Source organism: Bradyrhizobium sp. UFLA05-125 (genome assembly GCF_059803515.1).
Window position 1 is genome coordinate 171,617 of record NZ_JBANBJ010000004.1, and the last position, 56,035, is coordinate 227,651.

The window sequence follows — 56,035 nt, forward strand, 5'->3', positions numbered from 1 at the left end:
TTTGGCTGGCAACGCTTTTATGGTCCCGAGGCCGCCAAGACCCAGACCGCACAGAAAGGCCCGCCGCGGCCGATCGCAGTTCCTGTCACGATCGCACCGGTCCAGCAGGCTGATTTTCCGGTCTATCTGACCGGGCTCGGCACGGTTCAGGGCTTCAATACCGTACAGGTCCGGACCCGGGTGGATGGCCAGATCGACAAGATCGCCTTCACCGAGGGCCAGATCGTCAACCAGGGCGACCTGCTGGTCGAGATCGATCCCCGCCCCTTCCAGGCTGTGCTCGATCAGGCCAAAGCCAAGAAACAGCAGGATGAGGCGAACCTCGCCAACGCCAATCTCGACCTCCAGCGCTATACCAAGCTCGGTGAATTCGCGACCCGGCAACAGACCGACACCCAGCGCTCCACTGTCGCCCAGCTCACCGCGCAGATCGCTGCCGACGAGGCCGCGATTTTCAATGCCCAGACCCAGCTCGACTACACCCAGGTCAAGTCGCCGATCACGGGCGTCGCGGGTCTGCGCCAGGTCGATATCGGCAATATCGTCAATGCCTCCAGCCAGACGGCGATCGTCTCGATTGCCCAGATCGAGCCGATCACGGTGATCTTCACTGCGCCCGAAGACCAGTTGCCCTATATCAATGAGGGCCAGAAGACCGGTGAGCTCAAGGTCATCGCGCTGACGACCGACGGCAAGAAGACGCTCGCGGAAGGCAAGCTCGCCGTCATCAACAATCAGGTCGACACGACCAGCGGGACTATTCGGCTGAAGGCGGTGTTCGACAACAAGGACCACACGCTGTGGCCGGGCCAATCGGTCTCGACACGTCTTCTGATCCGAACGCTGAAGGACGCCACGGTGGTCCCCGACGACGCGGTCCAGCATTCGACCAACGGTCTCTACGCGTATACGGTCAATCAGGAGAACAAGGCTGAACTGCGCAAGCTCAAGGTCAGCTACTCCATCGATGGACGCTCTGTGATCGACGAAGGACTCAGCCCGGGACAACAAGTGATCACCGGCGGTCAGTTCAAGGTGCAGCCCGGAAGCCTCGTCTCCACGGCGGTCGCGAGTTCGAATCCGGGCCAGGACAAGGTTCGACAGGAATGAACGACGGCGGGATTTCGGCACCTTTCATCCGTTATCCCATCGGCACCTCGCTGCTGATGGCCGGCATTCTCTTTGTCGGCCTCGTCGCCTACCCCCTGCTGCCGGTCGCACCGTTGCCGCAGGTCGACTTCCCGACCATCCAGATCACCGCGAACCTGCCTGGCGGCAGCCCGGAGACGATGGCCTCCTCGGTCGCCCAGCCGCTGGAGCGCCAATTCGCCCAGATTCCCGGCATCGCCCAGATGACGTCGACGAGCTATCTGGGCACGGCCTCGATCACCATCCAGTTCGACCTCAATCGCAGCATCGACGGCGCGGCCAACGACGTGCAGGGCGCCATCAACGCGGCCAGCGGCCAGTTGCCGAAAAACCTGCCCTCGCCGCCGACCTATCGCAAGGTCAACCCGGCGGACTCGCCGATCCTGCTGTTATCCGCGACGTCCGAGGCGTTACCGCTGACCACCGTCAGCGATGCGATTGACGCCCAGCTCGCCCAGCAGATCAGCCAGATCTCGGGCGTCGCACAGGTCTTCATCGGCGGCCAGCAGAAGCCGTCGGTCCGCGTGCAGATCGATCCGGCGAAACTGGTCGCCAAGGGCCTGTCACTCGAGGACGTCCGCAGCGCTATCGCGATCACGACGGTCGACAGCCCCAAGGGCAACATCGACGGCGAGAGACGCGCCTACACCATCTACGCCAACGACCAGTTGCTCCAGTCCAAGGACTGGAACGACGTCATCATCGCCTACCGCAACGGCGGCCCGTTGCGGATCCGCGATATCGGCCAGGCAGTCACCGGGCCCGAGGACGCCAAGCAGGCCGCTTGGGCCAATGGCAAGCGCGGCGTGTTCCTGGTGGTGTTCAAGCAGCCCGGCGCCAACGTCATCGAGACCGTCGACCGGATCAAGGCAACCCTGCCACGGCTGGTGGCGGCGATCCCGCCGGCGATCAAGATCGAGGTGATCAGCGACCGCACCACGACCATCCGCGCCGCGGTCGAGGACGTCCAGTTCACGCTGCTTTTGACCATCATCCTGGTGGTCATGGTCATCTTTGTCTTCCTGCGCAGCTTCTGGGCGACCGTCATCCCCACCGTCACGGTTCCGCTGGCGCTGCTCGGCGCGTGCGCCCTGATGTGGGTGTTCGGCTATTCGCTCGACAATCTGTCACTGATGGCGCTCACGATCGCGGTCGGATTCGTCGTCGACGACGCCATCGTGATGCTCGAGAACATCACGCGCTACATCGAAAACGGCGATTCGCCCCTCGCCGCGGCCTACAAGGGCGCCAAGGAGATCGGCTTCACCATCGTGTCGATCAGCATCTCGCTGGTCGCGGTGTTGATCCCCCTGCTGCTGATGGGTGGCATCATCGGGCGCCTGTTCCGCGAATTCGCCGTCGTGCTCGCGATGACGATCTTCGTCTCGATGTTCGTGTCGCTGACGCTGACCCCGATGATGGCCTCGCGCTTCCTGCGCGCCCATGGTGAGGTGAAACACGGCAAGTTCTATGCATGGAGCGAGCGCGCCTTCGACGCGATGCTGCGCGGCTATGAATACATCCTCGACCACGCGCTGAGCTGGCGCCGCACCACGCTCACCATCTTCTTCGCCACCCTCGCCCTCTCGGTCTACCTTTTCATCCTGATCCCGAAGGGCTTCTTCCCGCAGCAGGACGTCGGCCTGATCACCGCGACCTCCGAGGCATCGCAGGACATCTCGTTCGCGGAGATGCAGAAGAAGCAGCAGGAACTCGGCAAGATCGTGATGGCTGATCCTGACGTCGCCTCTATCGCGATGAACATCGGTGGCAGCGGCCGGGCCGGCAACAACGGCAACATGTTCATCACTCTGAAGCCCCGCAACGCTCGCGAGGCGTCGGCGCAGCAGGTCATCGCGCGGTTGCGTCCGAAGCTCGAGAAGGTCGAGGGCGCCCGCCTCTATATGCAGGCGGCCCAGGACGTTCGGCTCGGCGGCCGGCCGACGCGCACGCAATTCGAATTCACGTTGCAGGACGCCGATCTCGGCGAGCTCAATGGCTGGGCGCCCAAGATCCTCGCCAAGATGCAGACGCTGCCGGAACTGCGCGACGTCGCGACCGACCAGCAGACCCAGGGCACCACGGTTCAGCTCAAGATCAATCGCGACACCGCCTCGCGCTACGGCATCCAGCCGCAGTTGATCGACGACACGCTCTACGATGCATTCGGGCAACGCCAGGTCACGCAGTACTTCACGCAGCTCAACAGCTATCACGTGATCCTCGAGATCCTGCCGGAGATGCAGGGTAATCTCGACAGCCTGAACAAGCTGTACCTGAAGTCGCCGCTAACGGGCGACCAGGTGCCGCTGTCGACGTTTGCGACCTGGACGACCGATCCGGTGCGCCCGCTCTCGATCAGCCATCAGGGCCAATTCCCCGCGATCACGATCAGCTTCAACCTCGCGCAAGGCGTGGCGTTGGGACAGGCCACGGAAGCCGTGCAGAAGGCGATGGCCGATCTCGGCGCGCCGGCGACGCTGAATTCGAGCTTCCAGGGCACCGCGCAGGCGTTCCAGCAGTCGCTCGGCACCGTGCCGCTGCTGATCCTGGCCGCCCTCGTCGTGGTCTATCTGATCCTCGGCATTCTCTACGAGAGCTACATCCATCCGATCACGATTCTCTCGACCCTGCCGTCGGCCGGCGTCGGCGCGCTGCTGATCTTGATGGCGGCCGGCTTCGACTTCAGCCTGATCGCGCTGATCGGCATCATCCTCTTGATCGGCATCGTGAAGAAGAACGGCATCATGATGGTCGACTTCGCGATCGCGGCCGAACGCGACGAGCACAAGACGCCGGCGGAGTCGATTCGCCAGGCCGCCCTGCTCCGCTTCCGTCCGATCATGATGACGACGATGGCGGCCCTTCTCGGTGGCGTGCCCTTGATGCTCGGGCATGGCACCGGCGCCGAAATCCGCCAGCCGCTCGGCTATGCCATGGTTGGCGGCTTGATCGTCAGCCAGGCGCTGACCTTGTTCACGACGCCCGTGGTCTATCTCTATCTCGACGAACTCTCCAACTGGTTCTCAGGCTGGGGCCGTTCCAAGGAGAGCGAGCACGAGACGACCGAACATGGCACGGTCAAGGAAGCGGCCGAGTAAGCCAGCGCCGCGATCCCAATTCCGGCGCGTTTCCCTCCTTTCAAGCCAAAGCGATATTTCATGTCCATGCGCTCCAATCTTGCCGCCCTCCTGTCGGTTGCCTTGTTGTGGAGCGGATCCGCATACGCGCAGGGCACCAAATCCAAGGCTGCCCCGCCCCAGGCAGCGCAGCCCGCCGCGCAGCCGCAGACCGATGTTGCGCCGGCGCCGCAAGCAGGCTGGGCCGCGCGCTGCACCAGCGCGAGCCGCGAGGCCCCGCTGGAATGCGCGATCGAGCAGAACGCGGTGCTGACCAAGACCGGACAGCTCATCGTGCTGATCAACATCCGCGTGCCTGCCGACACCCACGTGCCCACGGCTCTGATCCAGCTGCCGCTCGGCCTCAATATCCCCGTCGGGGCCAAGCTCCAGGTCGACGAGGGCAAGACGGTCGATCTGCCGATCCAGACCTGCGAGAATCGCGGCTGCTACGTCTCGACGCCGATCTCCGCAGACCTGCTCGCGGCGCTGAAATCCGGCAAGCAGCTGAAGGTCTCCTTCCAGAACATGTCCAAGGAGACCATCAACATTCCGATGCCACTGAATGATTTCGCCGCCGCCTACGACAAGATCAAGTAACGGGCTGTCCTCTCACCCTCCGCCAAGATAAGCCTTCTGCACCTGCGGATCGTTCGCCAGCGCAGTCGCGGTGCCGGCCAAGACGCTCCTGCCCACCTGCAACACCGTCGCGAAATCGGAGACTTCGAGGGCGAGCTCGATCGACTGCTCGGCGAGCAGGATCGTCAGGCCCTCGCGATGCAGGCGGCCGAAGGTTTCGTACATGGACTCCACGACCGCTGGCGCCAACCCGAGCGACGGCTCGTCCAGCATCAACAGTTTTGGGTCGCTCATCAGCGCGCGGCCGACCGCGAGCATCTGCCGCTCGCCGCCGGACATGGTCCCGGCGCGCTGGTTGCGGCGCTCCCTCAGCCGCGGAAAAATCTCGTAGACGCGCTCGAGCAACGCCGCCTTGCGTGACTTATCGTGCAAGGGCGTCGCGCCAAGCAGGAGATTGTTCTCGACGCTCTGCTGCACGAACAACCGCCAGCCCTCCGGCGACAGTGCAAGCCCCTTGCGCACGATCGCAAAGGCACTTTGCCCGGCGATCGCCTCGCCGCGAAAGCTGATCGTGCCGGCGTGTACCGGGATCAGGCCTGCGATCGCGTTCAGCGTCGTGGTCTTGCCACCGCCGTTGGAGCCGAGCAGCGCGACGATGCTGCCCTCGGGCACCTCCAGCGACACGTCGGACACGCCGATCAGGTCGCCATAGCGCACCTCGAGGTGCTCGATCCGAAGCAAAAGCCCGCTCATGTGGGGCCGCCCATCAATTCAATCGGCGTGTGGCCGGCGGCCGCTTTGGCGGCGCGCGTGCCGAGATAGGCCGCGATCACCGCCGGGTTCGCCGTTACGTCACGCGGGCTGCCGTGGGCAATCTCCTTGCCCTGGTGAAACACCATCACGCGGCTCGCCAGCGACATGATCACTTCCATGATGTGTTCGACGATGACGAGCGTGATGCCGGCGCGATGGATGTCGCGCACGAGGTCGATCGCGAGCTTGACCTCGTGCCCATTGAGGCCCGCCATGGCTTCATCGAGCAGCAGCACCTTCGGCTCGGTCGCAAGAGCGCGGGCAATCTCCAGGCGCTTGCGGCCTGGCGTGCCGAGCGAGCGCGCCGGCGCATCCGCCAGCCTGATCATCCCGACCCGCTCCAGCACCGCGCGTGCCTTGGCCTCGGCTTCGGCACGATGCGTGGCGCGCAGAAAGGCACCGATCATGACGTTCTCGAGCACTGTCATGCCCTCGAACGTCTGCGGCACCTGGAAGGTCCGCGCGAGCCCGAGCTGCGCGCGCCGCTCCGGCGCGAGATCGGTGATGTCGCGGCCTTCGAACAGGACGCAGCCCGAGGTCGTCCTGAGATCGCCGGTGAGGCAGTTGAAAAAGGTCGACTTGCCGGCGCCGTTCGGCCCGATCAGGCCCAGGATATCGCCCTGCTCCAACGTCACGGAGGCATCATCGACCGCCTTGAAGTTGCCGAAGGCCTTTGTGATGCCGCGCGCTTCAAGGAGCATGAGGCGCTCCCGCTGCGTTTCCCGGCTTGGTTCGTCGATTGAAGAGGCTCAAAATGCCGCCGGGCTGGAAGCGCGCGATCAGCACGATGATCGCGCCGTAGACCACGAAGGTGAGGCCTGCGCCCTTGCCGCCAAGCACGCTGTTGGAGATTTCCTCCAGCGGCACAAGGATTGCGGCGCCGACCAGCGGACCGAACAGAAGCCCTGCCCCGCCGAGCGCGGCCATGATCAGGATCTTCACCGAGATCAGGATGCCGAGGCCGGACTCAGGGTCGACGAAACCAAACATCATCGCATAGAGCGCGCCGGCGACACTCGTCAGCGCGGCGCTCAGCATGAACGCGTAAAGTTTCGTGCGGCTCGCGGGCGCACCGAGCGAGCGCGCGGCTCGCTCGGAATCCTTGATCGCGCGCAGATAGAATCCCGTCCGGCTGTTCGTCATCCGCCAGGTGATGAAGAGCGTGATCACAAGGACCAGCAGGAACAGATAGTAGTATGGCAGCGACGAGATAAACGAGAGATCGAAGATGTTGCGAGCGACCGTCGGGCCGCTCAATCCCACCGCCGCGCCAAGATAGTCCGTGTTGGTGACGATCAGCCGCATCGTCTCGGCAACCGCAATCGTCGCCATGCTGAAATAGTGGCCGGACAGGCGCAGCGTCGGCACACCGATGACGGCCGCCAGCGCTACCGCAATCACGATGCCACCGGGGATGCCGAACAACGGCGACAGCTCGAACTTGGCGTAGGCCCCCATCGCCGCATAGGCGCCGCAGCCGAAGAACACGACATGGCCGACGGAGACCTGCCCGGCATAACCGCCCACGATGTTCCAGGCCGAGGCCGCGATCGCATAGAGCAGCACCAGCGCGCCGAGGCGCTGCTGGAACGGCGAGGACAGCAGCAAAGGATAGGCAATCGCGACCGCTGACAGCACCGACAGCCAGAGCAAGCGCGGCATCACATCTTCCCCATCAGGCCTTGCGGCCGGAGCCACAGGAAGAACAGGAACAGGATGTAGACGACGATATCCTTGTAGACCGCGCCGATCAGGAATCCCGACAGCGACTCGATGACGCCGATCAGAAGGCCTGCGACCAGCGCGCCCGGCACACTGCCGAAGCCACCGAGGGAGACCGTGACGAAGGCGACGATGCCGAGCGTTTCGCCTACTGTCGGCACGATGTAGAAGAAGTTCGCGATCAGCGCGCCGGCAAGTCCTGTCGCGCCCGCAGCAATTGCCCAGGCGATCGCCTGCATGGTGTCGGGCCGGATACCCATGAGCTGGGCCGCGGTTGCATCCTCCGCCACCGCCAGCATTTTCGAGCCGAGCGAGGTGCGCGTGAGCAACAGGTGCAGGCCGAGCGTCACGAGCAGTGCGACGACGCCGGCGAGCAGTCGCGAGGCCTCGAGGCGCAGCCCCGCCACCGCATAGGTGCCGCCGACGATATTCTGCGGCAACGACTTGAAGTCGGCACCGAACCACCAGAACACGGAATAGCGCAGAAGCAATGCGAGACCGAAGGTGCCGAGGATCTGCGCCAGCATCGGCCCCTTCATGATGTCGCGGATCAGGCCGAAATAGACGACGACACCCAGCGTCGCCAGCACCAGCACCGCCAGCGGCGCGCCCAGAAGCGGCCCGGCGCCCATCAGGGTGTAGACGACATAGGCGACGTACATGCCGAGCATGACGAAATCGCCGTGCGCGAAATTGACGATGTTCATCATGCCCCACACCAGGGTGAGGCCGGAGGAAAACAGGGCGTAGACGGCACCGAGCAGGAGCCCGCCGACGATCACCTGCACGAGGACAAAGGACATGAGCCGCGCTGCTCTATCAAGCCAACGAAAAAGGCGAGACCGCCGGTCCCGCCTCCGAAATCGTCACCAGCCCTTGTAGGGCATCGCCGGCGCCTTCTCGGCATTGCCCTTCGGCCACACCGAGACGTAATTCTCGCCGTCTTGAAGCTGGATGATGTAGGCCGACGCCAGCACGTTCTGCCCCTTCTCGTCGAACTTCACCCCGTTGTAGCCCATGATGAGCTGCTCGGGCTTGAGGTCCGTCGCCTTCAGCGCCGCCTGGATTTTCGCTGGATCCGTCGAGCCCGCGCGGTCGATGGCGTCGACCAGCACGAAGAAGCCCTGCATCTCGCGCCCGACCGTGTCCTCCATCTCCTCGCCGCTCTTCTTCTTGTACATGTCGGCGATGACGGCAGTGGGCGAACCGGCGGGGCCAACCGCCCAGGACGAGCGGTTGAACGCGCCCTGCGAGAGCTTTCCGACCGCCTTGATGAAGGACGGATCGGAATAGCCGGCATCATCAGCCAGCAGCATCGGCGGCTTGTAGTCGAGCGACTGCATGGTTTTCGCAAACAGGATCGCATCCGACGTGTAGGAGATCATCAGCACGACGTCGGGCTTCTTCTCCTTGAGCTGCAGCACCTGCGCCTGCAAGTCGGTGGCGTTGACGGCATAGGCGACGTCGATGACACCGGTGCGCCCCTTCGCCTTGAAGCCGGTGGCGATCGTGTTGGCAACGGAGGTGCCGTATTCGGTGTTGTCATGGACCACTGCGATGGTGTCGGTCTTGGCTCCGGCCGCCTTCATGTCGGTCAAAAATTCGTCGTAGATGCGAACGAAGTCCGGCGCGATCGGCGTGGTGCGGAAAAACCATTTGAAGCCGCGCTCGGTGAGATTGGCGGCGACCGATTCCGGCGTCAGATACGGAATGCCATATTTCTCGGCGATCGCGCTCGATGTCAGCGTGATGCCGGACTGGTAGGCGCCGAGGATCGCGACTACCTTCTCTTCCGTGATCAAGCGCAGTGCCTGGTTTTGCCCGGTGGCCGGGCTGCCCTGGTTGTCGGCGATGACAATCTCGACCTTGGCGCCGCCGAGGCCTGCGAGCCCGGCGTTCTTCGCAAGCGGCAGCTTGTCGAGTTCGGGATGGGCGTTGTTGATGATGTCGGTCGCGACTTCGAGCGCGGCCTTGGCATGCGCACCGATCGACGCCGTGCTGCCGGACATCGGCAAGGTGACTCCGATCTTGACGGCCTTGTCCTCAGCCTGCGCGCCTCCCGCAAGCACGACGGACATCGCGGCCGCGCAAAGCAGCCGGGCAGCGAGCTTCCATGTCATGAACCAGACCTCCCAAAGGGTTTCCCCGACCAGATTCTTAAGGCTTGGAAGGCTTCGGCGAGCAGCCTGCTTCCATTTGATTTTCCTGGCGCGCGGAGGATGGCATGGCAGTCTGGAACCAGCAAGGTGAAACGCGATTGCACAATGCCGCATTGGCAAATGCAGATCATGCCCGCCCCCATCGCGAAGACGCCTTCGCGCTTGCGGTGCGTTTCGTTCGATCTTTGCCGGCGGTCAGGCCGGCACCGCTCGATGCACCTCGATGAACGTTTCGAAGCCGCCGAAGATCAGGCGCTTGCCGTCGAAGGGCATGTCGGCGTTCTTCAGCCGGGGATCCTCCATCACCTTCTTGTTGATGGCATCACGGCTCTCCCGGTCGCGGTAGACGATCCACGACAACACGACGATCTCGTCCTCCTTCGCCATCACCGCGCGCGGAAACGAGGTAACCTCGCCATAGGGAACATCGTCGCCGATGCATTCGACATAATCGAGCGCGCCATGCTCCATCCAGACCTCGCACGCCGTTCGCGCCAGCGCCTTGTAGGCGTCGATCTTGTCCTTCGGCACGGCGAGCACGAAACCATCGACATAGGCCATCCCAAATCTCCTTCTGCGAGTTGCCTCACCCGAGGACGATCGAGGAGGCGACGTCCCGACCCGGCTCTCAGGGTTTGAAGATGGGGCAAACCGTCGCGCGCGCCGCCACCTTGCCTGCCCGCGCCGGCCGCGGCTTTGGTTACCTGGGTTCGCGCCCTTGGAGCGGCACGAAAATCCCCTCCACAGCAGCGCTTGCAAGGCTGGAGGCGAGCGGGTAGAACCCCACCACGCCTGAGCCGTGATTTGCGCCGCGCGCGCCTTCGGCCGTCGCCCGACAGTTCAATAAACCATTGAATTCGTTAGGCAATTCCGTTGGGGAATGGTGTAACGGTAGCACAACAGACTCTGACTCTGTTTGTCTTGGTTCGAATCCAGGTTCCCCAGCCAGCGAAATTCTTCAATTTAGTCAGAGATGCTGCCGAGAATGGCTCGCGCCTCACCCGGCGCGCTGCTGCGGCAATTGCTTTAGAGTTGCGATGTCGCTGGGGGTGATCAATGTTTTTTCGGCGCTATGTTCGCGGCACGTTCGCCGCAGCAGTCTTTCTGGCCTCTTCCGCCATGTCGCTTGCGGGATTCAATCCCGCATCCGTCTATCAGGAGGCTCCGGAAGTCGCCGTGCGCTATCCCGATGCGGAGGTGCACTACACCACGCCGGCCTTTGCGCCCGGAAAGCAGGACTTCACCTCGCATAACGAGTTGATGGCCTTCCTGGAGACGCTCGCGGCCGAGTCGCCGAACATGCGGATGAAGATTGACGCCCGCTCCCAGCAAGGACGCGTGCTACCCGTCCTGTTCTTCTCCCGCGATCAGAACGCGCTAGGCAATGGAGCGAAGCCGGTGGTTCTCATCATTGGCCAACAGCACGGCAACGAACCTGCCGGCGGTGAAGCGGCCCTGGTTCTGGCGCAGCGCCTCGGCACCGGCGATCTTGCCGATCTCCTCTCCGCGATCGACGTCATCATTGTCCCGCGCGCCAATCCGGATGGTGCTGAAGCATTTGTCCGCGGACTGGCGAACGGCATGGACGCCAACCGGGATCATACGCTGCTGCGAACACCGGAAATCCAGACGATCGGCGCTCTGTTCAACCAATTCCATCCGCAACTCGTGCTGGATTGCCATGAATTCACCGTGGGCGGCCGCTGGATCGAGAAAGTCGGCGGCGTCCAACGCATCGACGCGATGATCCAATACGCCACGGTCCCCAATCTTCCGCCGAGCCTGGAGAAGGCCGAATCCCAGCTTTTCCTTCCGGCGATCTTGCAGGCCTTCGATACGCATGGCCTGACGCATGACTGGTATCACACGACCGACGGCAGTCGTCGCGACTCGCCCATCGCGATGGGCGGAATCGGACCGGATACCGGGCGCAACGTCGCCGGCTTGCGCAATGCCGTCAGTTTCCTGCTGGAAACCCGCGGCGTGGGGCTTGGGCGCGCGCATCTGGCGCGGAGGGTCGAGACGCATGTCGTTGCGGCCGAAGCCATCCTGCAACTGGCGGCCAAGGATCCCGGCGCATTCATGCAGTTGTCGAAGCAGGCTTCAATCGAGGCCACGACGTCCGACAAGCCCGTCGTCATCGTCGCGCATGGACATCACGAATCGCGAGAGATGGTGTTCGTCGATCCCAAGACCGGTGCGGATAAACCCGTCACGGTAACGTGGGTCTCCGCGCTGAAGATCGACCCGGCGCTGACTCGTCCCCGACCAGCCGGCTATCTCGTCAGCCGTGATAACACCCAGGCCATCGATGCTATCAAGCGGGCTGGCCTGACCTTTCAGATCGTTGCGAATGCTGCGGTGGTTCCAGGCGAGCACTATCGGGTGACCGACGTTACTTCGGGAGCGAAGGAAGATGTGCGCGGCGACGACACAGGTGCCGGAGCGATCATCAAGGGGACTTTTGCGCTGGAGAAAGCCGACATCGTTTTGAGGCCAGACGATGTCTTCATTCCATTCAATCAGCCTTTATCGGGCCTTGCCGTCGCACTGCTGGAGCCTGAAAGCGACGCCGGTCTGGTCGCCAACAAGTTTGTTCCAGCCACCAACGGACAAGTCTTGTCGATTTCGCGTCTCGATCGCGCGCCGTAACGCCTTCAGTCCTTCGTTGCGCGGCGAGACGGGACAAGTGAAGACCAAGCTCCTAGCCCCATTAGGAGGAGTTCGTTCACTGGCGCGGTGAGACGCCCTGACGGCACAACCTTTAATAGCGTGATTAACGGTCGACCAAGGCCCGCGCCACTCGCCGCGTCTCGGCGGTTCCGACGAAACCCTTTCCTGAACCGGCGAAACACGCCTGAAACAGTCCGCCCCCTATGCTGGCCGTCAAAATCATACAGGGACGGCCACCATGCAATTCTTCCTCGAGCTGATCTGGGACTATTCCTGCGGCCAATACCTCGTTGCCCTGCCTGAGCGGGAGGATGAGCTATGATCGAGCTGATCTCCGCTTTCCTCGCCCTTTGCAGCATCGGCGTTTTTGCAGCGCACGCGCTCGACGCCTACCGTACCTCGCACTATTGAGACGGGACGCTAACGCGCCCCCTCCCCATCGATCTGCCGCCCCATCAGCGCGATCGCCTTCTGGTAGACGCCGGCGGCGTTCCAGGCTTCGATCGCCGCAAAGTTCGGCTCGCCCGGCTGGTAGCCGGCGCCCGCCCGCCAGCCATGCGCTTTCAGGAAATTCGCCGTCGAGCTCAACGCATTAGAAGCGTTGTCGAGATTGCCGGTACCATAGGCCAGGATGTTCTTGGGCATGAACTGGGTCTGGCCGACCTCGCCATGCATGGACCCGCGCTGGCCGGGCGACATTGAGCCACGATCAATCAGCTTCAGGGCCGCATAGAGCTGGTCGGTGAAGAACTCTGGCCGGCGGCAGTCATAGGCGAGCGTCGCGATCGACGACAGCATGTTCTGATTGCCGCGCTGGCTGCCGAAGCCCGTCTCCATCCCCCAGATCGCGATCAGCGGCCCCGGCGGCACGCCGTAACGCTGCTGGATCGAGGCGAACAAAGCAGCCTGCGACTGCTTCAGCGAGCGTCCCCGCGCCACGATGGTCGCGGCGCCGCGCTTGGCCAGGAATTGGTCGAGGGAGAGCGAAAAACTGTGCTGGCTGCGATCGGCCGCAATGGTCGCGCTGGCGTAATTGGCCTGCATCAACGCGCCGACGCCGGTCGCGCCGATGCCCTTGCCACGGGCCTCCTCGCCGAACTCGCGCTTCCAGCCTTCGAAGCCGCCGGGCCCGCTGCCACACTGCGCGGCGCTGGCCGTCCCGAGATGTGCGAACAGTGCGATCGCACCGAGCGCGGCCGTTGCAATGATGCTGCCCCTGTTCATTTTCATTCCTCTGTTCGGGGCATGCGCCCTGCTCGCAACCAACCGACGGCCGGCATTCGCCTGCCTTCACGGCATGATCCTACGCCAGCTCGGATCGCTCAAGCCCCGCCGCGCCCAAACAACGCGTGGCCCGGCGCTTGACAATCGCGATGTCATCCGCCGAGCAGAAAATCCACCATGATGCCCTGGTGCTGCTGGTACATGTCGGTGCCGGTCGCCGTGACGCAGCCGATCGTTCGCGCGGCTGCGATGAAGGGCGAGACCTCCGGCTTGGTGATGACACAGCCGCAATAGGTCGACGACACCAGTTTTGCGACGTCGACCGGCAGCGGGTCGCCTTCCTGCATGCCGGCGGGCGTGGCGTTGGCCACGAAGTCGAAACCTGTGGGGTCGACTGAGCCGGCCAGCGCGCGGCCCTTGCCGAGCCTGTTGAGCTGCTCAATCAGCACGTCGCGCCGCTCAGGTGACGCGTCATGAACGGCGATCTCGCGGACGCCAGCCTCGACCAGCGCGAGCGCAATCGCCGAGCCCGCGCCGCCAGCACCGACCAGCAGCGCGCGCATCCCCTCAGGGTCGATCCCCTTGGCGCGCGCCGCACCGACGAAGCCGAGCCCGTCCACCATGTCGCCATGCCAAGCGCCATCCGCACGGCGGCGCATCAGGTTCACGGTGCGCAGGAAGTGCGCGCGGTCGGTGGCGCTGGCGCAGGCCTGGTAGCAGGCGAACTTGTGCGGAATGGTTGCAACGATGCCGTCGAGATTCTTCAGCCGCGTCGCCACCGCGAGGAAATCGAGCAGATCGGCTGGCGCGACCTGGACGGGGACGAGGATGCCATCATGACCACGTGCAGCAAAGGCGGCCGTGAGCCCTGCTGGCGAGCGCACCTGGGCGATTGGGTCGCCGACGATGACATGAAGCCGCGTCGCGCCGCTGAGCGTCAAAGGCACGCCACTCAAGCCGGCACCACAGAGCCGCCGGTCTCGGCAGCGGTCCCATAGGTCAATTCCAGTCCCTCCAGATTGCCCTCCTTGCGCCACCTGGCGAGTAGCCGCAGGAAGGCCACCGGACCGCGCCAATACTGGCTGTTGCGCGCGGCGATCGGATCGAACACACCTTCGTTGTTGTAATAGCCCGGCGTGCATTCAGCGAGATAGGTCTGCCGACCGATCGCGGCCTTGACGACCTCCTCGACCCAGGCGTTTTCGGCTGCGAGCGTCGGCTCCAGCGTTCTCGCGCCGCGCTTTCGCGCCTCGTTGATCACATAGGCGATGTGGCGCGACTGCTCGTCGATGATATGCGGAAAGTTGGCGCTCTGGCCGGCCTGCACCGTCATGATCACGAAGCAGTTGGGAAAGCCGCGGCTGTAGAAGCCGTGCATCGTCTTCACGCCCTCGCGCCAACGCTCGGTCAGGCTGAGGCCACCTCGGCCATAGAGCTCAAACCCCATGCGGCGGGCATAATCGGTGCCGACTTCAAAACCGCTGGCATAGATCAGGCAATCCAACTCAAAAGCCTTGCCATCGACGATGACGGCGCCTTCGGTGATGCGCTCGACGCCGTGGCCTCTGGTATCGACCAGATGCACGTTGGGGCGATTGAAGGTGTCGAGATATTCGTCGTGGAAGCACGGTCGCTTGCAAAACGCCTTGTACCAGGGCTTTAGTGCTTCGGCCGCCGCGGGGTCCTTCACCAACGCATCGACGCGGGCGCGGATCTCCTCCATCTTCCGGAAGTCAGCCTGCTCGATCACCTTGAGCGCCTGTTCGAGGGATGTGACCGGCTCCGGCTGACGGCGCGGCGCGAGCAGGATTTCGCCGAGCAGGCCCGTCCAGCCGTCCTGCACCAGATCCTCCTCGAACGGCTCGCCTGATATCACCGCCGTAAAATTGTCCATGCGGTCGCGCTGCCAGCCGGGTTTCAGGCTCTTCGCCCAAATATCATCCGTCGGCCGGTCGTCGCGCACGCCAATCGCGGACGGCGTGCGCTGGAAGACATAAAGCTCCTTTGCCGCGCGGCCGAGATGCGGCACGCATTGCACGGCAGTCGCGCCGGTACCGATGATGCCGACGCGCTTGTCGGCCAGTCTCGTGAGCCCGCCGTCCGCGGTGCCGCCCGTGTAGGCGTAGTCCCAGCGGCTGGTATGAAAGCTGTGACCTTTGAACGTTTCGATGCCGGGAATGCCCGGCAGCTTTGGCCGGCTCAGCGGACCGCCGGCGAGGATGACGAAACGCGCACGGATCTCGTCGCCGCGATCGGTCTCGACCAGCCAGCGCGCCTCCTCTTCCCGCCATTCCATCCGTGAGATGACGGTTTGAAACAGTGCACGCTCGTAGAGGCCAAAATGACGGCCGATCCGGCGCGAGTGTTCGTAAATCTCGGGCGCGCGCGCATATTTGCGCACGGGCATGTAGCCGGTCTCTTCCAGCAGCGGCAGATAGATGTAGCTTTCGGTATCGCAGGCAGCCCCCGGATAGCGATTCCAGTACCAGGTGCCACCGAAATCCGCGGCCTTTTCCACGATGCGGAAATCGTCGATGCCGGCCTCACGTAGGCGCGCGCCGCACAACAGGCCACCGAAGCCGCCACCGACGACGACAACCTCCGTCTCCTCGCTGATCGCCTGTCGCGTGAAGCCGGGGTCGGCCCAGGGGTCGTCGAGATAGTGGCCGAATTCGCCGATCACCTCGACATATTGCGCCTTGCCCTCAGCGCGCAAACGCCGGTCGCGTTCGTCCCGATAGCGCGCCCGGAGCGTCGCGATGTCGATGTCGGATGCGCCGGCTGTACCGGTCCGGTGATTGTCCGATGACATCGATGCTTCCTCCGGGGCGGACGTTGCTCTTCCGACAACTGATGCCAGTTAGCCCACAAAGGGCGGGATGTGCAACGCGGGCGCGGTTTTTGCGCAGCGAAAGGATCATCGATCCCATTCGAGGACGTCGTGCTGTCGTATTCCGACATGCAGCAGCCATCGTCGCGACGCGTACCGGTCCCGGAAAGCAATCATCGATTGACAAAATGTCGCGGGATGGAAAACATGATGGCCGCTGGCGGGACCATTCAGGCATCGAAGCCTTGACGGGAGATCATTTCAATGACGAAGGACACCCTGACATCGGCAAGCCGCCGGCAAAGCCTGATCGCGATGCTCTCCATTCCGGTGATCGCGCTGGCGGCATCATCATTCACGATCGATACGGCGGCACATGCCGCAGAGTCGGGCAATCTGCCGCGCGTTCTCGTGCTGGCGACCGGCGGGACGATCGCCGGCCAAGCCGATCCACGGGCAGCCGGCGCCTACAAATCCGGTCAGATCACCGGTGAGCAACTGGTCGCCTCGGTCCCGGGCCTCGACAAGCTCGCGAGCGTGAATGCCGAACAGATTTCGTCGATCGGCTCGCAGGATATGAACGACAAGGTCTGGTTTGCGCTGGCCCGTCGCATCGAGCAGGCGTTCGACAAGAACGAGGCCGATGCGGTCGTCATCACGCACGGCACGGATACGCTGGAGGAGACCGCGTTCTTCCTCGACAACGTGGTCAAGAGCGACAAGCCGGTCGTCATCGTGGGCTCGATGCGTCCGGCCACGGCGGTCAGCGCGGATGGCCCCGGCAATCTCTATGAAGCCTTCCAGGTCGCCGCCGATCCGCGCTCGCGCGGGCGCGGCGTCATGGCCGTGTTGAACGACAAGATCCAGAGCGCCCGGTCGGTGACCAAGACCAACACCACCAGCGTCGAGACGTTCATGTCACCCAACGACGGGCCGATCGGCTATGTCGACACCGCCGGCGGCGTTCGCTTCATGGCGCAGGCGCCGAGTGCGAACCGTAAGGCCTATACGCTGCCGGCAAGCGATCCACTACCCCGCGTCGAGATCGTCTACTCCCATGCCAATATGGATGCCGTTCCGATCGAGGATGCGATTTCGCACGGCGCAAAGGGCATCGTGCTCGCTGGCGTCGGCGACGGCAACACGTCGAAGCCCGCGCTCGACGCGCTCGAGGCGGCTGCGAAGAAGGGCATCATCATCGTCCGCGCCACGCGCGTCCGCTCGGGCTTCGTCACACGCAATGTCGAGGTGGATGACGACAAGAACGGCTTCGTCGTCTCCGAGGACCTGAACCCGCAGAAGGCGCGCGTCCTCACCCAACTCCTCATCGCGAGCGGCGTCACCGCTCCGGCCGAGCTCCAGAAGGCCTTCACCGCGACCTGGTAGCTAGTTCAGCACCTCGACGGTCGCCGAGCGACCGGCGACCAGCGCGACGTTGTCGGGGATCTGGTCGAGCGCGATCCGCACGGGAACGCGCTGCGCCAGACGCACCCAGCTGAACGTCGGGTTGACGTTGGCGAGCAAATTCGCACCCGCCGCGCGGTCGCGATCCTCGATGCCGGCCGCGATGCTTTCGACATGGCCGGTGAGCCTGGCAGGCTCACCCATCAGGCGGACCTGCACCTTGTCGCCAATGCGGATGCGCGCGAGCTTGGTCTCCTCGAAATAGCCTTCGACATGCAGCGTGTCGGTGTCGACGAGCGCCATCACGCCCTTCCCGGCCGTCACATACGCGCCCGGCCGCAGGTCCATGTTGGTGATGACACCGTTCACCGAGGCCCGCACGTCGCTGCGATCGAGATTGAGCTGGGCCACTGCCCGGTCGGCGACCACCTGATCGTAGGCCGCCTTGGCCTGCAACTGCGTGGCAAGCACCTGCTCCTGCTTCTGCTGCGAGACCGCGTCGGTGGTCAGCGCGCTATAGCGCTTGAGGTCGGCATTGGCCTGGTCGAGTGTCGCGCGATGGCCGGCGAGCGCAGCGTCCGCCTGCTGCAGCGCCAGCGCAAAGCGCTCGCGGTCGATGCGGAACAGGACGTCCCCGCGATGGACCTTCTGGTTGTCCTTGACCAGAACCTCCGTCACGAAACCTGACACGTCGGGCGCAACCTGGACCACGTCGGCGCGGACGCGCCCGTCGCGCGTCCAGGGCGACTCCATGTAGTAGGCCCAAAGCCCGCGGCCGACGGCGAGCGCCGCGACGACGACCAGCACGGTCAGAGCCACACGACCGAGCCACCCAAAACTCCCTTTCATGGCAGAAACTCCGAAAGATAGACGACGCCGCCGAGAATGCAGACGAACAGCGCGAAATTGAACAGCGCGCGATGCCAGACCAGCCGGTAGAGGCCGAAGCGCTGCATCAGCCGGCGCAAGAGAGCGCTGAGCGCAAAGGCCACGATCAGCCACAAGAGCAGCGCCGGAACGAGCACGCCGTAAATGTCGATCTCGTACCTCATGCCGCAAAGCTCTCCCCTCGTTGCGGACGATAGGCTGGCGCCAGCGGAAACAGCCCGCGCCGGATGCCGACGAGCCCGAGCAGCGCGTCCTCCCGCGCCTGCGGGTTGGGATCCTCGACGGCCGCGGCGAGCGCAGCGTCGATGCGCGTCAGCAGCTCAGTCGGCATGCCGCCGCCGGTATAGCTGCGGAATGCGACGGCGAGCTGGTCCAGCATGTCGTCGAGAACGAAGAGCGTGGACGCGGCTAGGCCATAGCGAGCCCGCCTAAGGTGGATGATGTTGAGCCCGATGCGAAGCTGGGCCAGGCTCTCGGTGTCGCGACGGTCGGCCTCCGAGACGAAGGCGATACGCTGCACGAGCAATCCCATCCGGTGCAGCATGAGACCTGCGAATTCCGCGCGATCATGCTTGCCGCGGCGCTCGGCAGCAACCGCGAGCGTCTTCCAACTCGACAGCACGAGGCGCTTGGCGATCCACTCGGCCCCCACCCCGCGCGCGATCCTGGTCACGACCTCCGCGGCGACGATGCCGAGAAAGAAGGCAATGGTGGAATTGGCGAAGGCGCCAAACTCCGCGCTGTAAGTGGATTGCAACGCGAGCAGCGTCGCGGTGTTGACCGCGAGCGCCGCACCGCTGCTTGCGGTCGCCGGCCGCGCGATCAGGAGGCCGTAGAGCAGGAAGGTCGGCGCGAGCGCGGCGATGAGGACCTCGATATGCGAGATCGCCGGCACCAGCGCGAACAGATAGATCGCGACCACGACGATCGCGACCAGCGACCACAGGCCAAAGCTGCGGATGAAGCGCGCGGGATCGTCCTGGGCGGCGAAGAAGCAACAGGCAACTGCCGCCATCATCGGCGCCGAGGCGCCATCCGGCCAGCCGGTCCCGATCCAGAAGGCGCAGCAGATCAGGATAGCGATAACGGCACCGGCCGCCGACCAGAGCGCGAGACCGCGGTCGCGATGACGCACGGCCGCAACGCCAGCCTCGGGATGGTAGGCCAGATCGACCGTGGAAATCCGGCGGCCGGCGGCGATCGCCTCGCTCAGCACGCGGCAGTCACAAGAGAGATCGACGAGCTCGCGCAACCGCGACAGGAGACTGGTCGTGATGATCCGCTCCCAGGAGGCGTTGCCGTCGAGCGCCGCCTGCCGCGCCTCGATCGTGGCGCGGATCGGGCCGACCGGCAGCCGCGCGTCCTCCGCGACCCATATGCCGATATCCTCAAGCAGGCGTTTCAGCTCGGGCTGTGCCTGAAGGCCCCGTTCGCCAAGCGCGGCCAGCCGATCCTCGATCGAGGCGATCACCGGCAAGAGCATCAGCATCCGCACGCGGATCTCACGAAGGCCGGTCACGGCTTCGGCGTCCGCCACGCGGTCATAGCTGAGATGGACCGCAAGCGTGCCGATCTCGACGATGTCGGTGGCAAGGCGCAGCCGGAGCGCGCGGCGTGCTTCGTCGGTGCCGCGACCGAGCAATGTGTCGTTGCTGAGGCGGCGCGCGTCGCTGAGCCAGTTGTCGACCCGCGCCGCGACGGCCGGGGCGACGCTGCGGGGAAACACGATGGTCGAGACCAGGCTTGCACAGATGATGCCGAGCGAGATCTCCTCCACGCGCGCAATCGCGACGTCAAAGATGTTTCCGGGGTCGGAAACAGAGGGAAAGCCGATCAGCGCAACCGTGTAGCCGGCCAGCATGAAGAGATAGCTTCGCGGCGTGCCATCGAGCAGCGAGACATAAAGACAAAGGCCGACCCAAAGCGCAATTGCGAGGCATAGCAGTTCCGGCGCGTCGACGAGATTGGGCACCATGGCCACCGTCGCGGTGGCTCCGATGAGTGTCCCCATCACGCGAAAGAATGCCTTCGAACTGGTCGCGCCGGCGAGCGGCTGCGAGGTGATGTAGACGGTCGCCATCGCCCAATAGGGCCGCGGCAGGTCGATCCATAGCGCGATGACGAGCGCCAGCATCGACGCGGCAAACGTCTTCAAGGCAAAGATGAGGCCCGCGTGGCGGACCAGGAACGGCTCATCAGCGCGCATGACTATTTCGCCTCTGAACCAGTCTTCGCGTCATGCAGGCGGCTGGCGCGCTGCTCGATGCGCTGGAGCGCCGCGAAGGTTATCGCAAGTTCCTCGGCTCCGATATCCTTGAGCAGGCTCGCCCGTACCCGCCGCATCACACGGTTGATCTCCTCGACCTTGGCGTCGCCCGTTGCTGTGAGATGTAGCGTTTTGGCACGTCGGTCGGTCGGGTCTTCGCGGCGTTCTACGAAACCCTCGGCCTGCAGAAGATCGATCAGCCGCACCAGCGAAGGGCCCTCGATCCCCAATTCGTCGGCGAGCACGCCCTGGCGCACCGAAGTTCCCTGCCGCGACAGCAGCAGGAGCGGAATCGCGGTCGCATAGGACAGCCCATGATCGGACAGCGCCTGGTCCGATTCGCGGCGCCAGATGCGGCCAAGGCGCGCGATCAGCCGGCCGATCTCGGCGTGGATATGGGACTGCGAGGGGGCCATGCAAATTAGATAGGACACAAACTATTAGGAGGCAACTATATAGACCGGGATATTGCGACCAATCACAGGAAAGCGAACGAGACCGACCACATCATGAGCGCGGGTTCCACGACGGAGGCAGGCCAGGCGCTGCAAGGCGGCAGCAGCCTGTCGCTCGTGCCGACCTTCGTCGTGGTGGCCGTGGATGCCACGGGATTGGGGATCATCCTGCCCCTGCTCCCATTCTACTCGCAGCGGCTCGGCGCAACACCGTTCATGCTGGGCATGCTGATCTCGGCCTACGCTGTCTGCCAGCTCATAGCCGGACCAGTGGTGGGCATGTTCTCGGACCGCTATGGTCGCCGCAAGGTCCTGCTCGTCAGCCAGATCGGTACGTTCGTCGGCTTTGCTCTGCTCGCGCTGGCAACCAACCTGACCCTGGTCTTTCTCGCCCGGATCATCGACGGTCTGACCTCGGGCAACATCTCAGTGGCGCATGCCTATGCGGCCGAGCACAGCGCGCCGTCGACGCGCAAGCAGGCGCTCGGGATGACCAGCGGAGCGATTGGCACGGGCCTGCTGCTGGGACCGGCGCTCTCCGGCTTTCTCGTCCATTACGGCGACACCGCGCCAGTGTGGGCCGCCGCGGCACTATCGCTCATCAGCATTTTGGCGACGGTCAGCCTGCTGCCGCCCGACCATCCCGCCTCCGAGCCGCTCTATCATCACCGCGTACCCCAAGCCGAGGTGACGCGTGCGATCGTCGGCATGCGTCATGCGTGGCGGGTGCTCGGTCTCCTGATCGTGTTCTTCTTCGTCAACTCGATGTTCCTGTCGCAGATCGGCCTGTTTCTGTCGGCGCGGTTCTCATGGGACGGGCATCCATTCGGCGCGCGCGAGCTCGGCTGGGTGTTCGCCTATGCCGGCCTCATCAACATGGTTGTTCAAGGCCTGCTGATTACGCGCGCGAACCGCTTTGCATCCGACCGCGGCATCGTACTACTGGCGTTCGCGTGCATGGCGCTCGGATTTTCCGGCCTCGCGATCGGAAACAGCAACAGCCTGTTCGCCATATTCCTGACCCTGATCATCATCGGCACCATGTTCACCCGCAGCACGCTGACGGCGGAATTGTCACGCAGCGCCGCGATCAACCGCCAAGGCATGATCATGGGCCTCAACCAGTCGCTGATGTCGGGCGCCAACATCACCGCGCCGCTCCTGAGCGGCGTGCTGATCGGTCATCGGCTCTACGTCGTCTGGGCGCTCGCGATGGCAGCCATCGCGGCAATTGGAGCGGCACTGACCTACCGATTGCCCGCCTCGCCCCGGGCGCGCTAGGCGCCTGCCTCAGTTGGCTTCGTAGACGTCGGGATCGTAGCTCGAGCTCGGCTTCCTGAAGGCGTTGCGGAGCGCTGGTGACATCGGGACGTTGAAATTGATCCCGTTCGGCGGCACCGGCGATTGCAGCCACTTCTTGTAGAGCACCTCGATCTCCGGGCTCTGGTAGAGCTCGGCGGTAGCGCGGTCGGCGAGCGCCTTGAACGGCGCGTCGTCCTTGCGCAGCATGATCCCGAATGGCTCAGCCTTTGAGAAGCTCTCGTCGCTGATCATGTAGAGCGACGGCTCCTTCGAACGCGCGATCGCTACCGCGAGCTGCACGTCGTCGAGCGCATAGGCCTGCGCGCGATCGGTCTCCAGCATCAGAAAACCCTCGGCCTGATCCTTGGCCGGAAGAATATTGATTCCGAGATTGCGCTGCGTATTGACCTTGGCGAGCTGGTTCAAGTTGACCGATCCGGCCACCGCTGTGACGGACTTGCCCTTGAGATCGTCGATCGTATTGAGCTTCTCCGCCTTCTTGGCCGCGAACCGCGTCGCGCTCAGAAAATGCGTATTGGTGAAGGCCACCTGCTTCTGGCGGTCGGCGTTATTGGTGGTCGCCGAGCAGTGCAGATCGAGCGTGCCGTTGACCATCAGCGGGATACGGTTCGATGACGTCACGGGCGTGAACTCGACGGCGATCTCGGGCACACCGAGCTGCTTCTTCACGGCATCGACGATTTTGAGGCAAATATCGAGCGCGAAGCCGACGGGCCTCTGGTCGCCGTCCAGATAGCTGAAGGGAATGGACGCTTCCTGGTAGCCGAGCGTGATCTTCTTCGTCTCCTTGACCTTCTCGAGCGTGCCTCCGAGGTCTTCGGCTGCAACCGGTCCGGTCACAAGGGCAAGGACGAAAAGCACGGCACTGAGGCGCATCAATCTCTCCTGGCGTCGTGTCGACTTCGGGCATCTATGCCCAGGCCGCGACGAGCCCCTGAGCCGATACGCAATTCCCTGTGTATCGTAGCCCACATCGGCTGCGATGAGTACGAGCGGCTGTTTCTACCTGCTATCGCGTATTTATATTGCGCTGGACGAATCGGACGAGCGCTCCTTCGCGTCGATCCAGATTCCCGCCTGCGAATGCTCGCGGATGTGGTTGACCAGGAAGTCGGAAAACACCCTGATCTTGGCGGGGAGCCTGACGCGGTTCTGGTAGGCGATGTTCATCGTAAGCAAAGGCAGCTCCCAGTCCATCAACAGCGGCACGAGCTGGCCGGAGGAAATGTCGCCCTGCACGATATAAAGTGGCTGGATGAGGATGCCGAGGCCGGCGAGCGCGGCGCCGCGGATCACCTGGCCGTCATTGCTGTCGAGCGTCGGCGCAATGCGGACGGTCTGGACCACATTGTCCTTGCTGAGCCGCAGCGAATAGGGATCGTTGGCGAGGTTGTAGATCAGCATGTCGTGGCGCGCGAGATCGGCGGGATGCTCCGGCCGTCCTTGCCTTGCCAGATAGGACGGTGCTGCCGCCAGCACGCGCCGCATCTGGCCGATGCGACGGACGACGATGTTGGAGTCGGGCTCGTGTTCCCTGGTGCGGATCGCGACGTCGATGCCCGCCTCGATGAAATCGGGATAGCGGTTGGCGGTGATGATCTGCACGTTGAGCTTTGGATAGAGCGCGCGGAACGCCGGCAGCATCGGTGCGAGATAGATCATGGCAAACGACAGTGAGCTCGTGACCCGCAGCATGCCCTTCGGCGACAGCGCGCGGTCCGAGACTGCGTCCTCGGCTTCGGCGAGTTCGTTCAAGAGCGTACTGCAACGTTGCAACAGCTCTTGCCCTGCTTCCGTCAGCCACTGCCGACGCGTGTTGCGCTCGATCAGCCTCACCGCGAGCCGCTCCTCCAGCGCGCTGAGGTGCCGGCTCGCCGCCGCATTCGACATCCGCAACGTCTCGGCCGCCTTGGAAAGGCTGCCGAGTTCGGCCGTTTTGGAGAAGACTTCGAGCTGGAGAAGGCGGTCCATTTTTGCGCAACTCGGAAAAGAGACTTACGATTTTTGGCCTTTATTTCCGATTTCTGCAAGGCAAAATGCCTCCAACAAAGCAAGATGACCGGCGAGGAAATCAGGAAAATGTCGGGCCCGATCAGGCACATCGTGATGTGGCGGCTGCGCGGGGAGACGCCTGCGGAGCGCTCCGCTGCCCGGCTCAAGGTAAAAACCCTTTTCGAGGGCCTGAAGGGGCAGATCGACGGCCTCATCCATATCGAGGTCGGCCTCGACGTCAGCGATGTCGACTACGCCTGCGACGTCGTGCTGTTCTCCGAATTCGCCGACCAGGCCGCGCTTCAGGCCTATGCAACCCATCCGGAGCACCTGCGCGTCCGCGAGGAGCTCGGCGACTTGCGGATCGGCCGCTTCCAGGTCGATTATCCCATCAAAGAGACCGGCGCATGATCGGTTCGTTCACCTTCGAAAACCTCCCCTGCCGCGTCGTATTCGGCAGCGGAACGCTTGCTGCGGCCAAGGCCGAGGTCGAGCGGCTCGGCGGCAAGCGTGCGCTGGTGCTGACGACGCCGCAGCAGGAGGCGCAGGGCAAAAACCTCGGCGTTGCACTCGGCCCGCTCTATGCCGGCCTCTTTGCCGGCGCCACGATGCACACCCCCGTCGAGGTCACCGCGAAGGCGCTCGCGGCGATGAAGGCCTGTGACGCCGACTGCGTCGTCTCGCTCGGCGGCGGCTCGACCACGGGCCTTGGCAAGGCGCTGGCGTTACGCACCGGCGTCAACCAGCTCTGCATCCCCACCACCTATGCCGGCTCCGAGATGACGCCGATCGTCGGCCAGACCGAGAATGGCCTCAAGACGACGGTGCGCGATGCGGCCGTGCTGCCGGAGACCGTGATCTACGATGTCGACCTGACCTTGACGCTGCCGGTCGGCCTGGCAGCGACTTCCGGCATCAATGCGATTGCGCACGCGGTCGAAGCGCTTTACGCGCGCGATGCCAATCCCGTGACCTCGCTGATGGCGGAAGAAGGCATCCGTGCGCTCGCCCGTGCCCTGCCCGCCATCGCCGCGAAGAGCGATGACCGCGAGGCCCGCACCGAAGCGCTGTATGGCGCCTGGCTCTGCGGCGTCTGCCTCGGCACCGTCGGCATGGCTCTTCATCACAAGCTCTGCCACACGCTCGGCGGCACATTCGATCTTCCGCACGCTGAGACCCACACCATCGTGCTGCCGCATGCGTTGGCCTACAATGCGCCCGCCGTGCCCGATGCGATGATGCGTATCTCGCGTGCGATCGGCGCGGCCGATGCATCGCGGGGACTCTACGACCTTGCGAAGCGGCTGAATGCAAAGCTGGCGCTGCGCGACATCGGCATGCCCGAGGGCGGCATCGACAAGGCGGCTGATCTCGCGGTCACTAACGCCTACTGGAATCCGCGCCCCCTCGAGCGCAACGCCATCCGCGACTTGATCGCGCGCGCCTGGGCGGGCGAGCCGCCGGCCGCAACCAAAGCGGTGGCCTGAGGCGATGCGGCGCACGCTGATCAAGTCAGCAACCATCATCAGCATGGATGATGCGGTTGGCGATCTCCCTACCGGCGACGTGCTGGTCGAGGGCAACCGGATCGTTGACGTGCGCCCCGGCATCGAGCTTGGCAGCGGAGCGGCCGAGACTGAGGTCATCGACGGCACGGGGCGTATCGTCATTCCGGGTCTGATCAACGCCCATATGCACACCTGGCAGACGGCATTGCGCGGGTTTGCCGCGAACTGGACGCTGCTCGAATATTTCCGCCGCATGCATGCAGGGCTGGCGACCGTGTTCCGGCCCGACGACATCTATATCGCAACGCTGGTCGGCGCGCTGAACCAGATCAATTGCGGCACCACGACGCTGGTTGACTGGTGCCACAACAATCCGACGCCTGACCACACCGACGCGGCCGTGCGCGGCCTGATCGAGAGCGGTATTCGCGCGGCCTTCTTTCATGGCTCGCCGAAACCCGAGCCAAAACCCGGCGAGCCGCATTTCTCGGAGATCCCGCATCCGCGCCGCGAGGTCGAGCGGTTGCTGGCGGGTCCCCTCGCCGATCGTAACGGCCTTGTCACGCTTGGACTTGCCATTCTCGGCCCGCATTATGCGACGCTCGACGTCGCCACGCGTGACTTCCGCCTGGCGCGAGAGCTTAACCTGATCGCATCGATGCATCAGGGCGGCGGTCCGGCCAAGACTGCGGACGGCTGGGAGAAGCTGATCGAGGCGGGCCTCGTCGGGACCAATGTCAACATCGTTCACGGCAACGACCTCTCCGACGACCTCCTGCAACGCCTGGTCGATCTCGGCGTGTCGTTCTCGGTGACACCGGAGAACGAGATGATCCAGGGCCACGGCTTTCCGATCACCGGCCGGCTCCTGAAGCGCGGCGTTCGACCGACGATCGGCATTGATCTCGAATCCGTGCTGGCCGGCGATCTCTTCTCTGCCGCCCGCGTCGCTCTATCGATACAGCGGGCGCTCGACAATGCCGAGTCGCGCAACGCCAGCGGCACGATTCCAGCGACGACGACGATTCCGGCGCGCGAGGCGCTGCGCTGGATCACGCTCGAGGGCGCCCGCATGCTCGGCCGCGACGGCCAGATCGGCTCGCTCATGCCGGGCAAGCTCGCCGACCTCGTGGTCATCAATGCCTCCGATCTCAATCTCTTTCCGGTCCACGATCCCGTCGCCACCGTCGTGATGCAGACGAGCCTTGCCAATATCGAGGCCGTGATGATCGGCGGCGTCTGGAAGAAGCGGAACGGCAGGCTGCTGGTTGACGAACTGGAGCGGAAGAAGGAGCTGCTCGCACAATCGGGGCGGCGTCTGGTGCAGGACATCGAACGACAAGGACGCGCCGCCTGAGGCGCCAACGGACAACAAGAATGACGAACGCTTCGAAAAACATCGCTTTCATCGGCATCGGCAAGATGGGCCTGCCGATGTCGGCACTCGTCGCCAAGGCCGGCTATGCCGTGACCGCCTTCGACCCAAGTGCGGCTCGCATCGCTGCCGCACGCGAACAGGGCATCGCCATTGCGGCCTCACCGGCCGACGCGGTCAGCGGCCGGGCTGCGGTGATCACCTCCCTGCCTGACGATGGCGCGCTGCGCGCTTTGATGCTCGGCCCAACCGGTCTGATCGGCGCGATGGCGCCGGGAGCCGTGCTGATCGAAACCAGCACAGTCAGCGCGGAGGCCTCCGCTGAGGTCGATGCCGCCGCACGGGCGCGCGGCGTCGCCTATCTGCGCGCGCCGGTCTCCGGTAACGCCAGCATCGTCCACACGGGCGCGCTGACCTGCTTCGTCTCGGGGCCGAAGGACGTCTTCGGGGCCGCAAAGCCGCTGTTCGCAACCTTCACGCGCGCGCAGACCTATCTCGGGCCCGGTGAAGAAGCGCGCTACGCAAAACTCGCCGTCAACCTGATGATTGCTGTGTCGGCCGCCATGATGGCCGAGAGCCTGGCGCTCGCTCGAAAGGGCGGCATCGCCTGGCATGACATTCTGAAGGTGCTCGACGACAGCGCGGTTGCCTCTCCCATGGTGAAGTACAAGACCGCGCCGCTCAGGACGCGCGATTTCGAGTCGACCTTCTCCTGCAAGCAGATGGCCAAGGATCTCGATCTCATCCTCGGCGCCGGCCACGCCGTCGGCGTGCCGCTCCAGCTCGCGGCACAGGTGCGCGAGATTTATGGCTCACTGGTTGCGCAAGGCGATGGTGAAACCGACTTCATCGCGACCGTCAAGCATCTCGAACGGCTGTCAGGGCTTGGCGAACCAAAACTCTGATCAACGGAGGCAACGTTGCGTAACTTCAATGAGAACACGATCACCGACGCCGTGCTCGAGCGGATCGAGGGCGCGACCGATCCGCGGATCAAGCAAGTGAGCGAGGCGCTGGTGCGCCACCTTCATGCCTTCGTGCGCGAGGTGCGGCCGACCCAGAAGGAATGGGAGTACGGCATCGACTTCCTCACCCGCACCGGCCACATGTGCGATGACAAGCGCCAGGAGTTCATCCTGCTATCGGATACGCTCGGCGTTTCCATGCTGGTCGACGCCATCAATCATCCGGTGCCGGAGGGCGCGACCGAGACCACGGTGCTCGGCCCCTTCTTCGTGCAGGCCGCCCCGGAGAAAAACAGCGGCGAGGACATCTCCGGCACCATGGAAGGTGATCCGATGCTGGTCACAGGCACCGTCTCGGCCGAGGACGGCGGGCCGCTGGTGGGCGCAGTGGTGGATGTCTGGCATTCCGACGGCGATGGATATTATGACGTGCAGCAACTCGATGAGATCGGCGATCTCGCGATGCGCGCGCGCTTCCACACCGATGCCGACGGCCGCTTCCATTTCTGGTCGATCAAGCCCGCCGCATACCCAATTCCGCATGATGGGCCGGTCGGCGAGATGCTGGAGGCGCAGGGCCGCCATCCCTGGCGCCCGGCACACGTGCATTTCATGATCTCCGCGCCAGGCTTCGAACAGCTCGTGACGCATGTGTTCGTCGCCGGCGACAAGTACCTCGACAGCGACGTGGTGTTCGGCGTCAAGGACAGCCTGATCCGCGAGTTCGTCCGTCATCCACCAGGTCGTGCGCCGGATGGCCGCATGGTGGGGGCTGAGTATTTTCATCTCAACTATGATTTCGGCTTGAAGCAGGTTGCGAGCAACGCAAGAGCTGCTTAAGCCGGATCACGGCTGAAAGGACCGACAAGAGTCCGGCAAATCGAGCTTTTTGGAGAGGACGGACGATGGAGGAGGCTGACACACCGCTGCTCGAGCTGCGCGGCATCAGCAAGGAGTTTCCGGGCGTCAAGGCGCTGGACGACGTGTCCTTCGCCGTGTTTCCCGGCGAGGTGCACATGCTGCTCGGCGAGAACGGCGCCGGCAAGTCTAGCCTGATGAAGGTGCTGTGCGGCGCCTACCGCGCCGATGCAGGCGAGTTCTATTACAAGGGCAAGAAGGTCGCGATGTCGTCGACCGCCGACGCGCAGAAGCTCGGCATTGCCGTCATCTTCCAGGAATTCTCGCTCGTCCCCTATCTCGACATCGCTCAAAACATCTTCCTCGGCCGCGAGCCGAAGGGCCGCATCCCCGGCACCATCGACCGCCGCAAGATCCTGTCCGATGCCAAGCGCGTGCTCGATACCATCGGCTTCGACATCGATCCCTCCATCACCATCGACAAGCTCGGCGTCGCCCAGCAGCAGATGGTCGAGATCGCGAAGGCGATCAGCCAGAACGCGCGCATCCTTGTCATGGACGAGCCGACCGCGGCGCTGTCAGACCGCGAGACCGAGCTCCTGTTCGCGCTGATCGCGCGGCTGAAGGCCGACGGGGTCGCGATCGTCTACATCTCGCACCGCATGGCCGAGGTGTTCGCGCTCGGCGACCGCATCACCATCCTTCGCGACGGCCGGCGTATCGACGGCGTCCGGCCGGCCGACGTCACGCCCGACCAGCTCGTGCGCATGATGGTCGGCCGCACCGTCGACATGACTTATCCGCGCAACTTCGTCGACAAGCCCGGCCAGGTGTTGCTCAGCGTCAAGGGCCTGACCTCGCCAACCGGCATTTCCGACATCGACATCGAGGTATGTCAGGGCGAGATCGTCGGCCTCTGCGGCCTCGTCGGCTCCGGCCGAAGCGAGGTCGCGCGCGCCATCTTCGGCGCAGATCCCGTGACATCAGGCGAGATCGTTTTTGACGGCAAGACGATCTCCGGTGAGCCCGACGTCGCCGCGCGACGCGGCATCGCCCTGATTCCTGAGAGCCGGAAGAGCGAGGGCCTCGCTCTGCTCCGCTCGGTCGGCGACAATCTCGTGGTGTCGGCGCTGAGAAAGCTGTTCCCGAGTGGCCTGTTCGATCAACGCCGCGCACAGCGCACGTCAGACAATCTGATCCGGCAACTCAGGATCGCCACGCCGAATGCCCGGCAGACCGTCGGCCTGCTGTCCGGCGGCAACCAGCAGAAGGTCGTGATCGGCAAATGGCTCGCCGCGGGTGCAAAGCTCTTCATCTTCGACGAGCCGACGCGCGGCATCGACATCGGCGCCAAGTCAGAGATCTTTGCGCTGATCGACCGGCTGGTCGCCGAGGGCGCAGCTGCGTTGATGATCTCGTCCGAGCAGGTCGAGATCTGCCATGTCTGCGACCGCGCCTATGTGATGCGCGAGGGCCGCATCGCCGGGCATCTGTCGCGCACTGAGCTGACCGAGGAGAACATCGTGCGACTGGGAATGCATCATGCGTGAGGCCGCAGTCGTTTCGCAACCAAATCCGCTCCAGCGCATTCCCGGCGTCGCTGTCGTGCTGGTGCTCCTGATCGCGCTGTTCGGGGCGGTCGCACCCGGCTTCCTGTCGGTCGCGAATCTCTCAAACGTGCTGGTGCAGTCGACGATCCTGACCATGCTCGCGCTGCCGATGACGTTGATCATCATGACCGAAGGCCTGGACCTCTCGATGGGCGCAGTGCTGACGCTGACCTCCCTCTGCGTCGCCATCGTGTCGCTCGCGACCAAGTCGATGCTGCTTGGGCTAGGCGCCGGCGTGCTGGTCGGCGCCGCCTTTGGCACCATCAACGGCTGGCTGGTCGCCGTTCTCGGGATTCCGCCCTTCGTCGCGACGCTCGGCACGCTCGGCATGGCGCAGGGCTTGTCGCTGATCGTCTCCGACGGCCAGAGCGTCGTCGGCATCCCCCACAGTGTGCGTGATATCTATTCATCCACCTTGCTCGGCGTGCCCGTGCCGATCGTGATGGCACTCGTGACTTACGCGTTCTTTCATGCCCTGCTCTATCACACCCGCTTCGGCACCTACATCTTCGCGCTCGGGGGAAATCGCGAGGCGCTGAGATATGCCGGCCGCTCGCCGAACCGGCTGCTGATCGCTGTCTACGCGATTGGCGGCACCATGGCCGGCGTCGCGGGGCTCTTGATGACCGCGCGCATGAATTCCGGCCACCCGACCGCCGGTCTCGGACTGGAATTCGATGCGATTGCGGCGGTTGCGGTTGGCGGCACCTCATTCGAGCGCGGCAATGGCTGGCTGCTCGGTACCGTGCTCGGCGTGATCGCGGTGGGCGTCCTGCGCAACGGCCTCAATCTGATCTCGTTGCCATCCTCTGTGCAGGTCGCAAGCGTCGGCGTCCTCGTCATCGTCGCGCTGTTCCTGGACGGCATCAGGAGCCGCTCATGACCGACATCACCAAGGAGGCCATCTCGCCGCCCCGCTCCTTCCTGTCGCAGGATGCGATCCAGGTATTCTACCGGTTGCTCGCGGCACTGCTGATCTGTGCGGTGCTCGCGGTCCTCAGCGACTCCTTCCTGAGCCTCGGCAACATCCTCAACGTGCTGCGGCAGGCGAGCCTGACCTTCTTCATTGCCTCGGGCCTGACGCTGGTGGTGCTGACCGCCGGGCTCGATCTCTCCGTCGGCGCCAATGTCGCTCTCTCAGCCTGCCTTGCCGGCACCGTGATCCATCAAACCGGCTCGCCGGCGCTGGGCATCCTTACCGCGCTGGTGGCCGGTGGCGTCGTTGGTCTCCTTAACGGCGTCATGGTGACGGCGCTGCGCATCCCCTCCTTCATCGCCACCTACGGCATGCTCTGGGTGCTGAACGGCCTGACCTATTGGTACATGGCCGGCGACACCATTCACGGCTTCCCCGCCGGCTTCCGGCAGATCGGCAGCGGCTATCTCTTCGGCCTGCCGATCCCGGTCTACCTGCTCCTGATCTTCCTTGCGATCGGCACACTGTTCGCGCAGCGGACAATCTGGGGCCAGGAGATCTATGCGATCGGTGCCAATCCGATTGCCGCGCGGCTCTCCGGAATTCCGGTCGCGCGCCGGCTGTTGCTGGTCTACGCCGTCTCCGGCACCATGGCGGGGCTTGCGTCGATCATCTTCCTGTCGCGGCTCAATTCGGCGGAGGCCGACATCGGCGAAAGCCTGACGCTGCCGGCGATCGCGGCCGTGCTGATTGGCGGCACGTCGCTGTTCGGCGGCGTCGGCACGGTATTCGGCACCTTCGTCGGCGCGCTGATCCTGACGCTGGTGCTCAACGGCATGAACCTGCTCTCGGTTAGTGCCAACTGGCAGCCGCTCGTCACCGGCGTCATCGTCGTTCTCGCGGTCTGGCTCGATATGAAGACACGCCGCCGCACGCAATGAGTTCTTTCGCGAAAATCCAACAAACCAAAATGAGGGATGGAGATTACATGAAATCGAAATTGGGCCACCTCGCACTACCGATTCTGATGGCAGCCGCGTTCACGACGCAGGCCCGCGCCGACGGCGAGACCATCGCGGTCTTCACAAAGAACCAGACCAACCCCTACTTCCAGACCGTGCGCGTCGGGGCGGACGTCGCAGCCAAGGCGCTCAACGCCAAGACGTTGCACTACATCCCGACCAAGCCGGACTCGATTCCCGAGCAGCTCAGCCAGATCGAGGACGTCGTGGTGAAGAAGCCGAGCGCCATCGTCTTCATTCCCGTCGACTACAAGGCCATGGTGCCAGGCGTCGAGAAGATCAACGACGCCAAGATCCCCGTCGTTAACATCACCGACCGTTCCGCCGGCGGCAAGTTCGTCTCCTTCGTCGGCGCCGACGATTACAGCCTCGGGCTCGAGACCGCGCGCTATCTGCTGAAAACGCTCGGCGGCAAGGGGAACATCGTCATCATCGAGGGCGTCAAGGGCTCGCTGACCAATGTCGATCGGATCAGAGGCTTCAACGATGCGATCAAGGAAGCTCCGGGCGCAAAGCTGCTGGCCTCGCAGCCCGCCAATTACCAGCGGCTGCAAGCCCTCCAGGTGATGGAGAACCTGATGCAGTCCAACTCGCAGATCGACGGCGTGCTCGCCGCCAACGACGCCATGGCGGTCGGAGCGATCGAGGCGCTGGACGGCGCCAATCGCAAGGCGCAGGTGATCGGCATCAACGGCACCAAGGAAGCCATCGACGCCATCAAGTCCGGCAAGCTGCTCGCGAGCGGTGACTATAACGGCTTTGCGCAGGGCTGCCTCGGCACCATGATGGCAATCCGTAATCTGCGCGAGCAACCCGTCGTCGCCGAGATCGTGCTCAAGCCCACCGTGATCACGAAGGACAACTACCAGCCCTTCGATCAACCGCTCGAGCAGCGAACCTGCCCGACGTGGGAAGAAGCGCAAAAGCTCGGCTCGAAATAGGCATCGTTGACAATCAGGGACGGTCGTCAGAACGGCCGTCCCAAGATACCGGAGATATCATGCTGTTCGCTATCCACGCCGTCGACCGCGCCGGCGCGCTGCCGACCCGGCTCGCCAACTACGACGCGCACAAGGTGTTCCTGAACGACACCTCGCGCTTCGGGGTCAAAATCGTCATGTCTGGCCCGCTCGTCTCCGACGACGGCGAGAAGATGATCGGCAGCTTGTTCCTGATCGAGGCGCCCGGACGCGCCGAGGTCGAGGCCTTTAACGGCGCCGATCCCTTTGCCGCAGCCGGCATCTGGGAGAAGGTCACCATCACGGGATTCCTGCGGCGGCAGGGCTGACGGGCGCCGGACGACTCAGGCGTCGATGCCGCGCTGAACCAGGATGCGCTCGGCGCTGTCGTTCCAGACGTCCATCTTGGTGATCTTGCCGCCCCGCACTACGAAACGATCGACGTAGCGATTGCCTTCGAAAGGTGTGCCGTCATGCCATTCGCCGTAGAGCGTGCCGACACTGTAGACAACGGTCTCGCCCTCGCCCGGGCAGACGTCGAACCGGTCCATCTTCTTTTTGACCCAGCGATAGCGCTTGGCATTGAAGCCAGTCGGCCCGCGCGGATGGTCGAATTCGCGGCCACCGGTGAAGGTGATCACCGTACCCGGCGCCATGTAGACCGCCGCGGCCTCCGGGTCGGGAATCATCGAGGCCGTCAGATAGGCTTCGACGATCTCGGCGTCGGACATGGTTTTGCTTGGGACTTTTGCGGCAACGGACATGGCGCTTCTCCGAAAGATGCGGGATACTAACCCTGGGCTGCTGGATTGCATGCATATAATTTGAACATTCCCGCACTCATTTGCTGGATATCTGGAGGTGCCCCCGCAGGGCACGCTCCCGTACGCTTACGCCGTAGAGTGCTGGTGCCATGACGAGCCGAACCGCCTTCGACCTGATCTTCCGCAACGCGCTGATGCGCGGCGCCACCGCTCCCGCCGATATCGGCATTTCCCAAGGCAAGATCGCCGCGATCGAGCCGCGCCTTCAGGCCGAAGCCGTCGAGATCGACCTCCAAGGTCGGCTCGTGCTGCCCGGCTTCGTCGACACCCACATCCACCTCGACAAGGCCTGCCTGCTCGGCCGCTGCGGGCATGACCACGGCAGTCTCAGCGACGCCATCCGCGCCGTCTCGGCGATGAAGCGCGATTTCACGGTTGAGGACGTCTATGCCCGCGGCGCCAGGGTCCTGGAACGCGCAATCGTGCACGGCACGACGCGGATGCGCACCCATGTCGAGATCGATCCGCGAATCGGCCTGCGCAGCCTCGAGGCTGTCAAAGCCCTGAGGCGCGACTATGCCTGGGCGCTCGATCTGTCGCTCTGCGTCTTTCCGCAGGAGGGGCTGACCAACGATCCCGGAGCTGAGGAGCTCTTGGTCCAGGCGCTGCGCGACGGCGGCGAGGTGATTGGCGGCTGTCCCTATACCGACAGCGATCCGAACGCGCATCTTAAGCGCATCTTCGACCTCGCCCAGGAATTCGATGTCGATGTCGATCTCCATCTCGACTTCGATCTCGATGCGTCCTGGTCGCATCTCGACGAAGTGTGCCGGCAGACCGAACAGCGCGGCTATCAGGGCCGCGTCTCGATCGGCCATGTCACAAAGCTCTCCGCGCTAGCGCCGGAGCGCCTGAGACCAGTGGTCGAACGGCTCGCAAAAACCGGTGTCGCCGTGACGGTGCTGCCGGCGACCGATCTCTATCTGATGGGCCGTGATGCCACGCACAACGTGCCGCGCGGCATTACGGTGGCCCACAAGCTCGTCGCGAGCGGCGTGCTGTGCTCCGTTGCGACCAACAATGTGCTCAATCCCTTCACGCCGTTCGGCGATGCGTCGCTGCTGCGGATGGCGAACTTCTACGCCAACGTCGCGCATGCATCAGTCGGCGAGTTCGACACCTGCCTCGATCTCGTCACCGATTTGCCGGCGCGACTGATGAACTTGAAAAACTACGGCCTCAAAAACGGCAACCCGGCCGATTTCGTCGTGCTCGATACGCGCGACGGCCGCTTTGCAGTCGCCGAACTGCCGGAGATCATGATGGGCTTCAAGAACGGCCGGCCGGTCTTTGAACGGCAACAAGCCGTCCTGTTTCCGCCCTCAAACTCGGGCAAACCGCGCGCCGTCATCCCTCACGCTTGATCTTTGCCAGGATGCGGTCCGCCTCTGTGCGCCAGTCGGCGCTGCGGGCGAATTCCTTGGAGCCCCTGATGCCGAACAGGCCTTCGTCGGCGAGATCGGCGACCCAGGCCTGCCGCTCGGCGGTGCCCTGGGCCGACCATGGGGTCAGCCCCGCCTCTCGCACGGTCTCGGCAACCTCGCGCACTTCCTCGGCGCGACGGCGGCCGTGCTCGATCACGCGCTGGAAGAAATAAGCGCCCTGCTTCTCCCAGTTGATGCCCGGAAAGGTTTCCGCGAGCGACGCCAGCACTGCATCCTCGACGCCATAGGCGCGCGCCGTGGTAAAGCTCTCGATGACCATGGCTTCCAGGCCCTTGATCATGATGCTCCGGCACATCTTCACCGCCGAGGAGACGCCGAGCTTGTCGCTCGCGACCTTGGCGGCAAAGCCGATCGCATTGAGAAGCGGCTCGAGCTCCCGTGCGCCGGGGCCACCGAGCAGCAGCGGCACCTTGATGCGATAAGGCGGCACAGAGGTCATCACCGCGCCCTCGACATAGCGTCCGCCGGCGTCGTCGATCAGCTTGGCGGCACGCTGCTTGGCGCCGGGCGAGGCCGAGTTGAAGTCGAGGAACCAGGCCCCCTGGTTGATCGCGCCTGCGCAGGCTTGCGCCACCGAGACAGCCTGGCTTGCGGTGACAGCGGAGACGATGAGGTCGGATTTTGCGGTCAGATCAGCGTGCGAGGCAACCAACGCAACGCCGCGCTTCGTGGCGTGATCTCGCAAGGCCGCGCCCTGCTCGTTCCCGAGCTTGAGGTCGAAGGCCGCGACCTTGATGTCCTGCTGGCGCAGGTCCTCCGCGAGGATCTTGCCGACCTCGCCATAACCGACAAGTCCTATCTGCCATCGCCTGGGATCACCGGACATCATCAGTTCATCCTTCGCGTGGTGTCGTCAAAGAGCTCCTCGACCGCAAAGCGGCGCGGGATCAGCGCCTGCTGGTAGGCGTAGTCGATGATCAGCTCCAGCGGCCTGCGATTGGCTTCGACCCCGAAGGGCAGGAGATCGGGCGAGGCGGACACGCCTGCCTTCGCCTTTCCGGCTGTCAGAAGATCGTACACGCCGGCGACGACGTCGGGGCGCGATTTTGCCAGAGCCTCGGTCACGACCACGAGATGGTTGACCGGGACCACGCCACGCCGGGCGTACCAACTCGCGGCCTCCGCGGCCGGATCGGGAAACAGCGGCTTGAGGCGCGGATCGTTCGATGTCTCGCCGAGCACGGCGTCGAGCTCGCCATCGAGCAGCATTTGCTGGATCTTCTTGTCCTTCGGCGCGCGCTCGGTGGTGTCGATATATTCAGCCACGTGCGGATCCTCGAAGGTGATCCAGCTGATCTTGTCGAGATTCACCCCGTAGTCATTGGCGAGAATTCCCCTGATCCAGGCACCGGTCGTGGTCGTGAACGACCGAATGCCGACGCGCTTGCCTTCCAGATCGGACGGGCCGAGCGTGCCGCGCTCGGGATTATACCGCGCGTAAGCGTGCTGGAAGCGGCCGAGCATGGTCGCCGGCAACAGCACCAGCGGCTTGCCGTGGGCTTTCGCCATCAGATAGGTGACGATCGCCATCTCGCAGACATCGAACGCCTGCTCGCGCACCATCGGCTTGAACGCCGTGTTGGTCGGCGTGTACTCGATGAAGTCGAGGTCGAAACGATCGGAGCGGAGCTCTCCGCTCTTTAACGCCTCCACATGTAGATGCGATCCGAGCACGGTCCGCAGCTTGAGACGATCCATCAGCCCGCTCCGCTCTTCGCCTGCTCAGACGTCCTCGGGATTGTCGACATAGACGAGCCCGGCTTTCGCCAGAGCCTCGCGCATATTGTACATGTCGAGGCCAAGCTCGCCCGAGGCAAGACGATTGCGCTTGCCGCTCTCGTCCGCGTTGCGCTTCCTTGCCTTCTCGGCAACCTCGGCCGCGAGCCGCTTCGGCACCACCACGACGCCATCGTCGTCGGCGACCACGATATCGCCGGGCTCTACATTGACGCCGGCGCAGACTACGGGAACGTTGACCGAGCCCAGCGTCGCCTTGACCGTTCCCTTGGCCGAGATAGCGCGAGACCACACCGGGAATTTCATCTCGTGCAGCGCCTTCACATCACGGCAGCCGGCGTCGATGACGAGCCCCTGCACACCGCGCGCGTGAAGCGACGTCGCAAGCAGTTCGCCGAACATGCCGTCGGTATTATCGGTGGTGCAGCCGACCACGAGGATGTCGCCCGGCCTGCATTGCTCGACCGCGACATGGATCATCCAGTTGTCGCCGGGCTGCGCGAGCACGGTGACCGCAGGGCCAGCAATCTGCGCGCCGGGCCAGATCGGCCGCATATACGGCTTCATCAGCCCGACACGGCCCATCGCCTCGTGCACGGTGGAGACGCCATAGGCGGCCATACCGCCGCGATCGGCGCGCTTGATGTTGCGAACGACGACGGGCTTCATGCCAATACCTCCTCAACAGTCGGGAACAGGCGCTGATAGGCTTCGCCATAGGTCATGGGCACGCCGGTGTTGCGGCTGCCCTGGATGCCGCGGTTGAGCGCGACGCGCTCATAGTAGCCCCAGAGGTGCTTTTGCGCGGCGAGTATCTGGAACGCCTCGTACTTCTCCTTCCAGACTTCGTCGATCTTCAAGATCAGGTTCGGCTTGTAGTTACATTGCTCCGGCTGGTGCGGCTCGAACAGGAACACCGGCGGCGCGGCATATTTGTACTGCGCACCCGGCTTGTGGCCCATGGCCTGCGCGACCACGCGGGTCTCCTGCGCGAAATGCGCTGCATTCGGGTGGTCGAAATTATAGGGATCCTCCAGCGCATGGGTCAGCACGAAGCTCGGGTTGAGCTCGCGGTAGATGTCGACCATGCGATCGAAATGGGCTTCCGTCAGCTTGAGCGGATAGTCGCCGCAATCGAAGAACTCGATCTCGGCGCCCAATAGTTTTGCCGCGCGCTCGGCCTCGTCCTTGCGACCGGCCTTCACCGACTCGAGCGTCGCGCCCTTTTCCTTCCAGGCGAACTGGCTCTCGCCGCGCTCGCCGAAGGACATGCAGACGATCTTCATCCGGTAGCCCTTCTTGGCATGCAGCGCGATGGCGCCGCCCGCGCGCCAGACGAAATCGCCGGGATGGGCGGTAATTACAAGACCTGTCTTCATGGGACAAACTCCCCTTTCATCTCTTCAAAGCTTGACCTGCTTCTAGCGAAGCGCAAGCAGCCAAATCATCACACCCCAGCGGCCGGTACCGACTCGCCGTCGAGCACGCGTTTCAACCGATCCGCGTCGAGCGCGCCTTCCCATCTTGCAATCGCGATGGTCGCGACCGCGTTCCCGATCAGATTGGTCGGCGTCAGCCCCTGCGACATCAGCCGATGGATCCCGAGCACCAGCGCGACGCTCGCGACCGGAATGGTTCCGGTGGCCGACAGCGTTGCCGCCAGCACGACGAAGGCGGCGCCCGCAATTCCCGCCGCGCCCTTGGAGGTCACGAGCAGGATCAGCAGCAGCTCGACCTGCTCTGCGAGCCCGAGCGGCGTGTTGGTCGCCTGCGCCAGGAAGACCGAGGCAGCCGCAAGGTAAAGGCAGGTGCCGTCGAGATTGAACGAGTAGCCCGTCGGGATCACGAGCCCCACAACGCTGCGCTCGCAGCCGGCGTTTTCGAGCTTCGAGAGCATCCGTGGCAGCACGGTCTCCGACGATGTCGTGGCGATGCAGATCAACAGCTCTTCCCAGATATAGCGGATCAGCTTCAGCAGGCTGAAGCCGCAGAACCGCGCGACCGGGCCGAGCGCAATGACGATGAACACCAGGCAGGTGAGATAGAAGCCGCCGAGCAGCTTGCCGAGCGAGGCCAGCGAGCCGACGCCGAACTTGCCGACCGTGAACGCAATGGCGCCGAATGCGCCGATCGGCGCCACCCACATCACGAAGCCGACGATCGCAAATACCATCTTTGAAGCGACGTCGATCAGGTTGACCAGCGGTGCTCCGCGCTCGCCGAGCTGCACCAGGGCAAAGCCGCACAGCACGGAGATGAACAGCACCTGGAGGATGTTGCCTTCGGCAAAGGCGCCGACGAAGGTGCCGGGAAGGATGTTCATCAGGAACGGTACGAAGCCGATCGCCCCGGTCTGCTTGACGTAAGGCTCGATGGCGCTGGTGTTGATGCTGGCGGCGTCAATGTTCATGCCGACGCCGGGCTTCAGCAGATTGATCGCGACAAGCCCGATCACCAGCGCGATCGTCGTCATGAGCTCGAAATAGAGGATCGCCTTGATGGCGACGCGCCCGACCCGGGCCATGTCGGCCATATGCGCGATGCCGTGCACGACGGTGCAGAAGATGATCGGCGCGATCAGCATGCGGATCGCCTTGATGAAGGCATCGCCCAGCGGCTGCATTTTTGCGCCTAGCTCAGGATTGACGATGCCGAGCGCAATACCGGCCGCCATGGCGAGGAGAACCTGGACCCAGAGCTCCTTCCACCAGGCGCGGCCCCGCGGCTTGTCGATCGCGAGCGCTGTCATTCCCCGAACTCGAACAGGCGGGCCGGATTGCTGACCAGAATCTTCTCCTGGAACTCCGCCTCCGGCGCGAACAACGGAATCAAGTCGACCAGGTCGCCGTCATTCGGCATCACCTTGACATTGGGATGCGGCCAATCCGTGCCCCAAATGACGCGGTCGACTGCTGTCTCGACGATCTTGCGTGCGAACGGCACGGCATCGGTGAAGGGCGGACCAGAGGACGAAACGCGTTCCGAACCACAGATCTTGACCCAGCATTTCTCGTCGCGCTGCATCAGGTCGATCAGGATCTTGAACGGAAGCTGGTCGAGCCCCTCGGACGCCTTCACCCGTCCCATGTGATCGATGGTGTAGCGCACCGGCAGCTTGGCCAGCATGGCGGCATATTCCGGCAGGTCGATCGCGTCGAAATGCAGGTCGATGTGCCAGCCGAGCGGTGCAACCATCGCGATCACGCGGTCGAACACGCTCTTGTCCGGGACGCCACCGAGATGGCGGACGAAATTGAAGCGACAGCCGCGGAAACCGCCTTCGTGCAGTTCGCGCAAGCCCCGTTCGGTAATGGTGTCGTCGATATTGGCCACGGCGCGGTAGGCCCCGTTGCTCTGCGCGATCGCGTCGAGCGCAACGGTATTGTCGGTGCCGTGTACGCTGGCATTGACGATGACGGCGCGCTGGACGCCGAGCTTGGCGTGCAACGCGCGAAAATCCTCCAGCGGCGCGTCGGGCGGCGTGTAGGAACGGTCCGGCGCGTACGGATATTTCGAGCCCGGACCGAAGATATGGCAATGCGCGTCGCAAGCGAGCGCCGGCAGCTTGAACTTCGGTGTGCGCGTGTTCGGATCGGGCGGCGGAATGGTCGGCTTGTACATCTGGTGTCTTCAGGTGAACTTGAACAGGCGCGCGGGATTGTCGACCAGCAGCTTCTGCTGGATCGCGGCATCGGGTGCGTAGAGCGGGATCAGATCGACGATCTCGCCGTCATTGGGCATGACCTTGACGTTGGGGTGCGGCCAGTCGGTGCCCCAGATCACGCGATCGGGCGCGTTGTCTATCAGCTTCTTCGCAAACGGCACGGCATCGTGGAACGGCTTGCCTACGGCGGATGCACGCTCAAGGCCGGTGATCTTGACCCAGCACTTCTCGTCTTTGTTCTGCAGATCGAGCAGCGCGGTGAAGTCTGGATCATCGAGCCCCTTGCCCGCCTGCACCGTGCCCATGTGATCGATGACGTAGCGCGTCGGGAGCGCGGTCAGGATCGGCGCGAATTCGGCGATCGTGCCCGGCTCGAAATAGACGTCGACGTGCCAGCCGAGTTCGGCGACGCGATGCACGATGCGCTGGAACTTGGTCATGTCACCGACGCCGCCGAGCCGCTTCAGGAAGGCAAAGCGACAACCGCAGATGCCGCCCTTGTCCAGCGCCTCGAGCTCGTGATCGGACATCTCATCCATGACGTTGGCGATGCCCTTATAGGCCCCCTCGCTTTGCGCAATGGCATCGGTCACGACGCGGTTGTCGGTGCCGTGCACCGTGGCGTTGACGATCACACAGCGATCCACACCGATTTTCTCGTGCATGGCGCGGAAGGCCTCCAGCGGCGCATCAGCCGTGTTGTAGGGACGATGGTCCGAGAACGGATACTTGGCTGCCGGCCCGAAGATATGCGTGTGCGCGTCGCAGGATTTCGGCGGCAGCCTGAAGGCCGGCGTCTTGGGATTCGGGTCCGGCGGGTCGATGGTCGGGACCGCTTTGGCCGGCTCTGCCGCCTGCCCGCGCGCGCTCGAAGCCCAGGCGGCCATCGAGGCGCCTGTCAAGAGTTGCAAGCAGTCACGCCTGTTCATCCCGCATCCCCAGTCAAATGCCACCGGTTGCGGACAACGCGAGCTTGACGCTCCTCGTCCGCCGGCGGTCGTCTACGTCTTGTTGCTTGCCGCCGCGCGCCGACGCGCCGGCGCGGCCTGATCGAGTGCCGGCGCCTGGAACGACGCCACTGTCGCCTGAACGAGTTGCTCTATCGCAGCAGCCGCATCGCTGCCGTCGGCTTCGCCACGCGACAGGCGTGAGACGCGCTCCGGCGTCACCAGCGAGTAGTAGAGTGCACCAAGCAGGAAATGGCTGCGCCAGACGATTTCGGTGCGCGGCACATGCGGCAGACTCTCGTGGATCGCGTCGATGAAGGCGTGACTGGTGTCGTCGAAGGTCTGCGCGATGATGCGCCGCGCCACCTCGTTACCCTCGGCGGACATCACGGCACGAAGCCGCGTGAACCGCGCCCCGCCGCCGGCGAGATCGCTGCCCGAAGTGAAGGCCGGCACGACATAGGCGCGCACGATCGCTTCCAGCCGGTCCTGGAGATCGCGCACGCGCTTGGCGGCCGCGAGCAGCTCGGACCGGCGGAGATTCATCGGACCGCAATGGCGGCGATAGATCTCCAGCAGCAGACCGTCCTTGGTCTTGAAATGATAAGTGACGCTGCCGGGGTTGGCCCCGGCGGCCTGCGCGATGTCGCGTACCGAGACAGCGTTGAAGCCGTTGGTCGCGAACAACTCTTCCGCCGCGGCGAGGATCGCCTCGCGCATGTTCGGCTTGCGGGCCGTGTCTTTGCTGGTGGGCTTGCGTACCATGTGATTTGTACTATCGTACAAAAGATAAGGTCTCGTCAACAAAAACGATGGGCGGCGCCCGGCGGTCCGAGATGGCCGCCCGGACGGACATTCGCCCCGAGGAGCGCTAAAAGATGCTGGGCTTGAACAAGAAAATCGGACGCCTATTGCTGGGCACGAGCCTGCTGCTGGCCGCAAGTGGCGCCCAGGCCGACAATTTCCCGAGCAAGCCGGTCCACATTCTGGTGCCCTATGCCGCCGGAGGCGCCGTCGACGTGCTCGCCCGCACGATCGGCCAGGCGCTGGCCAAGAGCTGGGGCCAGCAGCCGGTGATCGACAACCGCCCCGGCGCCGGCGGCATCATCGCCTCGCAGGCGCTGACGCAGGCGCCGCCCGACGGCTATACGTTGATCCTGGTCGCCAGCGGCCATCCGCTCAACCAGTTCATCTATCCGAGCGTGCCCTACGACACCTTCAAGGATTTCACCGCGATCGGCGAGGTCGCCTCCTCGCCACTCGCCATCGTCGTCGCCAAGGACAGCCCATACAAGAGCCTCGGCGATCTCCTGACTGCTGCGAAGAACGAACCGGACAAGCTCTCCTACGGGATGTCCGGCAACGGCACCTCGGCGCATCTCGCCGGCGAGCTGTTGAAGTACATGGCCGGCGTGAAGATCGTCTCTATTCCCTACAAGGGCGGCGCACCGGCGCTGACCGCGGTCATCGCGGGCGAAATCCCCGTCAGCCTCAACCCACTTGCCGAAGCGATTGGTCAGCTCGACGGCGGCCCGGTGCGTGCACTCGCCGTGACGTCGGCGCAGCGGTCAAAGGCCCTGCCCGATGTTCCGACCGTCGCCGAGGCCGGCGTACCAGGCTATGACGTCTCGGTCTGGTGGGGATTTTTGGGCCCTGCGAAAATGCCGCCGGAGATCGTGGCGAAGCTCGAAACCGATTTGAAGACGGCGCTGCAAGACCCGGGCGTACTGTCGACCCTCGACAAGATCGGCGCCTCGCCGGTCGGCTCGTCGTCGAAGGAGTTTGATGCCTACATGCATGCGGAGGCGGCCAAATGGGAGCCGGTGCTGAAGGCCGCCAACATCCGGGCGCAATGACATGACCGGCCTTGGTCTGACGTGCCTTGCACGCACTGCACTCGTTGCCGTCGTCGCGTCCGGCCTTGCCGGCGCGACCGCTCGGGCTGACGGCGAGGCGCAAATTCTTGCGCCGTCCGGCACGTTGCATGTCGGCATCTATCCGGGAAGCCCGACCTCGATGGTGACCGACACGAACGGAAAGCCTCATGGGGTGAGCTACGACCTCGGCGGTGAGCTTGCAAAGCGCCTCGGCGTACCCGTCGATTATGTCCGGTTCGAGCGCGTGGCCGACATCGTCACCGCGATCCATGACGGCAAGGTCGACTTCACCGTCACCAACGCGACGCCTGTCCGCGCCAACGACGTCAGCTTCACCAACCCCGTGCTCGCGATCGAGCTCGGCTTCCTGGTGCCGACCAACTCGTCTATCGGCAAGGTGGAGGACATCGACCGGCCGGGTGTGAAGATCGGGGTGACAAAAGGCTCGACGTCCGAGCGGACGCTTCCGCAGAAATTCAGGAGCGCGACCATCGTGCCCGCCGAGAGCGTGAAGGTCGCGGTCGCGATGTTTGGTCGCGGCGAGATCGATCTTTATGCGACCAACAAGCCGACGCTGTTCGAAATCTCCGACCAGATGCCGGGCTCGCGCATTCTGGACGGCAATTGGGGCCTGGAGCACATGGCGATCGCAATCCCGAAGGGGCGCGAGGCTGCCCTGCCCTTCCTCAACCATTTCGTGGAGCAAGAGCAGTCCGGGGGTGAGCTGGAGGCGATTCAACAGCGGGCTGGCCTGAGAGGCGCGGTCAAGGCGGCGCACCAGTAGGCGTCAACTGCGCGCCTGCCTCACAGCATTTCCCGTCGTGCAACCGGGGCAGAATCCGGCTATCAAAGAAGGCATGACCCGACGCACTGGCAGCGCCGATCTTCCTCTCCACACCGGACGGGTTCCGCCGTGGCTCGCAAGCCGCATGGCGTCGCTGGGCGCGATCGTCACACAGGCGATCGTCCACCACTACGGCCGCGACGAGTTCATGCAGCGGCTGTCGCATCCGTTCTGGTTCCAGTCGTTCGGAGCCGTGATGGGGATGGACTGGCACTCCTCCGGCATCACCACCTCCGTGATCGGCGCGCTGAAACGCGGGCTTGCCCCACTCCAGAACGAGCTCGGCATTTATGTTTGCGGCGGGCGTGGCCAGCATTCGCGCAAGACGCCGGATGAGCTTCTGTCGCTCGGCGACCGCGTCGGCTTCGACGGTGCCAAACTGACGCGCGCGAGCCGCCTCGTTGCGAAGGTCGACAGTGCCGCGGTGCAGGACGGCTTTGACCTCTATTTGCATGGCTTCTTCGTCACCGACGACGGCAAATGGACGGTGGTGCAACAGGGCATGAACGGCGAGAAGCGGCAGGCCCGCCGCTATCACTGGCACTCCGAGGCGCTGAAGAGCTTCGTCGATGCGCCGCACAGCGCGATCGACGGCCCCGCGCAGGGGGAGATCGTCAACCTCACCGACCACCGTGCCGACGTCTCGCGCTCGGCGCAACTCGAGCTGCTCTCCGATCTCGGCCCCGATCGCATCGTGTCCGAATTCGAACGTCTGAGCGGTGTCGAACCCGCACAAGCCATGCTGCCGCACCTCATCATGCCAGCGCATCACGATGTACGGCCGAAGGATGTCTTCGCGCGTCGCCTGCACGGCACATTGGCTGCGGCCGCCGAGCGCGGTCCGGTCGATTTTCCCGAGCTTTTGCTGACGCCCGGTGTCGGCGCGCGCACCGTGCGCTCGCTCGCGATGGTCGCTGAAGTCGTGCACGGCGCGCCCTATCGCTTCAAGGACCCGGCGCGCTTCTCGCTCGCCCATGGCGGCAAGGACCGCCACCCCTACCCCGTTCCGACCAAGGTCTATGACGAGACCATTCGCGTGCTCAAAGGCGCGATCGAGAACGCAAGGCTTGGGCGCGAGGAGGAAATGCAGGCGATAAAACGCCTCGACAACCAGGCGCGGCGGCTGGAGCGCACCGCGCGCGGTCCATCGGTCGAGGCCTTCATCGCGGCCGAGCGCGCGGCTTCACCGCAGCTCGACGGCCGATCCGTGTTCGGCTGGGAGCGCGACCTCCTTGCGTCGAAGAAGCTGACCGGTTCGTAAGTTTCTAACTTTCGTCCTCGTCCTCCGCGAGCCGGTTAGCCGAGTGGTCCTGGTACTGCTCGGTCTGGATATATTTTCCATCCATGCCGCGAATGTCGGAATGCTGCGCCTTGTCGCGGTTCGACAGAATCATGTTGTCGCCGATCTTGTCTTTCGAAACCTCCGTGAAAGCGCCGTTCCCCGCGCCCTTGCCATGCGTACCTGATCCAATATGCGTCTTGCCTCCGCTGGGCATGGATTGCTCCCTTGCTATCCGCGCCTAAGCCAACGCCTGCCCGGCAGCGATTGTTTCGCGGGTACGCGGCAAGTTCGTCGCGACGCAGTTCCGGTGTCACCGGCAGGCGATGTCAATTTGCAAGCAATTGCTCGACGTCGGCCGGGCGGGATTTGGCTTCGCGGTTCCCGCCATCCTCGGCCACGACCGGCAGTTTCGCGATGGCGCGGATGCCCGGACGCTTGCGCCAGTGAATCTGCGACGCGTCGACGGCGAGACCAAGCCGCGGCCAGCGCGTGAATAAGGCCTGGAGCGCGCAAGCCGCCTCGATTCGCGCAAGCTGATGCCCGAGGCAGAAATGGATTCCCGTGCCGAATGAGATGTGACGGTTGGGCTTGCGTTCGAGGTCGAGCCGCTCGGGAGCATCATGCACCGCAGGATCCATGTTGGCGGCGGCCAGCATGACCATGACACGGTCCCCCTTCTTCAGACGTACACCCTCGAGCTCGAGATTGCGTCGCACATAGCGCGGCTTTGAGAATTGCACTGGCGAGACGAAGCGCAGGAATTCCTCGACGGCAAGGCCGGCGCGAGTCCAGTCTTCTTCCAGCCAATCGCGCAGGTCGGGGTTTTTGAGGAGCTCGTAGACGGAGCCGCTGATGAGGTGCGTGGTCGTTTCCGAGCCCGCGGCCAGCAACAGGAACACCATCGACACCATCTCGTCCGGCGAAATGCGGCCGCCTTCCCGCTCGACCTCGATGAGCTCGGCAATCAGGCCCTCACCGCCCTGGACACGTGCGATCCCCAGCTGCTCCTCCAGATAGGCGCGCATCTTGCGGAACGCGAACAGCAGCCGAAAGAAGCTGACGACATTCGTCAGCGAGGACATCGCATTGGCCCAGGCAATGAATTTTGGGCGATCGGCCATCGGCAGGCCGAGCAGCTCGGAGATCACCGACAGCGGCAGGATCCGGGCGTAGCGCTGGACGAGATCGGCCGGGCTTCCCGCCGCGAACAGCTCGTCCGCAAGTCCATCAGCGATGGCGCGGATACGCGGTTCCATCGCGACGATCGCGCGGCGGCGGAAGGCCTCGTCGACGATGCTGCGCAGCCGCGTGTGATCTGGCTCGTCCATCGTCAGCATGTTGCTGGCAATGGTCGTGACGAGTTTCGGCATCCACCAGCGCAGGCCTGCGACCTTGCCGTCCTCCCTGCGCAGCGTGAACGTCGCGCCGTCCTTGAGCACCTCCGCCGTTGCATCGTGGGTGGTGGTGACCCAGACATCGCCGATGAGCGGAAAACGGGTCGCGACCACGGGCCCGGAGGCGCGCAGCTTCGCGATTCCCCTGGGCGGATCGCGAAAGAAGGCTTCGCTCGTGAAATCGATGCGCGGTGTCATGGGGTCACCGCCCTTATTGATGGCGCCTCAACCAGATGGTGTGCGCAGTCGCCGGCGCAAGGGCTGGAACGTCGATCAAAAGAAGGCGATCAGCCGCGCCCGGGCGACCGCGGCCCCGCTTTGCGCTGGCTGGTGTAGGCGTCCCAATGGCTCCAGCTGCCATTGCTGAGGCTTTGCAGGTCGGTGGCGAGCGGACGGCGCGTGCGCTTCTCGTAGTCAGCAATCGTGCGTTCGGATTGCGCGATCTTGCGCTTGAGTTCCACGATCGCCTTTTCCGTGTCTCCGTTGCGTTTGGATGATGCGACCTCGCCCATGGTGAAGCGCGCGGTCTCGAGCGCTTTCAACTCGGCGCGGTTCTTCTTCACCTGAACTCGGTGCCAGGCGATGTTGCTGTCGTTGTCCGCAACCATGTAGGAACTCCGCTGATTCGACGTTCCCATAATATCGCCTGCCGAATCGACGCCGCAACGGGCGGCGGGCGGCAAAAATGCGGCTTTATTGCGCGGAGGGCATGATCCGGACCCAAAGGGCCGCGTTAGCGCAAAGTGTAAAGCGGTTTTCCCTCGCGACAAACGCAAGCGTTTGCGCGGAGATCATGCCCAACAAAATCCCCTATTCAGCGCTCGGCAAAGGCCTTTTCGACCACGAACTGGGCCGGCTCGCCGTGATTGCCCTCGACGAAGCCACGCGCGGTCAGCAGCACGCGGGTATCAGTGACCAGCGCCGGGCTGCCGCAGATCATGACGCGGTCGTGGGCCGCCTCAATCGCCGGCAGGCCGATATCGGCAAACAGCTTGCCCGAAGTGATGAGGTCGGTGATGCGGCCGCGGTTGCGGAAGGGATCACGGGTGACGGTCGGATAGTAGATCAGCTGGTCGCGGATGTAGTCGCCGAGCAGTTCGTCATTCGGCAGCGTCTCGGTGATCATCTCGCCATAGGCGAGCTCCCGGACGTGCCGGCAGCCATGCAGGAGCACCACCTTCTCGAACCGCTCATAGGTTTCGGGATCCTTGATCACGCTCAGGAACGGCGCAAGACCCGTGCCGGTGCCGATGAGGTAGAGGTTGCGCCCCTCTTCCAGATTGTCGATCACGAGCGTGCCGGTCGCCTTGCGGCTGACGATGATCTCGTCGCCTTCCTTCAGGTGCTGGAGCCGCGAGGTCAGCGGGCCGTCCGGCACCTTGATCGAGAAGAATTCGAGCGTGTCCTCGTAGTTGGCGCTGGCGACGCTATAGGCCCGTAGCAGCGGCTTCTCACCGACCTTGAGCCCGATCATCGTGAATTCGCCGTTGCGGAAACGGAAGGTCGGGCTGCGCGTGGTCTTGAAGCTGAACAGCGTGTCGGTCCAGTGGTGGACGCTAAGGACGCTTTCCTGGTTGAAATTGCTCATCTCACCCCTCCCTCGCCGGTGCGCAGGCGATTGTCAGCAATGCGTCATTCGTATACGATCGTTCGTATACAAATGAATAATCCTGCTTGATCCTTTGGTCAAGGCTGCCCAAGATCGCGAGCGTTGCAGTTAGGAATAAGGAGCCTCTCCATGGCGCATGACGCACCCCAGGCCACCGGGCCTTCGAAGCTCGTGATCCGCAATATCGGCCTAATGCTGTCGGGCGCGCTGGAGAAGCCGATCCTGGATGGCGACACCATCGTCGCCGAGAACGGCAAGATCACCGCGATCGGCCGGTTCAAGGACGTCAACACGGAAGGTGCGACCACCATCGTCGACGCCAACGGCACCACCGTTGCCCCGGGCCTGATCGACAGCCACGTCCACCCCGTCGCCGGCGACTGGACGCCGCGGCAGAACCAGATCAACTGGATCGACAGCTATCTCCATGGCGGAGTCACCACTATGATTTCGGCCGGCGAGGTGCACATGCCCGGCCGTCCCCGCGATGTCGTCGGCCTGAAGGCGATGGCGATTTTCGCCCAGCGCGCGTTCTGGACGCTGCGTCCGGGCGGCGTGAAGGTTCACGCCGGCGCGCCCGTCATCGAATGCGAGATGGTCGAGGAAGATTTCAAGGAGATGGCCGCCGCCGGCGTCAAGCTGCTCGGCGAAGTCGGCCTTGGTGGCGTCAAGGACGGCCCCACTGCGCGCAAGATGGTCGGCTGGGCACGCAAATACGGCATCCAGAGCACGATCCACACCGGCGGTCCCTCGATCCCCGGCTCCGGCCTGATCGACAAGGACGTGGTGCTGGAGGCCGATACCGATGTGGTCGGTCACATCAATGGTGGCCACACGGCGCTGCCCGACGACCAGATCCGCTGCATCTGCGAGGGCTGCAAGCGCGGGCTCGAGCTCGTTCACAACGGCAATGAGCGCTCCGCCCTGTTCACGCTGCGCACCGCGCGCGAGATGGGCGACTTGCACCGCGTCATCCTCGGCACGGACGCGCCGGCCGGCTCCGGCGTGCAGCCGCTCGGCATCTTGCGCATGGTCTCGATGCTGTCCTCGCTCGGCGAGCTGCCGGCCGAGATCGCGTTCTGCCTTGCGACCGGCAACACCGCGCGGATGCGCGAGCTCGACTGCGGCCTCATTGAAGTTGGCCGCTCAGCCGATTTCGTGATCATGGACAAGGCTCAGCATTCGCCGGGCAAGAACATCCTGGAGAGCGTGCAGCTCGGTGACCTCCCCGGCATCGGCATGACGATCATCGACGGCATCGTCCGCACCCAGCGCAGCCGCAACACCCCGCCCGCAGGCAATGTGCCGGAGGTGGTGGCGAAGTAGGCGCCATCTAAACGGCATCGTAGGGTGGGCAAAGGCGCAAAGCGCCGTGCCCACCACTTCTGTTTTTTTCAGAAAGAAGTGGTGGGCACGCTTCGCTTTGCCCACCCTACAGCACTTTGCCTACCCTGCGAGATCGAATTCACCGCAACTTGTCCAGCAACGCCATCAGCAGCTCGCGCTCCTTCGCATCGAGCGGCGCCAGCGTCTCGCGCGTGATCGCGAGCGCGTTCGGCGCAACTTTTTCGGCGAGCTGCTGACCTGCGCGCGTGAGGCTGACCAGCAACCGCCGGCCATCTTCCGGATCCTGGCTCGTCTCCGTCAGGCCGCGCGCGCTGAGCCGGTCGATCACGCCCTTGATGGTCGCGACGTCCATCGCCGTGAGGCGCCCAAGCTGGTTCTGCGAGCACGGGCCGGTCTCGGCAAGTTTCGACAATGCCGCCCATTGCGTCGGCGTCAGATTGGTGCCGATGTCGCGGGCAAAGATCGCGCTGTGACGCTGCCAGACCTGGCGCAGGATGAAGCCGACCTGCTCGTCGAGTACGTAAGGCGGCTTGGCCTGCCTGACGCTCTTCTTGGCTGCAACGCCCCTCGCCATTCCCGCCCCGTCCCCTTCACAATGACAAATGCGCGTCGCGGATATCCGGGCGCGCATCGAGCTCGGCCATCGTACCACCGAAACAGATTCGGCCGCGCTCGATGATATAGGCCCGATCGGAGATCAGCTTTGCAAAATGCAGGTTCTGCTCGGAGACCACGATGCTGACGCCTTCCTTCTTCATGGTCAGGATCGCATCGACCATCTGCTCCACGATCTTGGGCGACAGTCCCTCGGATGGCTCGTCCAGGAGCACCAGCGACGGATTGCCCATCAGCGTGCGGGCAATGGTCAGCATCTGTTGCTCGCCGCCGCTCATGCGACCACCCGGCCGGTTGCGCATCTCGTTCAGATTCGGGAATAGCGTGAACAGCTTTTCGCGCGTCCAGTATGGCGCGTTCGGCCGCTTCGGCTGACGGCCGACTTCGAGATTCTCCTCGACCGTGAGGTCGGTGAAGATGCGGCGCTCCTCCGGCACATAGCCGAGCCCGCCACGCACGATCTCATGCGTCGGCCGGGCCGAGACGTCCTTGCCCTCGAACATGATGCGGCCCGAGCGCTGCGCCACGAGGCCGACGATGGAGCGAAACGTCGTCGATTTGCCGGCACCATTACGTCCGAGCAAGGCGACCACCTCGCCGTCGCCGACCTCGAGGGCGATGTCGAACAGGATATGGGCCGGGCCGTAATGGCTGTTGAGTCCCTCGACCGTGAGCTTCATGTTGAGGCCCCCTCGCGATGACGGGCGTCGTAGACGAGGCCCTCGCCGAGATAGACCGCCTGCACCTGCGGATTGCCCCGCACTTCCGTCGGCGACCCCTCGGCAATCAGCGTGCCGCGGTTGAGCACGATGATGCGGTCGGCATGCTCGAACACCACGTCCATGTCGTGCTCGGTGAAGAGCACGCCGATGGATTTCTCCCGCGCGATGCGCGCGGTAAGCCGCATCAGGTCGATGCGCTCGCGCGGTGCCATGCCGGCGGTCGGCTCGTCCATCAGCAGGAGCTTAGGCTCGTTGGCGAGCGCAACCGCAAGCTCGAGCCGCTTGAGGTCGCCATAGGCGAGCTCGCCGCAGGGACGATCCGCATAGCCGCCCATGCCGACAAGTTCCAGGAGACGCACAGCCTCGTCGCGATCGAAGCGCGGCGCCGAGCCCCAGAGATTGAACAATTGGCGCTGATGCGAGATCAGCGCAACCTGAACGTTCTCGCGCACCGTCATGGTGGCGAACGTCGCCGTGATCTGGAAGGTGCGGCCGACCCCGAGGCGCCAGACCTCGCGCGGCTTCTTGCCCGTCGTGTCCTCGCCGAGCAGCCGGATGCGCCCGGCATCCGGCGTGTTCTGGCCGTTGAGCATGTCAAAGCAGGTGCTCTTGCCCGCGCCATTTGGCCCGATCAGCGCAAGGATCTCCCCGGCGCGCAGCTCGAACGACACGCCGCGCACGGCATGGATGCCGCCATAGGACTTGGCCAGACCTTCGACCGCAAGAAGTGTGGGTGCGACGCTCATTCGGTGGACCCGATCGGTTTGGCGAGCAATGTCGAACCCGGCGGCGATGATCCCTTGCGCCGCTGCACAAGCATCTCCAGCATGCCGACGATCCCCTTCGGAAAGACGACCACGATCAGCACGATGAAGGCGCCGAGCACGAGCTTTGACAGGTCGGTCTGGCTGACCAGCCAGATGTTCAGCGCCTTGTAGACGATCGCACCGATCACCGCGCCCGACACCGTCTCGACACCACCGAGCAGCACCATGACGAGTGCATCGACCGAGAGCGAGATGCCGAGATTATCCGGGAAGACGCTGCCCTTCAGGTAGGCGAACAGCGCACCGCCGATGCTGGCCGTCGTTCCCGCGATGACGAACGCCGTCCACTGCATGCGCTTGACGTTGATGCCGACCGCTTCGCTGCGCAGCGCTGAGTCACGCGTGGCGCGCAAGGCGTAGCCGAACGGCGAGAACACGGCGACTCGAAGGGCGATGGTCACCAGCGCAGCCACACCGAGCGCCAGCCAGTAGAAATGCGACGGGCTCGCCGCCCATTTTTCCGGCCAGACGCCCAGAATGCCATTGTCGCCGCCGGTGACACTGACCCACTGGAACGCGATCGACCACACGATCTGCGCAAAGGCGAGCGTCAGCATCGCGAAATAGACGCCGGAAAGTTGCACGGCGAAGAAGCCGAACACGGCGGCACCGAGGCAGCCGAGCAGCGGCCCCAGCAGCAGGCAAACGATCATCGGCAGTCCCGCCATCTTGGCGAGGAACGCGACGCCATAGGCGCCGAGCCCGAAATAGGCCGCGTGTCCGAAGGATGCGAGGCCGCCGACCGCCATCAGGAAGTGCAGGCTGACGGCGAAGATCACGAAGATCGCGATCTCCGAGCCGACCGTCAGCGCGTAACTGCCGGCGAACAGCGGCAACGCTGCCGCGAAAACGAGAGCCGCAAGCGCAGCCAGCCGCTCGTTCGACGTCAGCGGACGCCAGGGATTGACCGTGAGGCCCGGCGTGCGACGCGCGGGCGCCTCGGCCTTGCCGAACAAGCCCCAGGGCCGCACGATCAGCACCACCGCCATCACCAGGAAGACCAGGATGATGGAAATCTTCGGGAAAATCAGGATGCCGAAGGCGTTGAGCTCGGAGACCAGCACCGCCGCAACGAAGGCGCCGACGATGCTGCCGAGGCCACCGATGACGACGACGACGAAGACCTCGACGATGATGCGCAGGTCCATGGCGTGATGCACGGCATCGCGCGGGATCTGCAGCGCGCCGCCGAGCGCTGCGAGGAAGACGCCAACCGCGAACACCGACGTGAACAGCCATTTCTGGTTTACGCCGAGCGCTGCGACCATGTCGCGATCCTGCGTCGCTGCGCGCACCAACACGCCCCAGCGCGTGCGCTGGAACAGCAGCCAAAGGATGCCGAGCACCACGGGTCCGAGCACGATCAGGAACAGGTCGTAGCTCGGGATGTTCTGGCCGAAGAAGTCGACCGCGCCCTTGAAGCCCGGCGCGCGGCGGCCGAGCAGATCGTCGGGACCCCAGATGAGTACCACGATGTCCTCGACCATCAGCGTCAGGCCGAAGGTCGCGAGCAACTGGAACAACTCGGGCGCGTGATAGATACGCCGGAGCAGCACCATCTCGACGAGGACACCGATCAGTGCCACCGCAAGCGCGGCGACGACGATGCCGCCCCAGAAACCGAACGCGCCGGACAAGCGGTCTGTCAGCGTGAAGGCGATGTAGGCACCGATCATGTAGAACGCGCCATGCGCGAAATTCACGATCCGCGTCACGCCGAAGATGATCGACAGGCCCGAGGCCACCAGGAACAGCGACGCTGCGCTGGCAAGTCCGGTCAGAAACTGTACGACGTAAAAGGCCATCGGCGGTCCGGGTTCACAATAGTCTCAGCAGACGGGCTTCATCCTTCGAGACGGCGCTTCGCGCCTCCTCAGGATGAGGTCGGGGACCCTCATGGTGAGGAGCGCGGCAACGCCGCGCGTCTCGAACCATGAGGCCCCGGCTTCGATCACATCAATCCTTCGGGCGCAGCTTCTCGACTTCAGCATCACTTGGCAGATAGTCCGCGCCCTTCTTGTAGGACGAATCCACCATCACGCCCTTGCCGTCCTTCAGCGCAGTCTTTCCGACGAACGCACCTAGCGTCGACTGGTGATCGATCTTGCGGAAGGTGATCTCGCCGAACGGCGACGGGACAGAGAGGCCCTCGGTTGCCGCAATCAGCTTCTCCGGATCGGTCGAGTTGGCCTTGGCCAAAATCGCGGCCGCCGACTTGATGGTCTGGTAGCCGACGATCGAGCCGAGACGCGGATAGTCGTTGTACTTGGCCTGATAAGCCTTCAGGAACGCATCATGCTCGGGCGTCTTGATGGAGTACCAGGGATAACCCGTCACGATCCAGCCCTCGGGCGTCTCGTCCTTGAGTGGATCGAGATACTCCGGCTCACCGGTCAGGAACGAAACGACCTCGCGTCCCTTGAACAAGCCGCGGGTATTGCCTTCGCGCACCAGCTTCACGAGATCGGCGCCGAAGGTGACGTTGAGGATCGCTTCCGGATTGGCGGCGGCAACCGCCTGCACCACCGGACCGGCATCGATCTTGCCCTGCGGCGGCCACTGCTCGTCGACCCACTGGATGTCGGGACGCTTCTCCGACATCAGCTTCTTGAACACCGCAACCGCCGACTGGCCGTATTCATAGTTCGGCGCGATCGTCGCCCAGCGTTTTGCCGGCAGCTTAGCGGCCGCTTCCACCAGCATCGCGGCCTGCATGTAGTTCGACGGGCGGAGGCGGAACGTGTACTTGTTGCCCTTCGACCAGGTGACGGCGTCCGTCAGCGGTTCGGCCGCGAGGAAAAACACCTTCTTCTGGTTGGCGAAGTCGCTCACCGCAAGGCCGATGTTCGACAGGAACGTGCCCGCAAGCATCGCCACGCCTTCGCTCGACACGAGCTCATTGGCCGCGGTCTGCGCATCGGCTGGTTTGCCGCCGTCGTCCTTGGAGATCACGACAAGCTTCTTGCCGTTGATGCCGCCGGCCGCGTTGATCTCCTCGACGGCGAGCTGCCAGCCCTTGCGGTAGGGCTCGGTGAATGCAGGCAGCAGCGAATAGCTGTTGATCTCGCCGATCTTGATCTCCTGCGCCATGG

The 56,035-nt window shown here is 64.1% G+C and carries 53 protein-coding genes, 1 tRNA gene and 1 pseudogene (2 of these 55 cut by a window edge); 22 read left to right on the top strand and 33 right to left on the bottom strand.

Translation table 11 applies throughout. The features are described 5' to 3' along the window. The 3 genes in view from SO156_RS07205 to SO156_RS07215 are tightly spaced (at most 60 nt apart) and all read left to right on the top strand, a layout consistent with a single transcriptional unit that may run on beyond the window. A protein-coding gene (locus SO156_RS07205) for an efflux RND transporter periplasmic adaptor subunit (RefSeq protein ID WP_498534326.1) crosses the window boundary here: on the top strand, positions 1 to 1,110 show its 3' portion. It extends 63 nt beyond the left edge of the window; only the last 1,110 of its 1,173 coding nucleotides appear in the window; its start codon lies off the left edge, out of view; it ends in the stop codon at positions 1,108 to 1,110. Beyond that, on the top strand, positions 1,107 to 4,250 hold the full coding sequence (locus tag SO156_RS07210) for a multidrug efflux RND transporter permease subunit (RefSeq protein ID WP_458143428.1): 3,144 nt from the start codon (positions 1,107 to 1,109) through the stop codon (positions 4,248 to 4,250). The genes SO156_RS07205 and SO156_RS07210 overlap by 4 nt, the downstream gene beginning before the upstream one ends. 60 nt (positions 4,251 to 4,310) lie before the next feature. Continuing rightward, entirely contained in the window at positions 4,311 to 4,868 is a 558-nt protein-coding gene (locus tag SO156_RS07215; RefSeq protein WP_498534327.1) for an invasion associated locus B family protein, read from the top strand. 12 nt (positions 4,869 to 4,880) lie between these two features. On the opposite strand, the gene SO156_RS07220 is transcribed toward SO156_RS07215, so the two are convergent. From SO156_RS07220 to SO156_RS07245, 6 genes are all read right to left on the bottom strand, one after another. Next, positions 4,881 to 5,600 (bottom strand): ABC transporter ATP-binding protein, encoded by a 720-nt coding sequence (locus SO156_RS07220; RefSeq protein WP_498534328.1) that lies wholly within the window; start codon positions 5,598 to 5,600, stop codon positions 4,881 to 4,883. Then, entirely contained in the window at positions 5,597 to 6,361 is a 765-nt protein-coding gene (locus tag SO156_RS07225; RefSeq protein WP_498534329.1) for an ABC transporter ATP-binding protein, read from the bottom strand. Before SO156_RS07225 ends, SO156_RS07220 begins: the two co-directional genes overlap by 4 nt. Continuing rightward, positions 6,351 to 7,322, bottom strand: coding sequence for a branched-chain amino acid ABC transporter permease (locus tag SO156_RS07230; RefSeq protein ID WP_498534330.1), 972 nt, complete (start codon positions 7,320 to 7,322; stop codon positions 6,351 to 6,353). Before SO156_RS07230 ends, SO156_RS07225 begins: the two co-directional genes overlap by 11 nt. Continuing rightward, a complete protein-coding gene (locus SO156_RS07235) occupies positions 7,322 to 8,185 on the bottom strand; it encodes a branched-chain amino acid ABC transporter permease (protein ID WP_498534331.1) in 864 nt (287 codons plus the stop codon). The genes SO156_RS07230 and SO156_RS07235 overlap by 1 nt, the downstream gene beginning before the upstream one ends. A 63-nt stretch (positions 8,186 to 8,248) precedes the next feature. Continuing rightward, the gene (locus tag SO156_RS07240) at positions 8,249 to 9,502 is read right to left on the bottom strand and encodes an ABC transporter substrate-binding protein (protein WP_498534332.1); all 1,254 of its coding nucleotides are present in this window, start codon (positions 9,500 to 9,502) and stop codon (positions 8,249 to 8,251) included. A 234-nt stretch (positions 9,503 to 9,736) separates the two neighbouring features. Then, entirely contained in the window at positions 9,737 to 10,102 is a 366-nt protein-coding gene (locus SO156_RS07245) for a DUF1428 domain-containing protein (RefSeq protein ID WP_498534333.1), read from the bottom strand. A 313-nt stretch (positions 10,103 to 10,415) separates the two neighbouring features. Here SO156_RS07245 and SO156_RS07250 point away from each other — a divergent pair. Together SO156_RS07250 and SO156_RS07255 are read left to right on the top strand one after the other, a co-directional pair. Next, positions 10,416 to 10,489, top strand: a tRNA-Gln gene (locus SO156_RS07250). Positions 10,490 to 10,597: 108 nt separating this feature from the next. Further along, entirely contained in the window at positions 10,598 to 12,193 is a 1,596-nt protein-coding gene (locus SO156_RS07255) for a M14 family metallopeptidase (protein ID WP_498534334.1), read from the top strand. Positions 12,194 to 12,626: 433 nt separating this feature from the next. Here SO156_RS07255 and SO156_RS07260 read toward each other — a convergent pair. The 3 genes and pseudogenes from SO156_RS07260 to SO156_RS07270 all read right to left on the bottom strand — a co-directional run. Next, positions 12,627 to 13,438, bottom strand: a pseudogene (locus SO156_RS07260) (lytic murein transglycosylase); the annotation flags it as partial. Between the two features lie 152 nt (positions 13,439 to 13,590). Continuing rightward, the gene (locus SO156_RS07265) at positions 13,591 to 14,385 is read right to left on the bottom strand and encodes a shikimate dehydrogenase family protein (RefSeq protein ID WP_458143414.1); all 795 of its coding nucleotides are present in this window, start codon (positions 14,383 to 14,385) and stop codon (positions 13,591 to 13,593) included. A gap of 5 nt (positions 14,386 to 14,390) precedes the next feature. Then, complete coding sequence (locus tag SO156_RS07270; protein WP_498534335.1) at positions 14,391 to 16,250, bottom strand: flavin-containing monooxygenase; 1,860 nt, start codon at positions 16,248 to 16,250, stop codon at positions 14,391 to 14,393. A gap of 282 nt (positions 16,251 to 16,532) precedes the next feature. On the opposite strand from SO156_RS07270, the gene SO156_RS07275 reads away from it, so the two are divergent. After that, positions 16,533 to 17,654, top strand: a complete 1,122-nt coding sequence (locus tag SO156_RS07275) for an asparaginase (RefSeq protein WP_498534336.1) — start codon at positions 16,533 to 16,535, stop codon at positions 17,652 to 17,654. Here the strand turns inward: SO156_RS07275 and SO156_RS07280 are convergent, their stop codons facing one another. Genes SO156_RS07280 through SO156_RS07295 form a run of 4 tightly spaced genes read right to left on the bottom strand, consistent with a single transcriptional unit; the run spans position 17,655 to position 21,242 of the window. After that, the gene (locus SO156_RS07280) at positions 17,655 to 18,521 is read right to left on the bottom strand and encodes an efflux RND transporter periplasmic adaptor subunit (RefSeq protein WP_458143410.1); all 867 of its coding nucleotides are present in this window, start codon (positions 18,519 to 18,521) and stop codon (positions 17,655 to 17,657) included. After that, positions 18,518 to 18,724, bottom strand: a complete 207-nt coding sequence (locus tag SO156_RS07285; RefSeq protein ID WP_254094511.1) for a DUF1656 domain-containing protein — start codon at positions 18,722 to 18,724, stop codon at positions 18,518 to 18,520. The genes SO156_RS07280 and SO156_RS07285 overlap by 4 nt, the downstream gene beginning before the upstream one ends. After that, positions 18,721 to 20,766 (bottom strand): FUSC family protein, encoded by a 2,046-nt coding sequence (locus SO156_RS07290; protein WP_498534337.1) that lies wholly within the window; start codon positions 20,764 to 20,766, stop codon positions 18,721 to 18,723. Before SO156_RS07290 ends, SO156_RS07285 begins: the two co-directional genes overlap by 4 nt. 2 nt (positions 20,767 to 20,768) lie before the next feature. Further along, the gene (locus SO156_RS07295; protein WP_458143406.1) at positions 20,769 to 21,242 is read right to left on the bottom strand and encodes a MarR family winged helix-turn-helix transcriptional regulator; all 474 of its coding nucleotides are present in this window, start codon (positions 21,240 to 21,242) and stop codon (positions 20,769 to 20,771) included. 93 nt (positions 21,243 to 21,335) lie between these two features. Here SO156_RS07295 and SO156_RS07300 point away from each other — a divergent pair, with 93 nt between their 5' ends. Next, positions 21,336 to 22,562 (top strand): MFS transporter, encoded by a 1,227-nt coding sequence (locus SO156_RS07300; protein ID WP_498534338.1) that lies wholly within the window; start codon positions 21,336 to 21,338, stop codon positions 22,560 to 22,562. A gap of 9 nt (positions 22,563 to 22,571) precedes the next feature. Here SO156_RS07300 and SO156_RS07305 read toward each other — a convergent pair whose 3' ends face one another. Then, positions 22,572 to 23,480, bottom strand: coding sequence for an amino acid ABC transporter substrate-binding protein (locus SO156_RS07305; RefSeq protein WP_498534339.1), 909 nt, complete (start codon positions 23,478 to 23,480; stop codon positions 22,572 to 22,574). A 144-nt stretch (positions 23,481 to 23,624) separates the two neighbouring features. After that, positions 23,625 to 24,575, bottom strand: a complete 951-nt coding sequence (locus tag SO156_RS07310) for a LysR family transcriptional regulator (RefSeq protein WP_458143400.1) — start codon at positions 24,573 to 24,575, stop codon at positions 23,625 to 23,627. 108 nt (positions 24,576 to 24,683) lie between these two features. Here SO156_RS07310 and SO156_RS07315 point away from each other — a divergent pair, with 108 nt between their 5' ends. The 10 genes from SO156_RS07315 (at position 24,684) to SO156_RS07360 (ending at position 34,138) form a co-directional block, all read left to right on the top strand. Then, on the top strand, positions 24,684 to 25,007 hold the full coding sequence (locus tag SO156_RS07315; protein ID WP_458143399.1) for a Dabb family protein: 324 nt from the start codon (positions 24,684 to 24,686) through the stop codon (positions 25,005 to 25,007). Further along, complete coding sequence (locus tag SO156_RS07320) at positions 25,004 to 26,083, top strand: maleylacetate reductase (RefSeq protein ID WP_498534340.1); 1,080 nt, start codon at positions 25,004 to 25,006, stop codon at positions 26,081 to 26,083. The genes SO156_RS07315 and SO156_RS07320 overlap by 4 nt, the downstream gene beginning before the upstream one ends. Before the next feature lie 4 nt (positions 26,084 to 26,087). Then, positions 26,088 to 27,461 (top strand): amidohydrolase family protein, encoded by a 1,374-nt coding sequence (locus tag SO156_RS07325; RefSeq protein ID WP_498534341.1) that lies wholly within the window; start codon positions 26,088 to 26,090, stop codon positions 27,459 to 27,461. Between the two features lie 20 nt (positions 27,462 to 27,481). Next, entirely contained in the window at positions 27,482 to 28,384 is a 903-nt protein-coding gene (locus tag SO156_RS07330; protein ID WP_498534342.1) for an NAD(P)-dependent oxidoreductase, read from the top strand. Positions 28,385 to 28,399: 15 nt separating this feature from the next. Then, positions 28,400 to 29,284 carry an intradiol ring-cleavage dioxygenase gene (locus SO156_RS07335; RefSeq protein WP_498534343.1) on the top strand — a complete coding sequence of 295 codons (885 nt, stop codon included), beginning with the start codon at positions 28,400 to 28,402 and terminating at the stop codon, positions 29,282 to 29,284. Between the two features lie 65 nt (positions 29,285 to 29,349). Further along, positions 29,350 to 30,852 carry a sugar ABC transporter ATP-binding protein gene (locus tag SO156_RS07340; RefSeq protein WP_498534344.1) on the top strand — a complete coding sequence of 501 codons (1,503 nt, stop codon included), beginning with the start codon at positions 29,350 to 29,352 and terminating at the stop codon, positions 30,850 to 30,852. Beyond that, positions 30,845 to 31,795, top strand: coding sequence for an ABC transporter permease (locus SO156_RS07345; RefSeq protein WP_458143391.1), 951 nt, complete (start codon positions 30,845 to 30,847; stop codon positions 31,793 to 31,795). The genes SO156_RS07340 and SO156_RS07345 overlap by 8 nt, the downstream gene beginning before the upstream one ends. Continuing rightward, on the top strand, positions 31,792 to 32,769 hold the full coding sequence (locus tag SO156_RS07350) for an ABC transporter permease (RefSeq protein ID WP_458143389.1): 978 nt from the start codon (positions 31,792 to 31,794) through the stop codon (positions 32,767 to 32,769). Before SO156_RS07345 ends, SO156_RS07350 begins: the two co-directional genes overlap by 4 nt. 47 nt (positions 32,770 to 32,816) lie before the next feature. Then, positions 32,817 to 33,791, top strand: coding sequence for a sugar ABC transporter substrate-binding protein (locus tag SO156_RS07355; protein ID WP_498534345.1), 975 nt, complete (start codon positions 32,817 to 32,819; stop codon positions 33,789 to 33,791). A 59-nt stretch (positions 33,792 to 33,850) separates the two neighbouring features. Continuing rightward, the gene (locus SO156_RS07360) at positions 33,851 to 34,138 is read left to right on the top strand and encodes a YciI family protein (RefSeq protein ID WP_458143387.1); all 288 of its coding nucleotides are present in this window, start codon (positions 33,851 to 33,853) and stop codon (positions 34,136 to 34,138) included. Between the two features lie 15 nt (positions 34,139 to 34,153). Here the strand turns inward: SO156_RS07360 and SO156_RS07365 are convergent, their stop codons facing one another. Further along, positions 34,154 to 34,573: a nuclear transport factor 2 family protein gene (locus tag SO156_RS07365; RefSeq protein ID WP_458143386.1), complete on the bottom strand. Its 420-nt coding sequence runs from the start codon at positions 34,571 to 34,573 to the stop codon at positions 34,154 to 34,156. Positions 34,574 to 34,722: 149 nt separating this feature from the next. Here SO156_RS07365 and SO156_RS07370 point away from each other — a divergent pair, with 149 nt between their 5' ends. Then, positions 34,723 to 35,997, top strand: coding sequence for an amidohydrolase family protein (locus tag SO156_RS07370; RefSeq protein ID WP_498534346.1), 1,275 nt, complete (start codon positions 34,723 to 34,725; stop codon positions 35,995 to 35,997). Here SO156_RS07370 and SO156_RS07375 read toward each other — a convergent pair. The 8 genes from SO156_RS07375 to SO156_RS07410 form a co-directional block, all read right to left on the bottom strand. Then, entirely contained in the window at positions 35,981 to 36,904 is a 924-nt protein-coding gene (locus SO156_RS07375; protein WP_498534377.1) for a DUF1932 domain-containing protein, read from the bottom strand. The two genes, SO156_RS07370 and SO156_RS07375, sit on opposite strands and share 17 nt — an antisense overlap. A 2-nt stretch (positions 36,905 to 36,906) precedes the next feature. After that, positions 36,907 to 37,776 carry a substrate-binding domain-containing protein gene (locus SO156_RS07380; protein ID WP_498534347.1) on the bottom strand — a complete coding sequence of 290 codons (870 nt, stop codon included), beginning with the start codon at positions 37,774 to 37,776 and terminating at the stop codon, positions 36,907 to 36,909. A 24-nt stretch (positions 37,777 to 37,800) separates the two neighbouring features. Continuing rightward, positions 37,801 to 38,484 carry a 4-carboxy-4-hydroxy-2-oxoadipate aldolase/oxaloacetate decarboxylase gene (locus SO156_RS07385; protein ID WP_498534348.1) on the bottom strand — a complete coding sequence of 228 codons (684 nt, stop codon included), beginning with the start codon at positions 38,482 to 38,484 and terminating at the stop codon, positions 37,801 to 37,803. Then, the gene (locus SO156_RS07390) at positions 38,481 to 39,194 is read right to left on the bottom strand and encodes a PIG-L deacetylase family protein (RefSeq protein ID WP_498534349.1); all 714 of its coding nucleotides are present in this window, start codon (positions 39,192 to 39,194) and stop codon (positions 38,481 to 38,483) included. The genes SO156_RS07385 and SO156_RS07390 overlap by 4 nt, the downstream gene beginning before the upstream one ends. A gap of 68 nt (positions 39,195 to 39,262) precedes the next feature. Then, entirely contained in the window at positions 39,263 to 40,564 is a 1,302-nt protein-coding gene (gene dctA, locus SO156_RS07395; RefSeq protein ID WP_498534350.1) for a C4-dicarboxylate transporter DctA, read from the bottom strand. Further along, complete coding sequence (locus SO156_RS07400; protein WP_498534351.1) at positions 40,561 to 41,436, bottom strand: amidohydrolase family protein; 876 nt, start codon at positions 41,434 to 41,436, stop codon at positions 40,561 to 40,563. The genes dctA and SO156_RS07400 overlap by 4 nt, the downstream gene beginning before the upstream one ends. Before the next feature lie 9 nt (positions 41,437 to 41,445). Further along, complete coding sequence (locus SO156_RS07405; RefSeq protein WP_498534352.1) at positions 41,446 to 42,408, bottom strand: amidohydrolase family protein; 963 nt, start codon at positions 42,406 to 42,408, stop codon at positions 41,446 to 41,448. Positions 42,409 to 42,480: 72 nt separating this feature from the next. Continuing rightward, positions 42,481 to 43,191, bottom strand: coding sequence for a TetR/AcrR family transcriptional regulator (locus tag SO156_RS07410; protein WP_458143376.1), 711 nt, complete (start codon positions 43,189 to 43,191; stop codon positions 42,481 to 42,483). Between the two features lie 113 nt (positions 43,192 to 43,304). Between SO156_RS07410 and SO156_RS07415 the strand changes: the two genes are divergently transcribed. The 3 genes from SO156_RS07415 (at position 43,305) to SO156_RS07425 (ending at position 46,408) form a co-directional block, all read left to right on the top strand. Continuing rightward, the gene (locus SO156_RS07415) at positions 43,305 to 44,282 is read left to right on the top strand and encodes a tripartite tricarboxylate transporter substrate binding protein (RefSeq protein ID WP_498534353.1); all 978 of its coding nucleotides are present in this window, start codon (positions 43,305 to 43,307) and stop codon (positions 44,280 to 44,282) included. Position 44,283: 1 nt separating this feature from the next. Then, complete coding sequence (locus SO156_RS07420) at positions 44,284 to 45,087, top strand: ABC transporter substrate-binding protein (RefSeq protein ID WP_458143374.1); 804 nt, start codon at positions 44,284 to 44,286, stop codon at positions 45,085 to 45,087. A 73-nt stretch (positions 45,088 to 45,160) separates the two neighbouring features. Further along, positions 45,161 to 46,408 (top strand): DUF763 domain-containing protein, encoded by a 1,248-nt coding sequence (locus SO156_RS07425; RefSeq protein WP_498534354.1) that lies wholly within the window; start codon positions 45,161 to 45,163, stop codon positions 46,406 to 46,408. A gap of 4 nt (positions 46,409 to 46,412) precedes the next feature. Here SO156_RS07425 and SO156_RS07430 read toward each other — a convergent pair whose 3' ends face one another. The 4 genes from SO156_RS07430 to SO156_RS07445 form a co-directional block, all read right to left on the bottom strand. Then, positions 46,413 to 46,643, bottom strand: a complete 231-nt coding sequence (locus SO156_RS07430; RefSeq protein ID WP_458143371.1) for a hypothetical protein — start codon at positions 46,641 to 46,643, stop codon at positions 46,413 to 46,415. A gap of 112 nt (positions 46,644 to 46,755) precedes the next feature. Next, positions 46,756 to 48,021: a cytochrome P450 gene (locus SO156_RS07435; protein ID WP_498534355.1), complete on the bottom strand. Its 1,266-nt coding sequence runs from the start codon at positions 48,019 to 48,021 to the stop codon at positions 46,756 to 46,758. Between the two features lie 89 nt (positions 48,022 to 48,110). Continuing rightward, on the bottom strand, positions 48,111 to 48,431 hold the full coding sequence (locus SO156_RS07440) for a hypothetical protein (RefSeq protein WP_498534356.1): 321 nt from the start codon (positions 48,429 to 48,431) through the stop codon (positions 48,111 to 48,113). A 206-nt stretch (positions 48,432 to 48,637) separates the two neighbouring features. Next, entirely contained in the window at positions 48,638 to 49,411 is a 774-nt protein-coding gene (locus SO156_RS07445) for a ferredoxin--NADP reductase (RefSeq protein ID WP_498534357.1), read from the bottom strand. 150 nt (positions 49,412 to 49,561) lie between these two features. On the opposite strand from SO156_RS07445, the gene SO156_RS07450 reads away from it, so the two are divergent. Further along, entirely contained in the window at positions 49,562 to 50,758 is a 1,197-nt protein-coding gene (locus SO156_RS07450) for an amidohydrolase family protein (RefSeq protein WP_458143366.1), read from the top strand. Positions 50,759 to 50,897: 139 nt separating this feature from the next. On the opposite strand, the gene SO156_RS07455 is transcribed toward SO156_RS07450, so the two are convergent. The 5 genes from SO156_RS07455 to SO156_RS07475 all read right to left on the bottom strand — a co-directional run. After that, complete coding sequence (locus SO156_RS07455; protein ID WP_458143364.1) at positions 50,898 to 51,353, bottom strand: MarR family winged helix-turn-helix transcriptional regulator; 456 nt, start codon at positions 51,351 to 51,353, stop codon at positions 50,898 to 50,900. Between the two features lie 16 nt (positions 51,354 to 51,369). After that, complete coding sequence (locus tag SO156_RS07460; protein WP_458143363.1) at positions 51,370 to 52,074, bottom strand: ABC transporter ATP-binding protein; 705 nt, start codon at positions 52,072 to 52,074, stop codon at positions 51,370 to 51,372. After that, positions 52,071 to 52,862, bottom strand: coding sequence for an ABC transporter ATP-binding protein (locus SO156_RS07465; RefSeq protein WP_498534358.1), 792 nt, complete (start codon positions 52,860 to 52,862; stop codon positions 52,071 to 52,073). The genes SO156_RS07460 and SO156_RS07465 overlap by 4 nt, the downstream gene beginning before the upstream one ends. Beyond that, positions 52,859 to 54,748, bottom strand: coding sequence for an ABC transporter permease (locus SO156_RS07470; protein WP_498534359.1), 1,890 nt, complete (start codon positions 54,746 to 54,748; stop codon positions 52,859 to 52,861). The genes SO156_RS07465 and SO156_RS07470 overlap by 4 nt, the downstream gene beginning before the upstream one ends. Before the next feature lie 151 nt (positions 54,749 to 54,899). Then, a protein-coding gene (locus tag SO156_RS07475; RefSeq protein ID WP_458143359.1) for an ABC transporter substrate-binding protein crosses the window boundary here: on the bottom strand, positions 54,900 to 56,035 show its 3' portion. The gene runs 67 nt beyond the window's last position; only the last 1,136 of its 1,203 coding nucleotides appear in the window; the start codon falls outside the window, past its right edge; it ends in the stop codon at positions 54,900 to 54,902.

Excerpts from the sequence above, each read along its gene's own strand:
- SO156_RS07405 (WP_498534352.1), bottom strand. The coding sequence starts at position 42,408 with ATGAACAGGCGTGACTGCTTGCAACTCTTGACAGGCGCCTCGATGGCC.
- SO156_RS07400 (WP_498534351.1), bottom strand. The coding sequence starts at position 41,436 with ATGTACAAGCCGACCATTCCGCCGCCCGATCCGAACACGCGCACACCG.
- SO156_RS07240 (WP_498534332.1), bottom strand. The coding sequence starts at position 9,502 with ATGACATGGAAGCTCGCTGCCCGGCTGCTTTGCGCGGCCGCGATGTCC.
- SO156_RS07220 (WP_498534328.1), bottom strand. The coding sequence starts at position 5,600 with ATGAGCGGGCTTTTGCTTCGGATCGAGCACCTCGAGGTGCGCTATGGC.
- SO156_RS07340 (WP_498534344.1), top strand. The coding sequence starts at position 29,350 with ATGGAGGAGGCTGACACACCGCTGCTCGAGCTGCGCGGCATCAGCAAG.
- SO156_RS07455 (WP_458143364.1), bottom strand. The coding sequence starts at position 51,353 with ATGGCGAGGGGCGTTGCAGCCAAGAAGAGCGTCAGGCAGGCCAAGCCG.
- SO156_RS07380 (WP_498534347.1), bottom strand. The coding sequence starts at position 37,776 with ATGGATCGTCTCAAGCTGCGGACCGTGCTCGGATCGCATCTACATGTG.
- SO156_RS07270 (WP_498534335.1), bottom strand. The coding sequence starts at position 16,250 with ATGTCATCGGACAATCACCGGACCGGTACAGCCGGCGCATCCGACATC.
- SO156_RS07210 (WP_458143428.1), top strand. The coding sequence starts at position 1,107 with ATGAACGACGGCGGGATTTCGGCACCTTTCATCCGTTATCCCATCGGC.
- SO156_RS07245 (WP_498534333.1), bottom strand. The coding sequence starts at position 10,102 with ATGGCCTATGTCGATGGTTTCGTGCTCGCCGTGCCGAAGGACAAGATC.
- SO156_RS07445 (WP_498534357.1), bottom strand. The coding sequence starts at position 49,411 with ATGAGCAATTTCAACCAGGAAAGCGTCCTTAGCGTCCACCACTGGACC.
- SO156_RS07230 (WP_498534330.1), bottom strand. The coding sequence starts at position 7,322 with ATGCCGCGCTTGCTCTGGCTGTCGGTGCTGTCAGCGGTCGCGATTGCC.
- SO156_RS07290 (WP_498534337.1), bottom strand. The coding sequence starts at position 20,766 with ATGCGCGCTGATGAGCCGTTCCTGGTCCGCCACGCGGGCCTCATCTTT.
- SO156_RS07225 (WP_498534329.1), bottom strand. The coding sequence starts at position 6,361 with ATGCTCCTTGAAGCGCGCGGCATCACAAAGGCCTTCGGCAACTTCAAG.
- SO156_RS07360 (WP_458143387.1), top strand. The coding sequence starts at position 33,851 with ATGCTGTTCGCTATCCACGCCGTCGACCGCGCCGGCGCGCTGCCGACC.
- SO156_RS07330 (WP_498534342.1), top strand. The coding sequence starts at position 27,482 with ATGACGAACGCTTCGAAAAACATCGCTTTCATCGGCATCGGCAAGATG.
- SO156_RS07320 (WP_498534340.1), top strand. The coding sequence starts at position 25,004 with ATGATCGGTTCGTTCACCTTCGAAAACCTCCCCTGCCGCGTCGTATTC.
- SO156_RS07280 (WP_458143410.1), bottom strand. The coding sequence starts at position 18,521 with ATGAAAGGGAGTTTTGGGTGGCTCGGTCGTGTGGCTCTGACCGTGCTG.
- SO156_RS07365 (WP_458143386.1), bottom strand. The coding sequence starts at position 34,573 with ATGTCCGTTGCCGCAAAAGTCCCAAGCAAAACCATGTCCGACGCCGAG.
- dctA (WP_498534350.1), bottom strand. The coding sequence starts at position 40,564 with ATGACAGCGCTCGCGATCGACAAGCCGCGGGGCCGCGCCTGGTGGAAG.
- SO156_RS07310 (WP_458143400.1), bottom strand. The coding sequence starts at position 24,575 with ATGGACCGCCTTCTCCAGCTCGAAGTCTTCTCCAAAACGGCCGAACTC.
- SO156_RS07460 (WP_458143363.1), bottom strand. The coding sequence starts at position 52,074 with ATGAAGCTCACGGTCGAGGGACTCAACAGCCATTACGGCCCGGCCCAT.
- SO156_RS07325 (WP_498534341.1), top strand. The coding sequence starts at position 26,088 with ATGCGGCGCACGCTGATCAAGTCAGCAACCATCATCAGCATGGATGAT.
- SO156_RS07440 (WP_498534356.1), bottom strand. The coding sequence starts at position 48,431 with ATGGTTGCGGACAACGACAGCAACATCGCCTGGCACCGAGTTCAGGTG.
- SO156_RS07305 (WP_498534339.1), bottom strand. The coding sequence starts at position 23,480 with ATGCGCCTCAGTGCCGTGCTTTTCGTCCTTGCCCTTGTGACCGGACCG.
- SO156_RS07300 (WP_498534338.1), top strand. The coding sequence starts at position 21,336 with ATGAGCGCGGGTTCCACGACGGAGGCAGGCCAGGCGCTGCAAGGCGGC.
- SO156_RS07415 (WP_498534353.1), top strand. The coding sequence starts at position 43,305 with ATGCTGGGCTTGAACAAGAAAATCGGACGCCTATTGCTGGGCACGAGC.
- SO156_RS07315 (WP_458143399.1), top strand. The coding sequence starts at position 24,684 with ATGTCGGGCCCGATCAGGCACATCGTGATGTGGCGGCTGCGCGGGGAG.
- SO156_RS07425 (WP_498534354.1), top strand. The coding sequence starts at position 45,161 with ATGACCCGACGCACTGGCAGCGCCGATCTTCCTCTCCACACCGGACGG.
- SO156_RS07275 (WP_498534336.1), top strand. The coding sequence starts at position 16,533 with ATGACGAAGGACACCCTGACATCGGCAAGCCGCCGGCAAAGCCTGATC.
- SO156_RS07435 (WP_498534355.1), bottom strand. The coding sequence starts at position 48,021 with ATGACACCGCGCATCGATTTCACGAGCGAAGCCTTCTTTCGCGATCCG.
- SO156_RS07430 (WP_458143371.1), bottom strand. The coding sequence starts at position 46,643 with ATGCCCAGCGGAGGCAAGACGCATATTGGATCAGGTACGCATGGCAAG.
- SO156_RS07450 (WP_458143366.1), top strand. The coding sequence starts at position 49,562 with ATGGCGCATGACGCACCCCAGGCCACCGGGCCTTCGAAGCTCGTGATC.
- SO156_RS07350 (WP_458143389.1), top strand. The coding sequence starts at position 31,792 with ATGACCGACATCACCAAGGAGGCCATCTCGCCGCCCCGCTCCTTCCTG.
- SO156_RS07375 (WP_498534377.1), bottom strand. The coding sequence starts at position 36,904 with ATGTCCGGTGATCCCAGGCGATGGCAGATAGGACTTGTCGGTTATGGC.
- SO156_RS07385 (WP_498534348.1), bottom strand. The coding sequence starts at position 38,484 with ATGAAGCCCGTCGTCGTTCGCAACATCAAGCGCGCCGATCGCGGCGGT.
- SO156_RS07420 (WP_458143374.1), top strand. The coding sequence starts at position 44,284 with ATGACCGGCCTTGGTCTGACGTGCCTTGCACGCACTGCACTCGTTGCC.
- SO156_RS07235 (WP_498534331.1), bottom strand. The coding sequence starts at position 8,185 with ATGTCCTTTGTCCTCGTGCAGGTGATCGTCGGCGGGCTCCTGCTCGGT.
- SO156_RS07215 (WP_498534327.1), top strand. The coding sequence starts at position 4,311 with ATGTCCATGCGCTCCAATCTTGCCGCCCTCCTGTCGGTTGCCTTGTTG.
- SO156_RS07370 (WP_498534346.1), top strand. The coding sequence starts at position 34,723 with ATGACGAGCCGAACCGCCTTCGACCTGATCTTCCGCAACGCGCTGATG.
- SO156_RS07465 (WP_498534358.1), bottom strand. The coding sequence starts at position 52,862 with ATGAGCGTCGCACCCACACTTCTTGCGGTCGAAGGTCTGGCCAAGTCC.
- SO156_RS07285 (WP_254094511.1), bottom strand. The coding sequence starts at position 18,724 with ATGAGGTACGAGATCGACATTTACGGCGTGCTCGTTCCGGCGCTGCTC.
- SO156_RS07470 (WP_498534359.1), bottom strand. The coding sequence starts at position 54,748 with ATGGCCTTTTACGTCGTACAGTTTCTGACCGGACTTGCCAGCGCAGCG.
- SO156_RS07390 (WP_498534349.1), bottom strand. The coding sequence starts at position 39,194 with ATGAAGACAGGTCTTGTAATTACCGCCCATCCCGGCGATTTCGTCTGG.
- SO156_RS07355 (WP_498534345.1), top strand. The coding sequence starts at position 32,817 with ATGAAATCGAAATTGGGCCACCTCGCACTACCGATTCTGATGGCAGCC.
- SO156_RS07295 (WP_458143406.1), bottom strand. The coding sequence starts at position 21,242 with ATGGCCCCCTCGCAGTCCCATATCCACGCCGAGATCGGCCGGCTGATC.
- SO156_RS07255 (WP_498534334.1), top strand. The coding sequence starts at position 10,598 with ATGTTTTTTCGGCGCTATGTTCGCGGCACGTTCGCCGCAGCAGTCTTT.
- SO156_RS07345 (WP_458143391.1), top strand. The coding sequence starts at position 30,845 with ATGCGTGAGGCCGCAGTCGTTTCGCAACCAAATCCGCTCCAGCGCATT.
- SO156_RS07410 (WP_458143376.1), bottom strand. The coding sequence starts at position 43,191 with ATGGTACGCAAGCCCACCAGCAAAGACACGGCCCGCAAGCCGAACATG.